This window comes from Spirillospora albida (assembly GCF_000718255.1).
In the GTDB taxonomy this organism is placed as follows: domain Bacteria; phylum Actinomycetota; class Actinomycetes; order Streptosporangiales; family Streptosporangiaceae; genus Spirillospora; species Spirillospora albida.
This window is the reverse complement of sequence record NZ_JOFJ01000011.1, coordinates 1-56,240: the sequence shown is the minus strand read 5'-3', so window position 1 is coordinate 56,240 and position 56,240 is coordinate 1. Positions and strand designations below refer to the sequence as shown.

The window sequence follows — 56,240 nt, the reverse complement described above, 5'->3', positions numbered from 1 at the left end:
CTCGACGTTCCACGAGGAGCTGGAGCTGCACCGCTCCCTCTCGTCGGAGTTCGGCGCCGACCTCGACAACGCGCGGAAGGGCCCGGCCTGCGCCGCCTACACCGAGTTCCTCCTGGACGCCGCCGCGTCCTACGCCGACGGCCTCGCCGCGCTCTACCCCTGCATGTGGGGCTACTCGACGCTCGGCGCCCGCCTGGCGGAGGACCCGCCCGCCGAACCCCGGTACCGCCGCTGGGTGGACACCTACGCCGACCCGGGCTTCGCCGCCCTGTCCGCCCGCTGCGCCGAGATGCTGGACGAGTCGGGCGCCGACCCGGCCCGCGCCGAACGCCTCTTCATGGCGGCCATGCGCCACGAGCTGGCCTTCTGGGACGTCCCGTAGCGGCTACTTGAGAAGGCGGGAGAGTCGGCGGTCGGCCAGCGGCTTGCCGCCGGTCTGGCAGGTCGCGCAGTACTGGAGGGACGAGTCGGCGAAGGACACCTCGCGGACGGTGTCGCCGCAGGCGGGGCACTTCTGGCCGGTACGGCCGTGGACGCGGAGGCCGGTCTTCTTCTCGCCCTTCAGGTCCTGGGCCTCCAGGCCGCGGGAGCGCGCGACGGCGTCGCGGAGGGTCTCGACGATCGCCGTGTGCAGGGCCGTGACCTCGTCATCGGTCAGGGACGAGGCGATCTTGAAGGGCGACATCTTCGCGACGTGCAGGACCTCGTCGGAGTAGGCGTTGCCGATGCCCGCGATGTTCTTCTGGTCGCGGAGCAGGCCCTTGATCTGGGTGCGCTTGGCCGTGACGATCGCCCGGAGGGCGTCGGCGGTGAACGCCTCGTCCAGCGGGTCGGGGCCCAGGGACGCGACGCCCGGGACCTCGGCGGGGTCGCGGACGACATAGACGGCGAGGCCCTTCTTCGTGCCGGCCTCGGTGAGGTCGAATCCGGAGCCGTCGTCCAGGTGGACGCGTACCGCCAGGGGGTTCTTCCCGCCCGGACGGACGGGCTTCGCCGGGATCTCGTCGCGACGGCGCAGCCAGCCGGCGCGGGCCAGGTGGACGACGAGGTGGAGGCCGTCCACGTCGAGGTCGAGGAACTTGCCGTGGCGGGCGACGCCGGTGACGGTGAGGCCGGCGAGGGCCGTGATCGGCGGGTCGTAGGTCTTCAGCGCCGAGATGGCGAGAACATCGATCCGGGCGATGGCGTGGCCGACCGCGCGGTCGCGCAGGAAGTCGGCGAGCGCCTCGACCTCGGGTAGCTCAGGCATGGTCCCAGTATCCGCGACGTGTTCCTCCACAGGGCTGTGGAAGCCTGTGGAAAACCCTGTGCATAACTCCGGGATCGCCTACAGGCCAGGGGCTCTTACCCCCAATACCTCGACAAACGCCGACATTCGGACGGAGTCCGCGCGGTCCACACCGTCACACAGGGTGTGGATAACTTCGCCGTAACAACCCGTGGGTTCCGCTTCACGAACGGCCTTCGGTCATCGCGCGGGCAGACGGGAAATAACCCCTAGGGGGTAGGGGTTGCAGCTCATATCGGCCTTGTGGCAGTATCGAGACCACGAGATACCCCCCAGGGGTACATTCAGGGAGGACGAGCATGGCCACCACCACCTACACCGTCGCGGGGATGACCTGCGGGCACTGCGTCAACTCCGTCTCCGAGGAGGTCGGCCAGGTCGCCGGGGTGACCGGCGTGGACGTGGACCTCAAGACCGGGGCGGTCACCATCACCAGCGAGGGCCCCCTCGACGACGCCGCCGTCAAGGCCGCGGTCGAGGAAGCCGGATACGAAGTCAAGGCGTAACGCGAGACCGGGGCCCGGGAGACCGGGCCCCTCGACAGGGAGCGAACAGCGATGAACACCCCCGGCAAGCTGGGCGTCTACGCACTCGGACTGGCCGTCGTCTTCGGCGGCGCCATCGGCATCGGGAACGCGGCCGGCCCCATCGGCGCGAAGCCGGAGCCCGCGGCGGGCGACCACGGCCACAGCGGCGCGACGGCCGAGCCCGCGAAGGGCGGCGAGGACGCGGTTCCCGGCGGCCTCCAGATCAGCCAGGACGGCTTCACCCTCAACCCGCGCAGCACGGTCCTGAAGCCGGGCGAGAAGACCGATTTCCGGTTCAGCGTGGACGGCCCGGACGGCAGGCCGGTCACCGGGTTCCAGACCCTGCACGGCAAGCGGCTGCACCTGATCATCGCTCGCCGCGACCTGTCGGGGTTCCAGCACGTGCACCCGGAGGAGGTCGGCGGCGGCGTCTGGTCCGTCCAGGTGACGCTGCCGAAGGCGGGTGCGTACCGGTTCTTCACCGATGTCCAGCCGGAGGGCGTGAAGGAGCAGCTGACGCTGGGGGCGGACGTCACGGCCACCGGCGACTACGAGCCGGCCCCGCTGCCCAAGGTGGAACAGGTCGCGAAGGTCGATGGTTATGAGGTCAGGCTGAAGGGCGACCTGGTCCCGGGCCGGACGAGCAGGCTGGTCCTGTCGGTGAGCAGGAACGGCGCCCCCGTCACGGACCTGGAGCCCTACCTGGAGGCGTTCGGGCACCTGGTCGCGCTCCGCAACGGCGACCTGGCGTACCTGCACGTGCATCCGGACGGGGAGCCGGGCGACGGGAAGACCCGTCCGGGGCCCGACATCACGTTCTTCGCCGAGGTGCCCAGCGCGGGCGCGTACCGTCTCTACCTGGACTTCCAGCACGAGGGGAAGGTCCGCACCGCCGAGTTCACCGCGACCGCGGGCCACGGGAAGGTCCCCGCGGGCGCGCCGCGGACCGACGGCCACGGCCACACCCACTGACATCCCGTTCGAGCCACAGAAGGAGGAGGAGCGATGACGACCGGCGCAGTGCCCGACGCGGAACCCGGGCGGATCGAGCTGGCGATCGGCGGGATGACCTGCGCCTCGTGCGCCGCCCGCATCGAGAAGCGGCTCAACAGGATCGAGGGCGTGACCGCCACCGTCAACTACGCCACCGAGAAGGCCAGGGTCGAATACCCCGAGGGGGTCACCCCGGAGGAGCTGATCGCCTCGGTCGAGAAGGCCGGCTACACCGCCGAGCTGCCCGCCCCGCCCGTCCGGCAGGAGGAGGACGTCGCGCGGGACGACGGCCTCACGCCGCTGCGGCAGCGGCTCATCACCTCGATCGTGCTGTCGGTGCCGGTCATCGCGATGGCGATGATCCCGGCCCTCCAGTTCGAGTACTGGCAGTGGCTGTCGCTGACGCTCGCTTCGCCCGTCGTCGTGTACGCGGGCTGGCCGTTCCACAAGGCGGCCTGGACGAACCTGCGGCACGGCGCCGCCACGATGGACACGCTCGTGTCGGTCGGGACGCTCGCCGCGTACGGCTGGTCGCTGTGGGCGCTGTTCTTCGGGGACGCGGGCATGCCGGGCATGAAGCACGGCTTCGAGTTCTCGATGACGCGGTCCGACGGATCGATGAACATCTACTTCGAGGCGGCGGCGGGCGTCATCGCGTTCATCTTGGCCGGCCGGTACTTCGAGGCCCGGTCCAAGCGCCGCGCGGGCGCCGCGCTGAGGGCGCTGATGGAGCTCGGCGCGAAGGAGGTCTCGGTCGTCCGGGACGGGCGCGAGGAGCGCGTCCCGGTCGAGCGGCTGGCCGCCGGGGACGTGTTCGTCGTCCGCCCAGGCGAGAAGATCGCCACGGACGGGGTCGTCGAGGAGGGGTCGTCGGCGGTCGACGCGTCGCTGCTCACCGGCGAGTCGGTGCCGGTCGAGGTCGGTCCGGGCGGCACGGTCGCGGGCGCGACGGTGAACGCGGGCGGGCGGCTGCTCGTCCGCGCTACCCGGGTCGGGTCCGACACGCAGCTCGCGCAGATGGCGCGGCTCGTGGAGGAGGCGCAGAACGGGAAGGCGGAGGTGCAGCGGCTCGCCGACCGCATCTCGGGGATCTTCGTCCCGGTCGTGATCGCGCTCGCGGTGGCCACGCTCGGGTTCTGGCTCGGCACCGGCAACGGCGTGGCCGGCGCGTTCACCGCCGCGGTCGCCGTGCTGATCATCGCCTGCCCGTGCGCGCTGGGCCTGGCGACGCCGACCGCGCTGATGGTCGGGACGGGACGCGGCGCGCAGCTCGGCATCCTGATCAAGGGCCCGGAGGTGCTGGAGTCGACCCGCGCGATCGACACGGTCGTCCTGGACAAGACCGGCACCGTCACCACCGGCTCGATGGAGCTGGCCGACGTGATCACCGCCGAGGGCGTGACCGCGGACGAGGTGCTGCGCCTCGCCGGGGCGCTGGAGAACGCGTCCGAGCACCCGATCGCGCGGGCGATCGCGCGCGGCGCGGCGGCGCGGGGCGAACTCGGCGCGGTCGAGGACTTCGCGAACGTCGAGGGCCTCGGCGTCCAGGGGATGGTCGACGGGCACGGCGTGCTGGTCGGCCGGCCGCAGCTGCTCGCCGAGTGGTCGCAGCGGCTCACGCCGGACCTGGAGAAGGCCATGCGGGAGGCGCAGGAGCGCGGCCGCACCGCGGTCGCGGTCGGCTGGGACGGCGAGGCCCGCGCGGTCCTCACCGTCGCGGACCGGATCAAGCCGACCTCGGCCGAGGCGATCGAGCGGCTGCGCGCGCTCGGGCTGCGTCCGGTGCTGCTGACCGGCGACAACACGGCCGTCGCCGAGGCCGTGGCGGAGGCGGTCGGGATCGACGAGGTCATCGCCGAGGTCCTCCCGCAGGACAAGGTGGACGTCGTCAAGCGCCTCCAGGCGGAGGGCCGGACGGTCGCGATGGTCGGGGACGGCGTCAACGACGCCGCCGCGCTCGCGCAGGCCGACCTCGGCCTCGCCATGGGCACGGGGACGGACGTGGCGATCGAGGCGTCCGATCTGACGCTCGTGCGCGGCGACCTGCGGGCGGCGGCCGACGCGATCCGGCTGTCCCGCCGGACGCTCGGCACGATCAAGGGGAACCTGTTCTGGGCGTTCGCCTACAACGTGGCGGCCCTGCCGCTCGCGGCGACCGGCCTGCTCACCCCGATGATCGCGGGTGCCGCGATGGCCTTCTCGTCGGTCTTCGTCGTCAGCAACAGCCTCCGCCTCCGCCGCTTCCAGCCCCTCGGGGGCGAGAGGGCGGCCTGATCCACCGCGCACCGGAAGGCCCCCGCGGCGCGGGGGTCTTCGGGTGCGCGCGGCCGGGTCAGCGGACCTTGGGGACGTCGCCGAACATCGGGGCGACCGCCGTCCAGCGGGCCAGTTCGCAGCCGTTGTCGCGGGCGAACTTCGCGTCGACCGGGGCGCCCTTGTGGGTGCCCTTGATCGTGGCGACCTCGGGGCCGCCGTAGATCTGGGTGCACATCCTGTCCTTGGGGACCGGCGCGAAGGGGTCCTTGGCCTTGCCGAGGGCCGCGCAGGACTCGGCGGCCTTCGGATGGGTTCCGCCCGGCGGGGAGCAGGTCAGCGTCCAGGTCTTGGCGGGAGCCTGCGCGGATGCCTTCACCTCGACGGTCAGTGAGGTCTCCGCGGCCTGGGTGCCGGACGGACTAACCGACGTCGTGCCGGAGGGCCCGGCCGCCGGGTCGTCGTTGGCGGGTTCGTCGCCGCAGGCCGCCAGTGAGAAGATCGTGGCGAGCGCGGGCGTCGTGATCAAGAGCGTCCGATACCGCATGCGTATTCGACGCGGCGGGTTCCCTGCCGGTTCCCAGGAGGCGTGATGTTTTTCGGAGAGGACGTTCCGGCGGTGATCGCCGCCGACGTCCCGCAGGACGGTTACCTGCTGGACGTGCGGGAGCAGGACGAGTGGGACGCGGGCCACGCGCCGGAGGCCGTGCACATACCGATGGGGCGGCTGAACGACCGGGCGGGCGAGATCCCGCGCGACCGGGAGGTCTACGTGATCTGCCGGTCGGGGGCCCGGTCGGCGCGGGTGACGGTGGCGCTGAACCAGGCGGGCTGGGTGGCGAAGAACGTGGACGGCGGGATGCGGGCGTGGTCGGCGGCGGGCCGCCCGATGGAGGGCCTGGGCGATACCGAGCCGTACGTCGCGTAAGTCCGGCCTGTAGCATCGGGTCCGAAATCCGATCCGCGGGAGCTCGGAGTCACCGGGCTGAGAGGGCGGCTGCAGGCGCCGCCGACCGCATGAACCTGTCCGGGTAATGCCGGCGTAGGGAGCGTGCCCCATGACGTCCGCCATCGACGAGCGCCCTCAGGACCGCCCGCGCGACGAGGCCCCGTACACGCTGGACGAGCCCGCGCCCAAGGTCCTCGGGTTCTGGGACCAGAGCGCCTTCTGGGCCAACCTCGGGGTCAGCCTGTTCGCGTTCTCCGGCGCGTACACCGTCCTCGCGCCGGACGCCTCCGGCGCGCCGACGCTGTCGATCGTCGCGGGCATCACCGCGATGATCGTTGGAACGGTCCTCGGCGGGCTGATGCTGGGCCTGTCCGCGGTGCCCGGCGCGAAGACCGGCCAACCCGCGATGGTACTGCTCAGGGGGCTGTTCGGGGCGCGGCTCTCGTACGTCCCGACCGTGCTGAACGTCGCGCAGCTCATCGGCTGGGGCACGTTCGAGCTGATCGTCATCGCGGACGCCGCGCGCGCCCTGTGGGACGGCGTGCCGCGCTGGACGTACGTGGTCGCGGCGGGCGTCCTCACGACCGTCCTGACGATCTGGCCGCTCGGCTCGGTGCGGATGCTCCGCCGCTACGTCACGGCCGCCGTGCTGATCGCGCTCGCCTACTTCTACGTCCAGCTCCTGCGCGAGCCGCTGCCCGACCTCACCGAGGGCTCCTGGGACGGGTTCCTCCTCGGCGCGGACGCCGCGCTGGCCGTCTCGATCTCCTGGGTGCCGGTCGCGGCCGACTACACGCGGCACGCCCGCAGCGCGCGGGGCGCGTTCGGCGCCGCCGCCGTCGGCTACTCCGTCACGCAGATCATCGCGTACATCCTCGGCCTGCTGGCCCTGGCGCTCGTCGCGGGCGACTCCGCCAAGGTCTTCGACCCCTTCCTCGGCGTCACGCTGGGCGTCGCGTTCTTCGCCGTGTTCGTGCTGCGGGAGGCCGACCAGTCGTTCGCGAACGTGTACTCGACGGCCGTCTCGATCCAGAACCTCGTGCCGCGCGCCGACCGGCGCGTCCTCACGGTCGCGCTCGGCGCGCTGATCACCGTCCTCGCGCTGCTCCTCGACATCGGCGACTACGCGGGCTTCCTCGCGCTGATCGGCTCGGTGTTCGTGCCGATGCTGGGCGTCCTCGCGGCGGACTTCTTCCTCGGCCGGGGCCGCTCCGGCTGGAACACCGAGCGGACCGCGCCGTCCCGGTGGAGCATGATCGGCGCCTGGCTGGCCGGGTTCACGACCTACCAGCTGATCAACCCCGGCACCGTGAGCCGGTGGGCCGGCTTCTGGAAGGACGTCCAGGAACTGGTGCACCTCACCCCGCAGAGCTGGATGAGCGCGTCACTGCTGTCGTTCCTCGTGGCGGGCGCGGCGGCCCTCGCCATCGGCCGTCTGTCCCGCCGATAGGCCCCGAAAGTGGTGATCTTCCGGTTACCGGACGCCGGTCGTCGGAACTTTTCCGCGTGAGATCTCCGGCGCCGCGCCCGGGAGCGGTGGCACGATGACAGGCGTGCGTCACCACGTCCACGATCCCATCGCGCGCGCCGTGCTGCAGAGCGCGGCCGACGCGATCGTGGCCGTCGACCAGAAGCACCGGGTCACCGTGTGGAACCCGGCGGCCGAGCGCATGTTCGGCTGGACGGCGGAGGAGATGGTCGGCCGGGTCCCGCCGATCGTCCCGGACGAGCTGAAGGCCGAGCACAACGCCGTCCAGGAGCGCCTGCTCACCCGCCGCGTCGGCGGCGGCGGGGAGACCGGCACCGAGGACGCGGGCTCCGACGGCGGCGGGGACACCGGCCGGATCACGATCGCGACCCGCCGCTTCCACCGCGACGGCCGGCTCATCGACGTGCGGATCGACACCAGCGTCCTGACCGACCCCGGCGGCGAGCGGATCGGCTGGGTCGGGGTGTACCGGCCGGTCGAGGACGACGAGATCGTCCAGCACCACATGACGGAGCGGGCCCGCCTGGTGCGGCGGCTGAACGACATCGTCGCCGACCTGAACGCCGAGCTCGACCTCGCCGTGGTCCTCGACCGGATCACCGCCGCGCTGATCGAGCTGACCGGCGCGGACGCGGGCGGCTTCGTCCGGATCCAGGGCGACCACCTGCAGCTGGTCAGCATGTCGGGGCTGCCGGAGCGGATGCGGGGCCGGACCGCCGAGCTGCGCCCGAGCCTCGTCGGCGAGCTGCTGCGCACCGGCAAGACGGTCATGCTGGCGACGGGCGAGCGGCGGCTCGGCGACCTGATCTGGTCGGAGCTTCCCGGGCTGCACACGATCGCGCTCGGGCTGTCGTTCCTGCAGAGCCGCCCGTACGGCGCGCTGTACGCGCTGTTCTCCGGCCAGAAAGTCGGGCACACCGAGCTGGAGCTGCTGGAGCTGCTCGCCGGGCACGCGGGCGTCGCCGTCGGCAACGCCGTCGCGTACATGGAGGTCGTCCGGCAGCGGGCGCACGAGCGCGCGGTGATCGACTCCAGCGCGGACGGGATCGCCGTCCTCGACCACGACCTCGTCGTCCGGCAGTGGAACCCCGCCGCGCACGCCCTCACCGGCATCCCGCCGGAGGACGCGCTGGGCCGGCCCCTCCCGTTCGCCATGCCGGCGCTCGGCGAGATGCTGACGTTCCCGCTGGAGTCGGGCACCTGGCTGAACGTGCTGGCCGCCGAGATCGAGGAGACCGGCGAGCTCGTCGTCGACTTCCGCGACGTGTCGGAGGCGAAGGCCCTGGAGGAGGCCAAGGACCTCTTCCTCGCCACGACGAGCCACGAGCTGCGCACCCCGATCACGGTCGTGCAGGGCTTCGCGTCCACGCTGGTCAACCGGTGGGACGCGCTCGCCGACGACGACCGCAGGTCGGCCGTCGCGACGATCGCCGAGCGCGCCCAGTCGCTCGGGCGGCTGGTGGAGCACCTGCTGCTCGGCGCGCGGATGGGCGCGGACGAGCTGGCGGTGACGGTCGAGCCGTTCGATCTGTGCCGGGTTCTGGACGGTGTCGTCGCGGGGTTCCGGTCCCTGTCGGACGTGCACCGGGTCGAGCTGGACATCGAGCCCGGCCTGCCCAGGGCGCGCGGCGACGCGATGGCGACCGACATCGTCCTCGGGCAGCTGCTGGAGAACGCGTTCAAGTACTCGCCGGACGGCGGCACGGTGCGGGTCAGGGCGTGGGCGGAGGCGTCCCGGCTGGTCGTGACCGTCGCCGACGAGGGGATCGGCATCGCCGAGGGCGACCATGAGCGGATCTTCGAGCGGTTCGTGCAGGGCGAGGCGGGCGACCGGCGCCGGTTCGGCGGGATCGGGCTCGGCCTCTACATCGTGAAGCGGCTGACGGAGGCGCAGGGCGGGTCGGTGTCGGCCCATCCGAATCCGCTCCCGGGCGGCGCCGGACACGGAACGTGCATGCGACTCGTCCTGCGGCGTGCCGTTTGACGAGTATTCAGTCACTTACCGTGACGACAGAGTCCGTGCCGACAGGTGGAATCCCTGCTACCAGTGGGAAAGACGGTGTCGCTAGGGTGTGACGGACGAAACGCGCGCCTGAGGAGTAATCCGCCGTTGGCTGGATAGATCCTTTGTTGGTGGTGGACGGTGTCGGCGAGGACATCGGTCCCGGCGCCAACCGGGGGGTGGTTTCCGGTCGAGGTCAACAGGGCATTTCGGTCATACCGGAAGAGCGACGGGGCTCGTCCCAGGGTCCACGGGGAGGTGAGGGCGTCGAGCGTCGTCCTGCTGCCACACGCACCGTCCAGCGTCTCTGTCGCGCGCAAGCGCCTCAGCTCCGAACTGGTCGCCTCCGGCGTCTACGACTCGGTCGTCGACGACGCGACCGTCATCGTCAGCGAACTCATCAGCAACGCCCTCCGGCACGCCCGCCCGCTGCCGTCCGGCCAGGTCCGGGTCTGCTGGGCCCGCCGCGGCGACCTGCTCGAACTCGAGGTCAGCGATGGCGGCGCCAGCACCGAACCCCGCCGCGGCCCCAGCACGCTCTCCTCGCTCGGCGGCCGCGGGCTCGGCATCGTCGAGGCGCTCGCCGAGGGCTGGGGCGTCCGGCACGAGGACGGCGCCACCACCGTCTGGGCGATCCTGCGGGCGCACGGCACCCGCGAGCGCGCCGAGACCGCCGGTCCGGTGGGGCTGCACGCCGTCGCCCCCGACCTCAGCGGCTTTCCGGACGAACCCGTCGACCTCGGAGAATGCCCCCTCCCCACGACGTCTCGCACCAGAGCACACCCCGCGTGACATCCCGGAAGGACCGCCTTGTAGGGTCCCTTCCAACGCTCGGGCGCTGTCGTGCCCCCGTCGACACCGCCCGAGCCTCCAACGTCCGAGAATCCCCGGGAGCCCGCTCCCGGGGATTCTCGTTTTTCAGGCCGGCCGCGCCTCCGCGGACGGGTCGTCCCGCAGGATCGGGCACGACATGCAGCGCGGCCCGCCCCGGCCGGACCCCAGCTCGCTGCCGCTGATCCGGATCACCTCGATGCCCGCCGCCTCCAGCTGCGCGTTCGTCTCGATGTTCCGCTCGTACGCGACGGCGAGGCGCGGGGCCACCGCGAGGGTGTTGTTGCCGTCGTCCCACTGCTCGCGCTCCGCGGTGACGGGGTCGAGACCGGTGTCGATGACCTTCAGCCGGTCCAGGCCCATCGCCGCGGCGGCCGCCTCCAGGAACGGGCGCGGCTCCGCCACCCGCAGGTCGCCGCTGTCGGCCGTCACCGTGAACGCCGTCAGCGAGTGCGCGACCGGCGGGTACATCACGACCGTGTCGACATCGACCATCGTGCACACCGTGTCGAGGTGCATGGTCGCCCGCCGCTGCTCGATCGGGACGGCGAGGACCGTGTGCGCGAGCCCCGCCGCGAACACCTTCCGCGCGAGCCGCTCCACCCCGGCCGGGGTCGTCCGCTCGCCCGTGCCGACGGCGATCACCCCGGGGCACAGCAGCAGGACGTCGCCGCCCTCCACGTGCTCCAACTCCGGCGAGTACACCGGTTCCACCCCCGCGAATCGGGGATGGAACGCGTAGATGAGGCCGGTCAGCGCGGACTCGCGGCGCCGCGCCGGCATCGCCAGGCTCGTCACCGCCACCCGGTCCTTGATCCATGTGCTGTTGTCGCGGGTGAACAGCAGGCCGGGCAGCGGGTCGACGATGAAGTCGTGCCGGTCCATCAGCCGGTAGACCAGGCCGTGCCCCGCCTTCAGCTCCTCGTGCGCCAGGCCCGCGATCAGCGTGTGCGCGAGGTCCTCCGAGTCGAGGTCGTGCAGGTACCCCGCGACGATCCGCCGGAGCTGGTCGCCGAACCGCAGGTCGGCGACGGCGTCGGCGATCGCCCGCTCGCGCGCCGCCTCGTACTCCAGCGCGTCCTGCAGCAGCTCCGTCACGTACAGGACCTCGACGCCCCGCGACCGCAGGGCCTCCGCGAACGCGTCGTGCTCCTCCTGCGCCCGGCCCACCCACGGGATCGCGTCGAACAGCAGCTTGTCGCTGTTGCGCGGGGTGAGCCGCTTCAGCTCCGCCGCCGGCCGATGCAGCAGGACGGTCCGCAGCCGGCCGACCTCGCTGGTGACGGCGTGCTCGTGTGTTGCGCTCGTCTCAGCCACCCTCCCGAGTCTAAGCGTCCGATTTCCGAGTGAACCGGCCCGACACTCCTGTGCCACGATGCGAAAGTGATCAGCAGGACGCCCGCCCTCCCGCTCCATCTCACGGCCGCCACGCTGCTGCGGGTGTCGGCAGAGGGCGTCGCGACCGCGCTGGTCCTGACCGTCCAGGCCCGGACGGGCGACGCCGCGGCCGCGGGGTTCCTGCAGACCGCCATGCTGCTGCCCTATGTGGTGAGCGGCCCGGTGATCGGCCACGCCCTGGACCGCTCCCGCCACCCCCGCCGCATGACGCTGGCGCTGGCCGTCGGCTACGCCGCCGCGACGGCCGTCCTGCTCGGGCTGGCGGGCACCGCGCCGCTGGTCCTCGCCCTGCTGGTCGCCGCCGTGATCGGCTGCACCGAACCGGTCGTGGTCGCCCTGACGAGCCTGCTGCCCCGGTTCGTCCCGCCCGACCGGCTGTCCCGCGCCTACGGGCTCGAGGCGTCCAGCTACAACCTCGCCGCCATCGCCGGCCCCGGCCTCGCCGCCGCCCTGGCCGGCGCGGCGGGCGGCCAGTACGCCGGCGCCGTGATCGTGGCCAGCGCCGCCCTGGGCCTGGCCGCCCTGCCGCTCCTCCCCTTCCCGGGGCCGGGGACCGAGCCCGCCGCGAAGGCGGGGGTCGGCTCGGTCCTCGGGGGCGGGCTGGTCGTGCTCGCGCACGGGCGGGTCCTGCGCGCGCTGACCGTCTCGACGACGTTCGCGTGGCTCGGGTACGGCGGGGTCGCGGTCACCACCGTGCTGTTCGCCGAGCACATCGGCGCTCCGCCGAGCGCGGGCGGGCGGCTGATCGCGGCGCTCGCGGCCGGGTCCCTGGCGGGGTCGCTGGCCGCCGGCCGGTGGCTGAAACCCCGGCACGCCGAGCGGGTGCTCGTCGCCGGACTCGTCGCGTTCGGGACGTCCCTCGCCGCACTCGCCCTGACGCCGTCGGTGCCGTGGGCGATGGCGGTGTGCGCGCTCGCCGGGGCCTGCGAGGGCCCCGTGTTCGCGGCGACCCTGATGCTGCGGCAGCGCGAGTCGCCACCGGACCGGCTCGGCCAGGTCAACACCACCGGCGGCAGCCTCAAGATCGGCGCCTCCGCGGTGGGCGCGGCGCTGACCGCCGCGTTCGCGGGATCGATCGGGCCGGTCGGCCTGATCCTGGCCATCGCGGGGTTCCAGCTCACCGGAGCCGCACTGGGCTGGGCGCTCCTGCGCGTCCCGGAAAACCGATCGACTCGGGACGGCCCCGCGACGTAACCTCCCCCCATGTTCTTCGCAGCCGGCACCCTGACGCTCGCGGACCTCGGTCCGCTGAGCGCGGTGCCGGCTGCCTTCTCGGCAGCCGCCGCCGACGGCGCGCGACGCTGACCCCTCTCCGTCCCACCCTTCGGAGAACCAGCGGAGGGGGGTGGTCCGGGCGAGCACGCCCGCGCGGGTTCTCTACGCATCCAGCGGAGAGGCCACCGGAAATGACGAAGCAGCTGTACACGCGCGACAAGCCCCACCTCAACATCGGGACGATGGGGCACGTCGACCACGGCAAGACGACCCTGACCGCCGCGATCACCAAGGTGCTCGCCGACCGGGGCCTCGCGTCCGCCGTGCCGTTCGAGGGCATCGACCGCGCCCCCGAGGAGCGCGACCGCGGCATCACCATCAACATCGCGCACGTCGAGTACGCCACCGAGACCCGCCACTACGCCCACATCGACATGCCGGGCCACGCCGACTTCATCAAGAACATGATCACCGGCGCGGCGCAGGTCGACGGGGCCGTGCTGGTCGTGTCGGCGGTGGACGGCGCGATGCCGCAGACGCGGGAGCACGTCGTCCTCGCCCGTCAGGTCGGCGTCCGCCACCTGGTGGTGGCGCTGAACAAGGCGGACGCGGTCGACGACCCCGAGCTGCTCGACCTCGTCGAGCTCGAGGTGCGGGACCTGCTGTCGGAGTACGGGTTCCCGGGCGACGAGATCCCTGTCGTGCGGGTGTCCGGCCTCCGGGCGCTCGAGGGCGACCCGTACTGGACGGCCCGGATCGGCGAGCTGCTCGACGCGATCGACGCGTACGTGCCCGTCCCGGACCGGTTCCTCGACCGGCCGTTCCTCATGCCGGTGGAGAACGTCCTCACCATCACCGGCCGCGGGACGGTCGTGACGGGCGTCGTCGCGCAGGGCGCGATCCGCGTCGGCGACGCCGTCGAGGTCGTCGGGCTCGGCGAGACCTTCGGGTCCGTCGCGACCGGGCTGGAGACGTTCGGGCAGACGATGGAGCACGCCGAGGCGGGCGACAACACGGCGATGCTGCTGCGCGGCGTCCGCCGTGACCAGATCCGGCGCGGCCAGGTGGTCAGCGCGCCGGGCGCGGTCCGGCCGCACACCCGGTTCCGTGCCCGAGTCCGCGTCCTGACGGCGGAGGAGGGCGGCCGGAGCAGGCCGTTCCACCACGGCTACCGGCCGCAGTTCCACTTCCGCACCACGGACGTGGTCGGCGACATCGCCCTCGCCGGCGAGGGCGACATGGCGATGCCGGGCGACACGGTCGACATGACCGTCGAGCTGGGCAAGCCGGTCGCCATGACCGAGGGGCTCGGCTTCGCGATCCGCGAGGGCGGCCGCACCATCGGCGCCGGCACGGTCACCGACCTGCTCGCCTAGCACCGAGGACGGCCACCGCCACGACCGGCGGTGGCCGTCCGCGGTGTGCGGTCATTCCCCGGTGGTGAGGGTGTCGGCGGGGCGGGGGGCCATGGCCAGGCGGGCGGGAAGGGCCGTGGCCAGGAGGGCGAGCGCGGCGGCGCCCCCGAGGACGGCCAGATGGGTCAGCGGCGGGATGTGGGGCGCTCCGTCCGTCATGCCCTTGCCGAACGCCGTGAGGGTGACGAACGCGATCGCGGTGCCGAGGACGGCGGCGATGAGGACGATCGCCAGGGTCTCCAGGCCGAGCATCCGCATGATCTGGCGGCGGGTGGTGCCGACCAGGCGGAGCAGGGCGAGTTCCCGGGCGCGGTCGGACGTCGCCATCGCCAGGGTGTTCACCACGGCGATCGCCGTGAACGCGATGATCAGCCCCATGGCCACGTAGTTGACCTCGGCGTTCGGGGCCGCCTGCTGCCGCGCGGCGGTGCCCGCGTCCGTCGCGCGCGGCCCGGTGGCCCTCTCCATCTCGCGTAGCGCGGCCGCCGTGCCGGAGACCAGGACGGTGCCACGCGGGTCGTCGACGTGGGCGGCCAGCAGGTCGCGGGCGACGGTGAGGTCGCCGAAGCCGAGACCCCGGCCGTAGACGGCGATGACCTCCAGGTCGGCGGGGGTGCCGTCACCGAGGGTGAGGGCGAGCCGGTCACCGGGACGGACGCCCAGACGGGCGGCGGCGTTCGCGCTGACCGCGATGGTGGACGGGCCGAGATCCTTCAGTGAGCCGGTGCGGACGTCCAGGTCCATGGTGCGGTGCAGGCCGGCGGGCGTGACCCCCTGAACGCTGTGGTTCGCCAGGCCGACGCGGACGGTGCTCCGCACCACCTCGGTCACGGCCGTGATGCCCGGCGTGCGGCGCAGCCCGTCCGCGACGCCGTGCGGGACCTTCGGGCCGAGGACGCGTGCGGCGAGCGTGCCGTCGGCGGCCTCGCGCGTCGCGGCGTGGCCCATCGTGGTCTGGACGAACAGGATCGTGGCGGTCAGGCCCATCATCAGCGTCAGCGGCGTGATCACGGACGCGATGCGGCGTGCGCCGGTGGTGAGATTCGCGGCGGCGAGGTGCCCGGCCACCGGCAGGAGCCGCAGCGGCCGGGCGAGGACGGCGATCGCGGCGCGGGCGATGGCGGGGCCGAGGAGCGCGATGGCGATCGTCCAGGCGAGGGCGGTCAGCATCGTCACGGGGCTGGACGCGGCCTCGGTGTTCAGCGCGGACAGCACGATCGTCAGGACGGCGCCGACCGCGAGCGCCGCGCCCCCCGCGAACGTCCGGGCGACGCCGAGCCGGGCCGGGCGCAGCGCCGCGTCGCCGAGGGCCTCGACGGGGCGGACGCGGGATGTGCGGCGCGCCGAGATCCGGGCGGCGGCGAACGCGGCGGCGAGGGTCGCGGCGATCGCGGCGGCCAAGGGAAACGGGCTGACGACGAGGTCGAGGTTGGGCGGCAGCGCGCCCAGTCCGCGGAACTCGTCGCGGAGCCGGAAGGCGAGCGGGAGCCCGGCGGCGGCGCCGAGCGGACCGGCGACGAGGCCGATGAGCAGCGCCTCGCGTCCGATCATCCGCCGGACCTGGCGCGGCGTGGCCGCGACGGCGCGCAGCAGCGCGATCTCCCGTTCCCGCTGCTGGACGGAGAGCGCGAACGTCCCGGCGACGACGAGGACCGCGACGAGCAGCGCCGTCCCGCCGAGCGCGCCGCCCATGCTGATCAGCTTGATGCGGGACCGTTCGGCGCCGGGGAACTCCGCCCTGCCCCGGTCCTTCCCGGTGTGGACGGTGGCGCCGGTGCCGCGCACCGCGTCCGCGATCGCCTCCGGGTCGCCGGACGCGCCGATGGCGGCGACCATGCCGGGACGCCCGGCCAGGCGCGCCGCCCGCGCGGTGGAGAAGAAGATCGCCGCCTGCGACGGGAGCGACTGCGCCGTCACCCCGACGACCCGGTACACGCCCGGCAGGGCGGACGCGACGTTCACCCGCGAGCCGACCCGGAGACCCGCGTCCCGAGCCGTGGCGGCGTCGATCACGATCTCGTCGTCGGCAGCGGGCGCGCGCCCCTCCCGCAGGGTGAACGGGGTCAGCGCGGCGGACTCCCACCCGTGCCCCCACGACGCGTCCGGCCCGCCGGGGACCTCGGCCGGGAAGACCACGTCGGTGACCACGCGGTGCGCCCCCCGCGCGGCGCGGACCTGGTCGGCCACCGACGCGGGCAGCCAGGCACGCTCGGCGATCGGCTTCGCCTTGTGCTTCACCTTGCCCTTCTTCTTCACCTTCGTCTGGTGGACGGACTGGTCGCCGGTCACCACGACGGGCGCCCCCGCGAACCGTTCGGGCTCGACGGAGCCGCGAAGGCCGGTGTCGAGCAGCACGCCGCACGCGCACACGAGGGCCGCCGCGCACAGCAGCGCGACGAACGCCCCCGCGAAGCCCGCCTTCCGGTGCCGGAGAGTGGCGAGGATCATCACGTCCACGCCCCCAGACGGGTCATGCGGGCGGCGACCCTGTCGCTGGACGGGGCGTCCAGCGAATCCACGATCCGTCCGTCCGCGAGGAACAGCACCGTGTCGGCGTAGGAGGCGGCGACCGGATCGTGCGTGACCATCACGACGGTCTGGCCCAGGCCGTCCACGGTCTCGCGCAGAAGGGTGAGCACGTCGCGGGCCGTCATCGTGTCGAGCGCGCCTGTCGGCTCGTCGCCGAACACGACATCGGGCCGGGTCACCAGGGCGCGGGCTATCGCGACCCTCTGCTGCTGCCCGCCGGAGAGCTCGGCCGGGCGATGCCGTGTCCGCTCCCTCAGGCCGACCCGGTCGATGACACCGTTCAGCCACTTCTTGTCGACCCTCGTCCGGGACAGCCTCATCGGCAGGGTGATGTTCTGCTCGACCGTCAGGGACGGCACCAGGTTGAACGCCTGGAAGACGAAACCGACCCGCTCCCTTCGCAGCTCCGTGAGCCGGGTCTCGTTCATGCCGTCGAGCCTCGTCCCGCCCAGCCGCACCGTGCCGGACGTGGGAGCGTCCAGCCCCGCCGCGCAGTGCAGGAACGTGCTCTTCCCCGATCCGGACGGGCCCATCACGGCCGTGAACCGTCCACGCGGGAGCCCGATCGTCACCTCCCGCAGCGCCGCCACGGCGCCGCTCCCCTTGCCGTAGACCTTGCTGACCGCGTCCAAGCGCACCGCTTCGTCCATGTCTCAAGTGTTCTGACCTGCGTGTTCACGGACCAGAGACGGGATCACCGAGCACCCGTGATCTGGTCATGGGCGCACCCATGAGATAGACATATGAGGTGATCAAGGTGCTTCTCGCGGACGACCACCATGTCGTCCGCGGCGCCCTCGCGGCCCTGCTGTCGCTGGAGCCCGATCTCACCGTCGTCGCCGAGGTGGACCGCGGCGACGAGGTGCTGCCGGCCGCGCGCGCCGCCCGTCCCGATGTCGCCGTCCTCGACGTCGACATGCCCGGCGCCGACGGCCTCACCGCCGCCTCCGCCCTGCACGAGGCCCTCCCCGGCATCGCGACGCTGATCCTCACCGGCCACGGCAAGCCAGGCCACCTGCGCCGCGCCCTGACGGCGCACGTCCGCGGGTTCCTGCTGAAGACCGTCCCGCCGGACGAGCTCGCCGCCGGCATCCGCAGGGTCGCGGCGGGCGAACGCGTCCTCGACCCGCAACTCGCCCTCACCGCCTGGGACCTCGCCGACAACCCCCTCACCCCGCGCGAGACGGACGTCCTACGCCTCGCCGCCGAAGGGGCCGAGGCGCAGGAGATCGCCGCACGCCTGCACCTGTCCGCGGGCACGGTCCGCAACTACCTGACGGCCGTCGTCACCAAGCTCCACGCCCGCAACCGGACCGACGCCGCCCGGATAGCCGAGAAGGCCGGCTGGCTCTGACCGCCTGCGAGAGCACTGTCAGCGGGCCGCGTCCGCCTCGACCGGTACGGCCGCGATCAGACGGAACCCGCCGTGACCGTCGGCCCGCGCGCTGAGCGTTCCGTCGACCGCGGCGAGCCGGGTGGCCAGGTTGCCGATGCCGGAGCCGGGGGGCGTGGGCGGCGCACCCGGATCGAGCCCGTCGTTCTCGACGGTGAGCCGGACGACCCCGCCGTCCCGTTCCGTGACGATGGTGCAGTGCCGGGCCGCACTGTGGCGGAGGACGTTGGTGACCGCCTCCCGCAGCACCGTGCTCAGCAACGCCGAGACCCGCGGTTCGACGGCGCCGTGCCCGGCGTCCGCCTCGACGCTCACCCCCGCCGCCGTGAACACCGAACACGCCGAGCCGATCTCCGCGTCCAGCGACAGCTCGGCGCCGCCGCCGGTGGCGGTCCGCAGGTCCTGCCGGGCGCGCTCCGCCATGCCGACGACCTCCGCGAGCTCCGCCCTCGCCCGGTCCCGATCGACGGCGGCCAGCCTCCGCGCCAGCTCGCACTTGAGCAGGATCGCGGCGAGGCTGTGCCCCAGCAGGTCGTGCAGGTCACGCGCGGCCCGCAGCCTCTCCTGGACGGTCGCCGCGCGGGCGAGTTCCTCCCCCGCCTCCCGCAGGTCCCGGACGAGCCGCGCCAGCCGAACCAGCCCGTACACCACCAGGGCGGAGACCAGCGTCCCGAACACGAGGTTGACGGTGACCGCCGCCCCCTGCCGGAGCAGCCCGGCGCACACCCCCACCCCCGCCATCGTCCCCAGCACCAGCGGAACCGCGACCCGCTGCGGCATGCCCGCGAGGAACGACCCCACCAGGAACCCGGGCACCCCGAGCCAGGACGTCCCGAACACGATGGCGGGGGCGAAGCTCAGCCCGACCTGAGCCACCGGCACCCATGCCCGGACACGCCCACCCCGCATCCTCATCCCGAGCCGCCCCGCCCACCGGCCACCGCCCGGCCGCACACCGGTCACCTCGTCACCGGCCCGGCCCGGCCAGCGGAGGCGCAGAGCGCCCGTCGCGAGCAGGGCGGCCGTGATCGCGGGCCCTTGCCAGCCCCAGGGGACGCTGAGCAGCGCCTTCACCATGAAGCCCGCCAAGACCGCCGCCAGCAGCGCGACCGTCATACGGTAGGCACCCGGATCCGGCACGGGGACGCGACGGTCCCCTGCCCGCAGGGTCGCGTCGACCGTGAAGCGCCCGTCGTCGCGGAGTTCCGTGGTGAGCGTGCCGCCGGCCGCGCGGAGCCGTTCGGCCGCGTCGAGCATCCCCTCCTCTCCGCGCGCCGCCGTCCGGACACCGTCGTTGACGACGCGCAGCCGTACCGCGCCCTTGCTCTCCGACGTCTCGATGACGCAGTGCCGCGCCGTGCCCTCCCGCACGACGCCGGTGACCGCTTCGCGCAGGACGGTCGCCAGCAGTGCCCCCGCCGGTCCCAGGGGCTCGAGGTGACCGGTGCGAACGTCCGCGTCGACGCCCGCCGCGCCGAGCATGGCCCGCGCCGCCGACATCTCCGGGGCCAGCGACATGCTCCGGAAGTCCGCCGCCGCGGCCCGCGCGTCGTTCAGGGACCGCCGCGCCGCGTCCAGGACCTCGCCGATGTCCTCCGGACGGTCCAGTGCCCGGCGGCTGCCCTCCGAGATCGTGGTCAGTCCGTGCCCGAGGCCCTCGTTCAGCTCGGCGGTGATCCGCAGCCGCTCCCGGGCGACCGCCGCCATCGTGAGCGGAAGCCGCGCCGCCGCCGCGTCGTCCACCCGGGCGGTGAGCTTCACCAGCCCGTAAAGCATCAGGACGAGCAGGACCGTCGTGATCGTCGCGTCCGCGGCCGCGCCGTCCCGCCACGCCTCGATGACGGCGGCGCTCGCGACCACGGCGACCGTGAGGGGCCACGCGCCCGCCAGCAGCAGCGACGCGCCGACGAAGCCGAGCATCGCCACCGACGTCCCGAAAGCGAGGACGCCCGTGTACGCGCAGGCCGCCTGGAGGACCGTCCCGAGCACGCGCTGCCGACCGGCCACTCCGGGCGCCAACCATGCGAGCTGCAGCACGAGGACACCGGTCACCAGCGCGACCGACAATGCGACGCCGGCCAGGCCATGGGCGCGTGAAGGCGCGGCCAGCGCGTACACGCCCGCGAACGCTCCCATCACCAGGCCGACGATCAGCCGCGCCCGCGACGGGGCGGTGGCCTCCTCGACCGCCTCCGGCAAGACGCCCCTCCGTTCCCCCGGCGCCTCCTCGACACTCCGGACGATTGTGCACCACCCCGGATCGAGCCGGACGTACAGCCGCGGCGGGAACGCTCAGAACCGGGTGCGGTGCCGCCCGACGTACCGGGGTCGGCGTCCCACCGTGAACGCCGCCGCGGACGCCGCGGACGCCGCGGTCAGCAGCGCGACCGCGCCGATCGACGTCGTGACGAGCGCGATCACGGCGCCACCTCCGGCCCGGCGCTCAGCAGCGCCTTCACGGTGGTCACGGCGTCCGGGATGTGATCGGCCTCGGCGAGGGGGCGCCGCTGCCCGACCCAGAACCACGTCCGCCCCGCGTCATCCTGGCGCGGCTCCGCCGTCAGGACGACGCCCGGGTGCAGCGAGCAGCACCCGGCCGCCCGCGGGTTCTCGACGTGCAGCCCGTCCGGCGTCATCCAGGCCCGCATCCCGTGCGCACGCAGAACGGTCCCCAGCGCGTCCAAGCGCGCCTTAGAGTCAGGAAGCATGGGTCGTTCGCCCTCCTACGGCGTTCGGCTCAGGTCCGTCCGGCGTTGCACCGCCGGGCGGACCACATGGGCCAAGTCTTGCATATGCGTGCACAGGTGTGCATCTGAACGACTAGGTTGCCATGGGTACCGTCGTTCCGTGAGCATCGATCTTGAAGGGGCCGACCCGCTCAAGGTTCAGGTGGCCGACGCGGTCGCCGCGCAGATCGCGTCCGGCGAAATCCCACCCGGGCGTCGCATCCCGTCCGCCTCACAGCTCGCCGACATTTACGGCGTCAGCCAGCGGACGGCGGCCGAAGCGGTCCGCATCCTCAAGGAGCGCGGACTGGTCCGCGGTGTCCCCGGCCGCGGCGTGTTCGTCCTCCCCGCCTGAACACGCGGGGCCGCCCGGACAGCGGTCGTCCTGGCCGACGCGCTCCGCGAGCTTTCCCAACGTGGACTTGTCGTCACCACTCAGGGGCGAGGGACGTTCGTGGTCACACCCCCGAACGCCGACACGGACGACCATGGGCGAGCCTGACGGCGGAAGCGGCGCCGCACACTTCTGACCGAGCCCTTCGCGTGGGTGTACGCGCTGCGGGAGCCGGACGCCGCCGACGCGTGATCAGATCACTGGGTGGCGTCCGGCCACGGTCACGTTCGGCTCCATGAGCGCCCCGCAGGAGTCGGCTGCGCTCAGCCTGCCGTCGCGGACGACGACTTAGGCCGGTGTGGTTTGGTGATGGGCTGATCTGGAGGCGGTGCGGGGCCGAAATTCGCGTAACGTGGATGACCGCGTGGTCGCGAACCGGTGGCGAACGCGATCTTGATGTGGTGGGATTCCACGTAACCCCGCTGATCCACCCCCTTTCCTGGAGTCCGTGTGCGAGCCCCCCGCGCCCTGATCCCCCTGCTCTCCGTCTGCGCCGCCGCCGCCGTGGTCACCGCCGCCGGCGCCGGCGCCGCCATCGAGGGCCTGTCCGGTGGCGGACCCGCCCTCGCCGACTCCGCGAGCGAGGCGTCCACCGTCACGGTCAACGCGATGACCTGGAACGTCTGCGGTGACGCCGAGCCGGGCTGCCCTCTCGGCGCGCGGCCCGCCGAGCTCACCCGGCAGATCGCGCAGCAGATGCGGGCCACCGAGGTCGGCGGCCGCAGGGTCCGGACGGACGCCGTGTTCCTCCAGCGGGTGTGCTCCGGTCACGTGGACGGCCTCAAGAAGATCGACCCGTTCGGCACCTGGAGCTGGGCCTTCGCGCCCGCGCCGAAGGGCCGCGCCTGTGCGAACGGGCAGGGCAGGCTGGGCGTCGCGGTCGGCACCAGGGCGGCGCTCACGGACGTCCGGCAGGTCGCGCTCCCCTCACCCGCCGGCGCCGGACGCGTCGCGGTGTGCGGTGAGGTCGCGTCCTGGAGCGCCCGGGTGTGCGCGACGCAGTTCAGCGCCGAGGACGGCGAGTGGCGCGGCAGGCAGGCGCGCGCGCTCGCGAATCTCGCCGGGTCCGCGGTCCGCGTCGTCGTGGGCGGAGACCTCGCCGAACGCCCGGAGAGCCCGGTCCTCGACCCGCTCTACGCCGCCTATGACGAGTGCGACCAGGGGCCCGGCGGCGCCCGCACCGGCGAGAAGACCCGGCAGGACTGGCGCGGCCAGGACGTCGAGAAGAACGACTACCTGTTCATCTCGAAGTCGGCCGGCGTGTCGTGCGCGGTGCCGGACGCGCCCGTCCGCGCGTCCGACCACCGCCCGCTCTCAGCCGTCATCCGTTTCCACTGACGCCGCCCGTCGCGATCGCGGAGCGACGCCCGGTCGAGCTTCCATGAATCCCTCGCGCAGTCGGCGGCCGACAATGGTCATCGACCATGTCGGGCGATCACTACGGATTCACTGGTCTGACATATCTCGCCATGACCGATTTCGGCCAGGGCGTCATTCTTGATCCTTTCTTGCTGAACCTAGGCGGGCGGTAGCGCTGCACTGTACCATTCGCAAGATGATTCCTCGGCATCAGGACTTCCTTTACTCAACGGGCCAAGTGATGATCCGCAGGCTGACAGCGGATGACGAGGAAGAGTTCATCAAGTCGGCCGTCGAGAGCATTGCATTCCATCGTCCATGGGTGGTGGTTCCACGTTCATCAGACAGCTTCTACCGCTATATGGACAGATTTAAGAACTCGGACGATGAGGCCATAGCGGTGTGCGCGGGAGACGGCGACCCCATCGTCGGGTTCATCAATTTGACAGCGGTCGTCCGCGGTCCCTACCAGCGAGCCGTCGTAGGTTATTGGGTTTTTTCCAAGTTCTCCCGGATGGGATACATGACCCGAGCCTTCCCCTTGGTCTATAAGTTCGCTTTTCAGGACCTGGGCCTGCATCGGCTGGAAGCAGACATCCAGCCCGGGAACACGAGGTCACTACGACTGGCGAAGCGGGTCGGGTTCCGGAGGGAAGGTTACTCGCCGAACTTCATCAAAATTGGCGGAGACTGGCGGGATCACGTACGCCTTGCCATCACGAGCGAGATGGCGGACAAGTTCCTGCAGTGAAGCGCACGGACCGTCGAGTGAGCGCAGCATGGGTGGTTACATGCCCTCGATCCCTAAAGAGGACCCTGATTTCGGAACCACCAGAGTCATACGCAGATCAAGGCTTTTTTTCGGCGCGCCGATCGTTGTGATCGTAATGATCTCGATCAACCTGCTGTGGGAGGTGATCCGCGCTAATACCGACTCCCCGAGCCCCAGCGACTGGCCGTACCGCTTCAGCATCCTCAATGCGTCAACGACCGCCACGATACTGACGATCTTCGTCGGCCTCTTCATGGGGCGCCTGCAGTGGGCGCGGTCCTTACGGCCCGTCACGGGCAGCGCCGTTGACGACGAAGGATCCTCTTTCGACCCGCGGAGCGAAATCTGGCGCTTCTGGCTGTACAACGCCGGACCGGGGATCGCCGTCATCGATGACCTCAGCTTTTATGTGCGGTTCGCCGATCAGCCCATTGGCGAGAACGTCCAGCACTGGGTCCCCCTACCGGTGGTGAACGATCAATTTGGATCTCGCGGCCTCAGGGACGGCGTGGACTACTTCATTCGGTGGTACAGCAAGGGAGCCCCGTTTCCGGTGGTGAAATCGCCGGCCGAAGGCATCAAGGCGGCCTGGTTCACCGTGGACGCGCTGCTGCAGATCAAGACCTTCGACGTCCGGCTGAGGTACACGGACAGTCTTGGGGATTCGTACGAGAAACTCATACCGGTGATGCACAGGCTGCCTAGCGTGGCATTGACGGCGATCGCCCGAAAGAAGGGGAACTGACACGCCTTCCGCCCCTGCGATCTGCGCGGTGCTCGGCTCTCCGGCACGATCGAGCCCCGGCTCACGGTGATCCGGCACCGTCGACGGGATCGACGGATGCCGGATCACCACGGGCTTTCCATGCGTGGCGCCTAGTGAACGGCTCGGTCCTGGCCCTCCCAGTAGGGGGCGCGGAGTTCGCGCTTGAGGATCTTGCCGGTGGGGTTGCGGGGGATCGCGTCGACGATGTCGACCGACGTCGGGCACTTGAAGTGCGCGAGGTGGTCGCGGCAGTAGGCGATGATGTCCGCCTCCGACGCCTCCTCGGAGAGGACGACGACGGCCTTCGGGGTCTCGCCCCACTTCTCGTGGGGGACGCCGATGACCGCGCAGTCCGTCACGGCCGGGTGCGCCATGACGACGTTCTCGACCTCCGCCGGGTAGATGTTCTCCCCGCCGGAGATGATCATGTCCTTGACGCGGTCGTGGATGAAGAGGTAGCCGTCCTCGTCGAGGTAGCCGGCGTCGCCCGTCCGGAACCAGCCGCCGTCGAGGAGCGCGGACGCGGTGGCGTCCGGCATCTCCCAGTAGCCCTTCATGTTCTGCGGGGTGCGGCACAGGATCTCGCCGACCTTCCCCGGCGGCTGCTCCTCGCCGGTCCCCGGGTCGACGATCTTGAGGGTGGTGGCCGGGTTGGGGATGCCCGCGCTGCGCAGCCGGTGCGCGTTGGGGCCGTCCGGGTCGTGGTCCTCGACCGGCAGCATCGTGATCGCGCCGGTCGTCTCGGTCAGGCCGTAGACCTGCATGAACCCGGTGTTCGGCAGCATCCGCATCGCGCCGCGCAGGACGTCCTCGCTGATCGGGGACGCGCCGTACAGCAGCACCTTCAGGCTCGACAGGTCGCACTCGGCGACCTCCGGGATGAGCTGCATGAACTGCAGCAGCACCGGGACGAGGAAGATGTGCGTGACCTTGTGCTCCTCGATCGCCTTCGCGATCAGGGTGGGGTCGGGCTCGCGGCTGATGACGCCCGTGATGCCGTCGAAGATCGTGCAGACGGTGAGGGCGTTGCCCGCGACGTGGTACATCGGCATCGCGACCATCAGCACGGTCGAGTCGTCGATGCCCCACAGGTCGTTCGTGAGCGGGAGGACCGCGTTGAAGTTGTCGTGGGTCAGCATCACGCCCTTGGGCAGGCCCGTGGTGCCGGACGAGTACAGCTGGACGAACACGTCCGACGTCTCGGTCTTGACGGCCGGGGGCGTGGGGTCGGCCTCGTCCATCCACGCGGTGTAGTCGCGGTAGGAGTGGCCGGAGCCGCCGATGACGATCGGGTGGGTGGTGTGCTCCAGCCGGTCGGCGATCGCGTCCAGCACGGGCACGAAGTCGGGGCCGACGATGAAGACCTTCGCGCGCGCGTTGTTGACGATGTAGGCGACCTCGTCGGGGGCGAGGCGGTAGTTCACCGGGACCTGGACGGCGCCGATGCGGGCGGCGCCGAACAGCTGCTCGGCGTATTCGAGGGAGTTCTTGTCGAGGATCGCGACCCGGTCGCCCTGGCCGATGCCCGCGGCCGCCAGGGCCGCGGCGGCCCGGTCGACTCGCCGGTCGAAGTCCGCGTACGTGGTGCGAGTGTCGCCCGCGATGAACGCGAGGCGGTCGGGGTGCAGCTCGGCGCGTTCGCGCAGTACTTCGGTCAAGCCCGGCACATCAGGTCCTTTCGCCATTGAGCACCTGGTCCAGGCATAATGCGGGCCCCGCACGGCTTGCGGCAAGAGGTTCCTATCGAGATTTGGTCATCTTGGAGACCGCGGTCACGGCGAGGACGACGACGACGGCGACGAACCCGATGAAGAGGAAGGTCTTCATCATCGACAGGATCGCGCCGACGACGGTCATGGCCAGCCACACGGCGAGGACGACGCCGACGATGGTGAGGATCGTTCTGCTCATGCCCCAACCGTATGCGGCGCCCCGGAGCACGTCATCACCCTCCGGGACGACCCCGACCCTGAACTCCAGGGGGACCCGACCCTGAGGCCCCCCGGACTTCTTACGGTGCGGTGACGCGGGGCGCGATCCGCCTGGCACCGCCGTAGCGTGGAGGGGTGATCCCTGAACAGGCGGGGCGGGTCCTCGTGGTGGACGACGATCCGACGGTCGCGGAGGTCGTCGCCCGGTACCTGGCCCGTGACGGCCACGAGGTCGAATGCGTCGCGGACGGCCCGGCGGCACTGCGCAGCGCCGCCGAACGGCCGCCCGACCTCGTCGTCCTCGACCTCATGCTGCCCGGCGTCGACGGGCTGGAGGTGTGCCGGCGGCTGCGCGCGACGTCGCCCGTCCCGATCGTCATGCTGACCGCGCTCGGCGCGGAGACCGACCGGCTCGCCGGGCTGGAGACCGGCGCCGACGACTACGTGACCAAGCCGTTCAGCCCGCGCGAGCTGGCACTGCGCGTCCGGTCGGTGCTGCGGCGGTCGCGCGGCGCGCTCGTCCCGGTGGTCGCGGCGGCGCCGCTCCGCGACGGCGACCTGGTCGTGGACGTCGCGGCGCACGAGGCGTCCCTGCGGGGGGAACTGCTCTCGCTGACCGTCCGGGAGTTCGACCTGCTGGCGTTCCTGCTGCGCCATCCGCGCCGCGCCTTCACCCGGGACGAACTGCTCGCACAGGTCTGGGACTGGACGTTCGGCGACTCGTCCACCGTCACGGTGCACGTGCGCCGGCTGCGGGAGAAGATCGAGGACGACCCGGCCGCGCCGCGCCGCCTGGTGACGGTGTGGGGGGTCGGATACCGCTACGAGCCCCGGGACGGCGCATGATCCCGTTCGAGGACCTGCTGTGGGTCGGGTACTACGCGGCGCTGGCTGCGCTGGTCGTGGCGGGCCTCGGGCTCGGCGTCCTGCACGTCCTGCGGGGGCGGTCGGTGGCGACGCAGCTGGTCGTGGTGGGCGCGGCGACGGTCCTCGCGACGATCTCCGGCATCGTGGTGATCTCCCTGATGATGATCCTCAACGACCATGACCGGACGGTCGTGCTCGCGGTCGTGACGGCCGCCGGGCTGGTCGCGATGGCGGTGTCGGTGCTGCTCGGGCGCCGGCTCGTCGCCGCGAACCGGGTGCTGGTGGAGGCCGTGCGGGCGGACCGGTTCCGGCCGCCCGCGGTGCGGCTGCCCGCCGAGCTGGCGGAGCTGTCCCGGGAGCTGGACGCCGCGTACGGGCGGCTCGCCGCGGCCCACGAGCGCGAGCAGGCGCTGGAGGCGAGCCGCCGGGAGCTCGTCGCGTGGGTCAGCCACGATCTGCGCACGCCGCTCGCCGGGCTCCGCGCGATGGCGGAGGCCCTGGAGGACGAGGTGGTCGCGGACGCGGGGACCGTCCACCGCTACCACGCGCGGATCCGCGTCGAGACGGAGCGGCTGACCGAGATGGTGGACGACCTGTTCGAGCTGTCGCGGATCCACGCGGGCGCGCTTCGGCTGTCGCGGCGCCGGGTCGCGCTGGCGGAGCTCGTCGAGGAGGCCGTGGCGGGGACGGAGGCGCTGGCCCGCGCGAAGGGCGTCCGGCTGCGCGGGGACGTGGCGGAGGGGCCGCCCGTCCGGGTCGACACGGGGGAGCTGGGGCGGGCGCTCCGCAACCTGGTGGTGAACGCGATCCGGCACACGCCGGGTGACGGCACGGTCCAGATCGTCGGCGAGGTGGGGCCGGACGAGGCGCGGGTGACGGTCTCCGACGCGTGCGGCGGCATCCCGGCGGACGATCTGCCGCGCGTGTTCGAGGTCGCGTTCCGGGGGGAGGCGGCCCGGACGCCGGGCGGCGGCGCGGGGCTGGGGCTCGCGATCGCGCGCGGCATCGTGGAGGCCCACGCCGGGCGCATCAGCGTCGCGAACGAGGGGCCGGGCTGCCGCTTCGAGGTGCGCCTGCCGCTCACCGGCGTCTAGCACACTGACCTGCGGATTCGCGCTGTGATCAGGGACTCATCGGTGATCTGGATCATCACCGCGGCGGTGGCCGCCGTCACGTCCGGGCCGGTCTCACCGCGCTGATCAGGAACGATGGCCGCGCACCGGCCCTGATGTGGGACGCGTCACGCCCCATAAGCGAATACTTACGCGGCGTAGCGTGCCGACATCTATTGGACGCCATGTGAACAGGATGGTGGACGGTGCGTTCCAGGATCGCCGGCGCGACGGCGCTGAGCACGGCGATGATCTGCGGCCTCACCCTCATGACGGCGGCCCCCGCCGCCGCGAAGGCCCCCGCCCGGCCCTACGACTTCAACGGGGACGGCCGGCGCGACATCGCGATCGGCAGCCCGGACGGCACGGCCGGCGGCAGGCGCGCCGCCGGCTTCGTCAGCGTCGCGCTCGGCACGGCGAAAGGCTTCGCCCGCCCGAAGGTGATCGGTCAGGCCGGATCGGCCGTGCCCGGCTCCGCCGAGACCGGGGACCGGTTCGGCGCCGCGCTGGCGTCCGCCGACTTCAACCGCGACGGGTACGCCGACCTGGCCGTCGGCGCGCCCGGCGAGAACCAGGGTGCGGGCATCGTCACGATCCTGTGGGGCTCCCCGTCGGGGCTCGGCAGGGCGAGCACGCGCGGCGAGGGCTCCGCGGCGGGCGTCCGGCACCGGTTCGGCCAGTCGCTCGCGGCGGGCGACGTCCAGGGCGACGGCGCGCCCGAGCTGTTCGTGTCCGTGCCCGGCACCGACCGCTTCACCTGGATCTCCTTCACCGGGAAGGGCGGCTCCCAGAAGGTCACCGGACGGTACGTCGACGGCACGTGGCTGGCGACCGGCGACGTGAACGGCGACGGGCGCGGCGACGTCGTCTCGGCCTGGTACGACACGAACGGGCCCGAGGTGAACCGCCGCCGCGGGTTCACGGTCTTCCTCGGCGGCGCGGACGGCCGCCTCACGAAGTCGACGACCGTGTACGCGCCCGTGCACGCGCTCGCCGTCGCCGACTACGACGGCGACCGCAGGGCGGACGTCGCGGTCGGCGACACGTTCGACCGGCCGTCGACCGGGGGCCGGGTCACCGTCCACCGCGGCTCCTGGCTCGGCGTCGGCAGCCCGTACGCCATCGACCAGCGGACGTCCGGCGTCCCCGGCCTCGGTGTCAACGAGGACGACTTCGGCGCCTCGCTCGCGGTCGGCGACGCCAACGGCGACGGACGCGCCGACCTCGCCGTGGGCGCCCCGAAGGCCGACGTCGGCTCGGCGCCCGACGCGGGCCGCGCCTACGTGCTGTTCGGCTCGGCGTCCGGGCTGACCGGACGCGGCGCCCGCGCCGTGTCGCAGAACTCCGGGGGCGTCCCCGGCGGGGCGGAGGACTACGACCTGTTCGGCCACGCCGTGTCCCTCCTCGACCACAACGGCGACGGACGCGCCGACCTCGGCATCGGCGCGCCGGGAGAGAACGGCGACAGCGGGTCCGTGACCGTCGTGCGGGGCTCCTCGGCGGGGCTGTCGTCGCAGGCGTCCGGATACACGCCCGGCTCGTTCGGGGCCAGGACGGGCGGCGCCCGTCTCGGTGCGGTCATCGGCGGCTGACGAGACAACCGAAAACGAGATCAAATCGGGGTAAACCGGAAGCGGGGCACGGGAGTCACCTCTGTAACGCGCGCCAGTCCAAGCGCGCGCTTCCCGGAGGTCTCACCCCTTGCGCACTCGTCTTCTCGCGCGCGCCGTGGCCACCGCCACGGCCGCCGCACTCGGCGGACTCGGCCTCGCGGCCGTCACCGCCGCCCCCGCGTCCGCCGCCACCCCGGCCAAGCCCTACGACTTCAACGGCGACGGCTACGTCGACCTCGCCGTCGGCAGCCCGCACGGCAAGGTCGGCGGCCGGGGCGGCGCCGGTTTCGTCACCGTCACCTACGGCCGCTCGGCCGGGCTCAACACCGCCAAGCGGCAGGTCATCCACCAGAACACCACGGGCGTCGGCGGCACCGCCGAGTCCGGCGACCACTTCGGCTACGCCGTCGCGTCCGCCGACTTCGACTCCGACGGCTTCGCCGACCTCGCCGTCAGCGCCCCCGACGAGGATTCCGGCTCCGCCACCAACGTCGGCGCGCTGACCATCTTCTGGGGCATGTCCTCGGGCCTGTCCACCTACGCGACCACCGACGCGTTCGAGAGCGGCCTGCCGAACGGCGCCCGCGCCGGGACGAGCCTCGCCGCCGGTAACTTCAACGGCCTGGAGAACGCCGACCTCGCCTACACCGGCGCCGCCGGCTGGGGCTGGTTCGCGTTCGACCCCAGCATCTCCTCGCAGTCCGCCAAGGCCGCCCGGATCGGCGGCACGCGCGCCTTCGTCCACCAGCGGCTGCCCCTGCCGGGCGGGCGCGCGGACGTGCGCGCCGCCGCGGCCCCCTCCGTGCAGGCCAAGGTCCGCCCGGGGTACTCGGTCACCAAGGCGCACCCCGACCTGGTCCTCACCTGGTACGACCCGGAAGCAGCCGCCGGTGAGCAGAACTGGGTCGTGCTGACCCAGCCGACCAACGAGGGCCGGTCGCTCAACTCGCGTACCTCCATCAAGACGCCGGCCGTGGGCGGCGCCGCCGTCGGCGACTTCAACGGCGACGGCTACGGCGACCTCGCGGTCGGCCGTCCGGGCGACGCCGGGCACACCGGCGGCGAGATCGGCCTCTACAAGGGCACCGCCGAAGGCTTCGAGACGACCGGCACCGTCCTGAACACCGCGACGGCCGGCGTGCCGGGCACCCCGGCGACCGGCGACCGGTTCGGCGCCGACCTGTCCGCCGCGGACGTCGACAAGGACGGCCGTGCCGACCTCGCGATCGGCGCGCCCGGCACCAAGGTCGGCTCCGCCACCACCGCGGGCGGCCTGTTCCTGCTGCTCGGCTCCGCGTCCGGCATCACAGGCAGCGGCGCGCAGTGGCTGTCGCAGGACACCGAGGGCGTCCCCGGCGGCGCCGAGAAGAACGACAAGTTCGGCTACCAGGTGGCGCTGCTCGACCTGACCCGGGACGGCTACAGCGACCTGGTCGTCGGCGGCCCCGGCGAGAACGCGGACGAGGGCTCGCTGACCGTCCTGCGCGGCCGCTCGACGGGCGTCCGGCCGGTGACCGGCGCCGTCACGTACGGCCCCGGCACCTGGAAGGTGTACGGGATCGGCGCGACCCTCGGCCTCGTCGTGGGCGACTGACCCGCTCCACGACCGGCCAGGGCGATCTGCTTCGGCGGGCGCGGCACCTCGATCGGGGGATGCCGCGCCCGTCGGCGTTCGCGGCGTCTCCGGCTCCCGGCGTCTTCGGAAGCGTTCAGGCTTCCAGGGCCTCGAAGACGAGACGGAACGTCGGGCACGGCCAGCGGGACATGCAGGCGCGGCAGCGGAGGATCGGGCTGCCTGGATCGCTCGTGATGCCGCCCGCCTCCTGCGGCCGGTGCAGATCGACCAGCCGGACGCCGAGCTCGGCGAACACGATGACCTCGTCGCGCGCCTCCGACAGGAACGCGAGGTCCTCCCGGGTGAGGTTCGCCTTGACCGGGACGAGCCCGTCGCGGTTCACGAGACGGGACAGGTAGCGCGTGGACGACCCCCAGGACGTGGACTTCGCGGAGCGCGAGCGGATGCTCTCCAGGCGCTCGCGCAGCCGCGCCTCCCTCGGGTCGGGCGTTCGGTCGTTCACCTCTTGCGCACCCCCATGCACAGACGTTCGACCGGCGGCCGTGCGTCCGCCCGTCGCACCCGCCCAGCTTTCCGCACTTCGCCCCCGCGCGCGGGGGAACGAGGGGAATGGACGCCCCCATGGGGTGCTCACGGCGTGTGGCGTTCCCGACACGTACATGTGTCGCACGATCGCGCCACACGGGTCTCGGTGAACTTCTGGCCCATCGGCCGTTCCCGGGATAGTGTTCCGTCGTGGAGCTAAACGTCTCGACCGCGTCTCAAGATGGTAACGCCGTCGTCACGGCGACGGGCGAGCTCGACCTGTACACCGCGCCGCGGCTGCAGGCGGCCCTCGCCGGCCTGCTGCGCGAGCAGATCGACCGCATCGTGGTCGACCTCAGCGGCGTCGAGTTCTGCGACTCGACCGGCATGAACGTCCTGCTGGCCGCCCTCAAGCGGCTCAAGGAGCGGGGCGGATCGCTCGAACTCGCCGCGCCGCGGCCGGCCGTGAAGCGGATCCTGCAGGTCACCGGGCTCGACACCGTGTTCACCGTGTGCGAGGCCGCGCCCGCCCTGGACGCCATCTAGTCCGAACAGTCGACAGGCGGGCCCGCGGGACATCCCGCGGGCCCGCGCTCATGTTCGCCCCCGCGCGGACCGCGCCCCACTACGATCACGGCTATGCAGGATGTAGCGGTGATCATCCCGGCCAAGGACGAGGCCGACCGCATCGCGGCGACCGTCACGGCCGCGCGGAAGCTGCCGGGCGCCGACCTTGTCGTGGTCGTCGACGACGGGTCGTCCGACCGCACCGGGCAGGTCGCGCGGGAGGCGGGCGCGCGCGTCGTGCGGCACAGCCGCAACCGCGGCAAGGGCGCCGCCATGGAGACCGGCGCGGAGGCCGTCCGGCTGCTGGACCCCGGCCGCCACCTGCTGTTCCTCGACGCCGACCTCGCCGACACCGCCGCCGCCGCGGCCCCGCTGGTCGAGCCGGTGCGGGCCGGCGAGGCCGACATGACCATCGCGGTGTTCTCGGCGACGGTGAAGCTCGGCGGGCACGGATTCGTCGTCCGGCTGTCCAGGGAGGGCATCCGCCGCGCGACCGGCTGGGACGCGACGCAGCCCCTCAACGGGCAGCGCTGCCTCACGCGCGCCGCGTTCGACGCGGCGCTCCCCCTCGCCCCCGGGTTCGGGGTCGAGACCGCGCTGACCATCGACCTGCTGCGGCAGGGGTTCCGGGTCCGGGAGGTCGAGGTGCCGCTCGCGCACCGCGCCACCGGCACCGACTGGCACGCGCAGGTCCACCGCGCCCGGCAGTTCCGGGACGTGGCGCGCGCGCTCGCCGCCCGCGAGCCCGTCATCGCCGACCGGCTGCGCGGCCGCCGCGCATGAGCCGTCCCGGCCCCGGCTCCCCCGGTCAGGGCCACGAACCTCCCCCCGGAGCGGAAGGCGCGCGCGCGGCGCGCCGGTGGGGGACGGCCGGGCTCTGCGGCATCGGGACCGGCCTCGCGTGCTTCCTCGGCACGGCGCTGCTCGGCCCGTCCGTGTTCCAGCCGGTCCTCGCGGGGTCGCCGGGCGAGCCCCCGTACGCGCTGGCGGCCGACCCGTCCCCGTTCCTGGTCGTCGGGCTCGTCGCGGCCGGCGTCGCGACCGGCGCGGCCGGGCTCGGGGCCTGCCTGCACGCGCTCCGGCGGGGCTGGCGCGTCCGGGCGTTTCCGCTGGTCGCGGCGGGGCTGCTGGCCGCCGCCGCGTTCATGTTCATGCCGCCGGTCGGGTCGAGCGACCATCTGAACTACGCCTCGTACGGGCGGATGGCCGCGACGGGCCACGACCCGTACGCGACACGGGCCGACGACCTGCCCGGCGACCCGGTGGCCGGCGCGCCGGAGGAGTGGCGGACGACCCCGTCGGTGTACGGGCCGATCACCACGGCGCAGCAGGCGTTCGCCGCGTGGATCGGCGGCGGGTCCGTCCGGCTGACGGTGTTCGCCCTGTCGGCCGTCAACGCGCTGGCGTTCGCGGCGACCGCGCTGCTGCTGCACCGGGCGGCGCCCTCCGCGGAGCGGCGGCTGCGTGCCGCGCTGCTGTGGACGTGCAACCCGCTGATGCTGTTCCACCTGATGTCCGGTGGGCACAACGACGTCCTCGCGATCGCACCGATGGTCGCGGCCCTGACGGTGTTCCGATGGCGCGGCGCGTCCCGGTGGCGCGGGGCATTCCGATCCTCGGGCGTGCTCCTCGCGGGAGTGCTGATCGGGGCCGCGGCGGCGATCAAGATGCCGGCGGCGCTCGCGGGCGGCGGACCCGCCTGGTCCCTGCTGCGCGAACGGCGATGGCGGCGGCTGGTCGCGCTGACCGGCGGTGCGGGGATCGTCGCCGCGGTGGCGCACCTGCTCGCCGGCCCGCACGTCCTCGACCAGGTCGGGCAGGCCAGCAGCATGGTGTCGCTCGCCACCCCCTGGCACCTGGTCGACATCGCCCTCGGCCGCGGCGACCACCGCGACGCCATCAAGGCGGGCTCCCTGCTGCTGATGCTCGGGCTGGTCGTGCTGCTGGTCCGCGTCCTGCCGGCGGACGAGGACGGCGACCGGCGGACGGCCGCCGCGCTCGTCCTCGCCTGGCTGCTCGCCGCGCCCTACGAACTGCCCTGGTACGACGCGTTCGGCTGGGCGCTGCTCGCGCTCCTCGCCGCGACCCGCGTCGACTGGGTGCTGCTCGTCCACACGACCGCGCTCAGCCTCGCCTACCTGCCGGCCCGCGCGCCCCGCCGCATCGGCATGCCGGACGAGCTGTCCTGGCTGTTCACGGTCGTCAGGCCGACGGTGATCCCGTGGACGCTGACCGCGCTGCTGGCGGCGCTGACGGTTCAGTGCCTGCGGCCAGGTCGAGCTCCAGCGACCGCACCCCGGCCGCGAGCATCAGCGGGATCGCGAGGCTGAACGCCACCGACATGATGACGAGCCCGGAGTCGTTCACCAGCGTGCCGATGACGCCCACGGCCAGCGCCCCGATGAGCGCCGGACGCATCGTCCGGCTGTGCGCGTAGGCGCGGTCCAGCAGCGACGCCCGGTACCGCGTCGGGCGCGCCAGCATGAAGAACAGGAACCCGATCGCGGCGGCGAGCGGCAGCGTGAACGGCCAGTAGCCGAGGCTGTTCAGCATCGCGTCGAACTTGCGGGCGACGACGTCCCAGGCGTCCCCGGCGACGAGGTCCTGCCAGAAGCGGCCGAGGTGCGTCGGGTTCGCCGACCGCGCGTTCAGATACGAGATCAGCAGCACGATCGCCGCTCCGGCCAGGCAGAACAGGCCCAGCTTGAGCGGCGAGACGCGGCGTCCGGTGAGCAGCAGGCCGAGGACCGCGAACGCCGGCACCATCGCGAGGACGCCGCCGAAGTCGCTGCCCCACGCGGGCAGGCCGTCCACCGCGACGGCGGCCACGCCGATCACCGCGACGATCCCCACCGCCGTGAGGGCCGCCCGCCGGGACGGGGCGCCGCGCGGGCCGTCCGCCCGCAGCGGGAACTCCGCCAGCCACGCCGCCGTCAGCACCGCCGCGACCGCGAACAGCGCGAACGCCTGGTTGCCGAACCCGTAGAACCGGCCCGCGACGAGCGCCGTGTAGCCCATCAGCGAGTTCAGCTGGAGCGTCGAGCCCGTCATCACGTCCACGGCGAGGACGAGCGCCGTCGCACCGGTGATCACGAGGCCGGGAGCGAACGCCGACCGGCGCCACGGCCCCGACAGCGCCACCCCCGTCAGCAGCCCCGCCCAGCCGAGCACCAGACAGACCAGCATGATCGTCGGGGTGGGCGCCCGCCACCACGGCACCAGCCCCGCGAGGAACGAACCGCACGGCACCGCCCCGCCGATCAGCGCGATCACCCGCGTGCCGCCGAGGATCCGAGCGCGCGCCCCCGGGTCGCGGCCGAGGCGCCGCAGCGCGAGCATCGCGACCCCGTACAGGACGAGCTGCGTCGCGAACAGCACCCAGTAGAACGACGTCTGCACCCGCCGCATCGCCTGCGCGGCGACGTCGCCGTCGGCGAGCCGCTCGACGCGGTCGGCGGCGCCCGCGTCCGACGGAACCCGCGTCCACGCCGACCCGACCGCCTCCTTCGGCTGCGGCAGGCCGAGGACCTCCAGCACCGTCGCCGTCGCGTCGGTCAGCGTGACCAGGCCGTCGTGGCGGGTCGCGCTCGACCGCAGCAGGCCCGTCCCGTAGCCGCCGCCCAGCGCGACGGCGAGCCGCAGATGCGGGTTGACGCCCGTGTCGGACAGCCCCGCGACGAGGACCGTCGTCCCGGCCGGGACACCCGCGACGACCTGCGCGATCCGGCGGTCGGCCGCCGCGACCGCCGCGGCGCGCTCCCTCGCGCCGACCGGGACCTGGTCACCGCGCGCGTCGACGCCGGCGGTCATGTAGGCGCGGAACACGTCGTCGACGTCGACGGCGGTGAGCGCGCACCGCCTCCAGTCGTCCGCGGACGCCTTGTCGGGGGAGGCGATGTAGCGGTCGACCCGTCCGGAGCCGTCGGCGGCGCCGAACACCGCGCCCGGCCCGACCGCCGTCGTGCAGCCGCCCGCCGCGCGCACCGCGTCGCCGAGCAGCCCGACCCGGGCGTGGTACGACGTCGCCGCGTTGTCGGTCTTGATCGCGGGCCAGCCCGCGGCGGCCGCCCCACCGGCCGGGACGGCACCCGCGGGGGAGGGCCCGCCGGGCAGGACCGGCGCGGACGGCAGCGCGCACTCGCCGTGCGCGAGCCGGGCCCGCTGCCCCGCCGACAGCGTCAGCCAGCCGTCCGTGGGGCACGTGCCGGCGCGGGTCGTCCGGACGCTGAGGTTCGCGCCCGCGCCCTTCGCCGTCAGCGCCCACAGCGCGGGAGTGGCGGCCTGATCGACATCGCTCCACGTCAGGCCCGGGACGCCGATGACGACGACCCGGCCCTTCGGCTCCGCCGCGGCGGGCGCGGCGACGACCGCGGTCAGGAGGGCGGCGACGGCGGCGAGGAACATGGCGATCTTCGTCCCCCGGAGCGTCATGGCGTTCAGGCTACAAGAGCGGGCCGACCCACCCGGCGGGATACGGACGGGACGGCCGGTGATCCGGTTAGGCCAAGATGAGGTCATGCGTGGAGTTCGTGGGCCCGACGTCGACACGGCACCGGCCGCTCCGGCGCCCCGGCCCGGACGCCGGCGGTCGCCGGTGGATCTGCTGATCCTCGCCGCCGGGATCGCGATCGCGGTCGCGGCGGCGAGCCCGATCGTCGCCCGCTGGCTCGGCAACCCGCCCGACCAGCGGCTCGTCGACCTCGAGGTGTACCGCGACGGCGGCGCCGCCATCCTGCGCGGCGCCCCGCTCTACGAGGTGCTCACGCAGCCGCCCCAGTTCCTGCCGTTCACCTATCCCCCGTTCGCGGCCGCCCTCGCCGTCCCGTTCACGCTGCTGCCGTGGCGCGCCGCCCAGTGGATCTGGACCGGGCTCATCTACGCGGCGCTGCTCATCTGCGTCCGGTACGCGTTCCGCGACCTGATCCGCCGCACCGGACGCTGGGCGCCCCTCACCACCGGCGCCCTCGTCGCCGCGTGCGCGTGGATGGTGCCCGTCCGCGACCAGGTCCGCTTCGGGCAGGTCGGCCTGTTCCTGCTCGCGCTGTGCCTCGCCGACTGCTGCGCCCGAACCCCCCGCTGGCCGCGCGGCGCCCTCGTCGGCCTCGCTGTCGCGATCAAGCTGGTGCCGGGCGTCTTCCTCATCTACTTCCTCGTCACCGGGCGGTGGGAGGCGCTGCGCAACGCGGTGCTCACCGCCGCCGCCGCGACCCTCGGCGCGTTCGCGCTGCTGCCGTCCGACTCCGCCGACTTCTGGTTCGGCGCGCTGCTGGAGGGCGGCGACCGCACGGGCGCCGTCAACGGCACCACCAACCAGGCCGTCAACGGGATCGTCGCGCGGATCCTGCCCGAGGGCCCGGTGCGGTCGCTGGTGTGGCTCGTCCTCGTCCTGGCCATGGCCTACTACGGATTCAAACTGGCCCGCCGCGCCACGCTCGCCGCCGACGACCTGCGAGGCCCCGACTCCAACGCCCTGCTGCTCGCGGGGGTCGCGATCACCGGGCTGCTGTCCGTCCTGCTGTCACCGGTGGGCTGGATCCACCATCTCGTCTGGATGATCCCGGTCATCGGCGCTCTGGCCGGAGACGGCCGGGACACCCGAAGATGTCTGCTGGCCGCCGGCGCCTGGTTCTACTTCCTCTTCCCCCTCCCCTGGTGGGGCACCAAACTGATCGGTCCCGACGACCCCCTGATCTCGGCTTTCTTCGGCCGGATCGTCCAGGATCTGTTCGGCTTCGCCGCCATCGCGATGATCGTCCTGCTCGGCACCTGGCTCGTCGACCGGACATCTCGGACGGGGGTTCCTTCGCAACCGGACGCCGAGGTGGGTACGCTCGCCCCGTGATTCTCGTCGCGGTGGCCGTTGCCGGCCTGGTCGCCGGGGTGGCGGGGCTGTCGATCGCGGTCGTGGCCCACAACCGGGCGAACCAGGTCCTCGAGCAGTGCGCCGAAATGCTGAGGCGCCAGCCGAAGGTCACCGACGGCTCGGTGGACGAGCGCGCCATGCGCGACGTCGCGATCGTCCACTACGACGCCCTCAAGGAGATGTCCGGGCACCGGTCCTTCTCCCTCGCCCTCCTCAACTCGGTCGGCGACGGCGTCGTCATCAGCTCCATCAACGGGCGCACCGAGACCCGCACCTACGCGAAGGTCATCGTCGACGGCCATCCCGTCGACGGCCTGTCCCCCGAGGAGAACCAGGCTCTGCGCGCCGCCCGCCTCGGCAAGGGCCCCGCCGTCAGCATGGCCGACCCCCTCGCCGACTTCGGCGGCGCCACCCGGAAGTGACGGCGCCGCACCCCACGATCAGTAGACTCGTCGGTCTCACCGCAGGACGAGCCCGGGGGACCGCGTGACCGCACACGACCGATACGCCTATCTGGGTCCGCGGGGCACGTTCACCGAGGCGGCGCTCCTCACGATCCCCGGCGCCGCCGGCGCCGAGCACATCCCGTACGCGACCGTCCCGTCCGTCCTGGACGCCCTGCGCCGCGGCGACGCCGACTCCGCCGTCGTCGCCCTGGAGAACTCCGTCGAGGGCTCCGTCCCCACCACGCTCGACGAGCTCGCCACCGGTGAACCCCTCCACATCGTCGGCGAGATCCACCTGCCCGTCTCGTTCGCGCTGCTCGTCCGCCCCGGCACCACGCTCCACGACATCAAGACGGTCGCGTCCCACCCGATCGCGCAGCCGCAGTGCCGGCGCTGGCTCGCCGACCACGTCCCGCACGCCGAATGGCGCGCCGCCACGTCCAACGCCGAGGCCGCCCAGCACGTCGCCGACGGCCACTACGACGCCGCCCTCGCCGGCGCGTTCGCCGCCGCCCGCTACGGCCTGTCCGTCCTCGCCGAGGACATCCACGACGTCGCCGACGCCGTCACCCGCTTCATCGTCCTGCGCCGCCCCGAGACCCCGCCCGCCCCCACCGGCATGGACCGGACGACCGTCGTCGCGTTCATCGGCGAGGACCACCCCGGCGCCCTCCTGGAGATCCTCACCGAGTTCTCCGTCCGCGGCATCAACCTGACGCTGATCCAGTCCCGCCCCACCGGCACCGGCCTGGGCTCGTACCTCTTCTGGATGGATTTCGAGGGCCACGTCACCGACGCCCGCGTGGGAGAGGCCCTGATGGGCCTCCGCCGCGTCTGCGCCGACGTCCGCTTCGTCGGCTCCTACCCCCGCGCCGACCAGGTCCGCCCCGAGATCCGCCGGGGCACCCACGACGACGACTTCACCGAAGCCGCCGCCTGGCTGCACGCCGTCCGAAACGGCGCCCCCAAGTGACCGAAACGTGATCACCGCTTCGGTCAACCACTGACCGATCTTGGGCGTCTCCTCCACACCTGAACCGTTCCGTGGAGGCCCCCCTTTGCGCCGCAAGACGTCCTTCCTCGCCACCCTCGCCCTCGCCGCGACCACCGCGGCGATGCCCGCGACCGCCCACGCGGACGCCACGGTCGTCTCGCTGACGACCCAGTTCGACAGCCTCTCGGCCGATCGCGTCGCGACGGTGACCTTGAAGGCGAAGTCGCCCAGCGGTATCACGAACATCGCGGCGGACGTCTCCGACATCGCCAACCCAGGCGGCTGGGTGCCCTTCACGACGCTCCGGTTCACTCGCGTCGACGGCACCGACAACGACGGCACCTGGCAGGCCGAGTTCCGCTCCGACATCGAGAACCACGCCGGGTACAACAGGATCGGCGTACAGATCACCACGGCGGACGGCGCGACCATCACGCGCGCGACCGGCCTCACCAACTGCTACGTGACGTCCATCGCCGACTTCGAGAGCAGCCCCTCGGTCATCGACATCGATAATTCGGCGATGACCCTCGGGGGGCGCGTGTTGCGGCAGAAACACCGCGACGCCCCACTGGAACCGTTGTCCGGCGTCACGGTCAACGGATCGGGGGGTGTCCGGACGCAGACCGGCACGGACGGCTCGTTCAGGCTCACATCGAGTGGCTTCACCTCCGCCCAGGCATACGTGCCGATGCAGGAGCCCTTGTGCCCCACGAGCCGGTGGGCGCCCGCACCGACCGTCATCAAGAAGCCGATGACCGCCACCGCCGAGCTCGTCGCACCGAAACCCGTGGTGACCGGAACGCAGGTGCGGATCAAGGGCCACGTCAGCAGGCAGGGCCTCGCCGGCCCCGTCCGCGTCGGGGACGTCTACTTCCAGGTCGTCCGCAACCACGGAACCGCGACCGCGCACCAGGTCGCCGCAGACCGGACCACCGCGGACGGCGCGATCGACATCGCATTCGCCGCCGACGCGTCGGGGCCCCTGACCGTCGTAGTGGCCGACACCGAGTGGCTCCAGGGAACGACGGCCGCCGCCGGTTCCCTCGAGGTCCGGCACACCGCCAAGATCACCGGATTCCAGGCGGGTCCCGAGCCTCTGCCCTACGGTGACCCGGTCCTGGCCAGCGGCACCCTCAAGGATGGCGACGACGAACCGATCGCCGGCGTGCCGGTCGTCCTCGAGTACAGCGCGGACGGCAAGACCGGCTGGCGGACGATGTTCACCGCCACCACGTCCGGCACGGGCCAGTTCTCCATGTCACCCAGGGGCATTACCCGCGACGGCTACTGGCGGACCCGTTTCGCGGGCAACGCGACCCACTTCCCGGCCATCAGCTGGTCCGACTACGTCGACGTCCGGTATCGGACGGAGATCTTCGCCTTCAACGCCTCGCCCGAGCCGGCGAAGAAGGGCAAGACCATCACGGTCCGAGGCTTGCTGCACCGCTTCATCCCGAAGGAGTCGTGGGCGCCGGGCGCAGCCGTCCACATCTACTTCAAGCCGAGCGGTTCCACGACGTGGAAGCAGATGGCGGTGACGAAGACGGCTTCGGACGGCTACTTCAAGAAGACGTTCACCGCGTCCAAGGACGGCACCTGGATGGCCATCTACAAGGGCGGCGCCACCTACATCAAGTCGAACGCCCCCACCGACTACGTCGACGTCCGCTGACTCTGTTCCCCCGGAGGTTCTCATGGCACGACGCTCAACCACCTTCCTCGCGGCGCTCGCGGCGCCGGTGCTCCTGGTCCCCGCCACGGCGCACGCGGAGCTGGACGCCCCGAAGGCCACCAAGATCGTCACCTTCAGCGCCGACCCGGAGCCGCTCGACTACAAGAGCCCGATCTACCTCACCGGCCGGCTCACCGACCCGGGCGGCGCCAACGTCGTGAACGTGCCCGTGACGGCGGAGTACTCCGCCGACGGCAAGACCGGCTGGCGGAAGGTGGGGTCCGCCACGACGACCGAGTGGGGCGCCTTCACGGTGACCGTCCCCTCCATCACCCGCGACGGGTACTGGCGGGCCCGGTACGCCGGTTCGCCGACCCACCTGCCGGCCACCAGTTGGGCCGACTTCGTCGACGTCAAGTACCGGACGTACTTCGTCGGTTTCAACGCCGCCCCCGAGCCCGTGAAGAAGGGCCGGACCATCACGGTCAGCGGCACCCTCAGGCGCGTCATGGACGCGGACCTGCCCGGCCCGGGCGCGACCGTCTACATCTACTTCAAGGCCAAGGGCTCCACGAAGTGGACCCAGATGGCCGTCACCAAGACGAACGGCAACGGCTACTTCAAGAAGGGCTTCACCGCGTCCAAGGACGGCACGTGGACGGCCGCCTACAAGGGCAGCGCCACCTACATCAAGTCGAGCACCCGGGACGACGACGTCGACGTCCGCTGACGCCTCCCGGCACCCCGAGCCGTCCGAACCGGCGGCTCGGGGTGACCGAACCTGATGGCCCACTGGGTCATACGACCTCTGACCTGTGCCGTGCGGCTACCGTTCACGGACGGCGTAGGTCAGGTGCGTCACTCGGGGGGAGTGCTCCGTGCGGACGGGTTCCAGGGCCACGCGGCTCGCGTCCACGCCCTCGAACAGGCGGATTCCGGAGCCGAACAGCACGGGTGACAGCGCGATCGTGAACTCGTCGATCAGGCCGGCGTTCAGGTACTGAAGGATGGTCGCGCCGCCGCCCGCGATGCGGACGTCGCGGTCGCCGGCAGAATCGCGGGCCCGCTCGAGCGCGGTCTCGATGCCGTCGTCGACGAAGTGGAACGTGGTGCCGCCCGGCCGCTCCCAGGGGTCGCGCTTCTCGTGCGTCACGACGAAGACGGGCGTGTGGAACGGCGCCTCCTCCGGCCACGCCCGCTCACCGGCGTCGAACATGCGCTTGCCCATCACGCTCGCGCCGGTGCGCTCGAACGTCTCCCGCAGGATGTCGTTGTCGCGCCCTTCCTCACCGCCCTCGCCGAGCTTCAAATTCTCCCGGAAGAACCGCTGCGGGAAGACCCACCGCTGCAGTTCCATCCACTGCCGCCCCATCAGCTCGTCGGTGGATTCGGGTGCGATGAACCCGTCCAGCGACATCGACACGCTGAAGAACACCTTCCCGGCCATCAGCCCTCCGCTCCCTTCTGGAGGATCCCGCTGACGTAGGCGGCCAGGTTGCCCAGGGTCTGCCGGCCGCCCTCGACCGCGTGGTATTTCTCGACGGACTCGTCGCGCAGCTCCCTGGTGGGGAACACCGTGCGCATCTCGATCCGGGTCGCCGCGCCGTCCGCCTCGAACGTGAGGACCGACTCGAAGGCGTTCGGGTCGTCGCGGGACTCGCCGTGCAGCAGCGCGATCCGCTCCGGCGGGGCGATCTCCGTCCAGGAGATCCACTCGGAGTAGTCCGTCCCGTCCGGTCCGTGCATCACGAATTCCCACTCGCCGCCGATGCGGAACTCGAACGACCGCGTGGTGGTGGTGAACCCGTCCGGTCCCCACCATCGCGACAGGTGTCTGACCTCGGTGAACGCCTCGAACACCAGCTCCCGTGGGGCGTCGATGACCCGGGAGACGACGATCTCTCGGTCGGCCGTCACCGGTGCTCCCGATCCCATTGCGCTCATGGCCTATTCCTCCTGCCCTTCCTGCTTCAGTTCCCGCACGTACGCGTCCAGCCGGTCGAAGCTCTCGTTCCAGAACCGCTCGAATCCGCCGGTCCACTCGTGGACGGAGCGCAGGCCGCGGGCGTCGAGGCCGTACAGGCGCTGCTTGCCCACCCTGCGGTCCCGCACCAGCCCGACCTCCCGCAGCACACGCAGGTGCTTGGACGCCCCCGGCTGGGTCATCCCCAGCTCCCGGGCCAGCTCGGTCACCGGCCGCTCACCCGTCCGCAGCAGCGCCAGGATCTCCCGGCGCTGTGGTTCGGCGATCGCGTTGAAGACGTCCGACGTCGTCGCTGCTCGTGCCATGAGCATCATCATATACCCATATTGGCATATGGCAAGGTTGGAGGCGGCAGACCCGGTCCTCCGCCGCGATCTCGGGAACTCCGATCGCCTGCGGCGGGCAATGTTGATCCGCCGGTATCGGCTCAGGGGTCCCTTCGGACGATCTGGAAGTCGTCGATCGCGAGCAGTTTCTCGATCGCGGCGTCCTCATACCATCGGATGTAGCCGACGAACTGCCCGAAGCCGCCGCCCTTCGTGCTGCCGTCCGCGGCCCGGTAGTCGTAGTCGCCCTTGGTGCCCAGCCAGGCGAGGAATTTCTCCACCTCGTCGAATTCGTCAGGGTGGAGTTCCTGCCGGGTGGTGAGGGCCCAGCCGTTCTCACGGGCTTCCAGCAGGGAGAACACCGCGCCGCTGATCCTCCGGGCGGCGCCCCGCCGGGCCAGGACGGGAAAGGGCGAGTCGTCCTCGTCCGGCTCGAAGGTGTCGAAGTCGGTGATGATCGTCAGTTCTTCAGGTCTCGGGCCGAGGCCGAGGTGCCAGCGGAGTTCGGCGAGCTCGTGCTCGGAGAGTTCCCGCAGGTCGAAGGCGAGAAAGAAGTCATAGATGTCCGCCATGCCGACGGATGGTAACGCGACCGCTGGTTAGGCTGCGGGCATGGCGAAAGATTTCGATCTGTACGAGCGGGAACTGTGGGCCGGTCGGGGGTCCGCGTACGAGCGGGGGTTCGCCCGGGTGACGCGCTACATGGTCGGTCCGCTGCTCGACGCGGCCGGGGTCGCGAAGGGGACGCGGTTCCTCGATGTGGGGACCGGGCCGGGGATCGTCTCGGCCGAGGCCGACCTGCGGGGCGCGGAGGTGTCCGCCATCGACGCCGACGAGGGCATGACCGAGATCGCGAAGCGGAACGTGCCCGGGGCCGATGTGCGGGTCGCCGTCCTGCCCGAGATCCCCTTTCCGGACGCGGCCTTCGACGCCGTCGCGGGCAACTTCGTCATCAACCACGTGGGGTCGCCGGGCGCCGCGCTCGCCGGGTTGCGGCGCGTCCTCAAGCCGGCCGGACGGATCGCGCTGACCTGCTGGGTCATGCCCGGGAGCGGCGCTCACGCGATCGTGCGGGAGGCGATCGAGGCCGCCGGGGTGCCGGTCCCGGACGACATCCCGGAGCCGCCGTTCCTGCGGTACGGGCAGATGGACGCGTTCCACCGGCTCGTGGCGGACGCCGGGTTCACCGACGTCGCGGTGGAGGAGGTCACGTGGGAGCACACCACCGACCCGGAGGACTGGTGGGAGACGGCCGGGCTCTCCCGGGTCGGCACCAGCGGCGTCATCGTCGGACGCCAGGACGCGGAGACCGTCCGGCGCATCAAGGCGGAGTACGACCGGATCGTCGCCGGCTACGCCACGCCGGACGGCGGGGTCGCGCTCCCCGCGCACGCGCTGCTGGCGAGCGCGGCGCGCTGACCGGGGAACCCGCATACTCGCGCGCGCGGCGGGGGCGCGGGCCGGTAGCCTCGGTTCCGTGATCGACCTGCGAGCTCTTCGAGAGGATCCCGAGCGGCTGCGCGCCTCGCAGCGCGCCCGCGGTGAGGATGACGGCGTCGCCGACCGGCTGCTGGACCTGGACGAGAGGCGCCGCGCGGCGCAGACCTCGTTCGAGCGGCTGCGGGCCGAGCAGAAGGGCTTCGGCAAGTCCGTGTCGCGGGCGCAGGGCGACGAGCGGCAGGCGCTGCTGGCCCGCGCGAAGGACCTCGCGCAGCAGGTCAAGGACGCCGAGGCCGAGGCCGGGCGGCTCGGCGACGAACTCGACGCGGTGCTGAAGACCGTGCCCAACATCATCGAGGACGGCGCCCCGCCCGGAGGCGAGCAGGACTTCGTCGTCCTGGAGCACGTGGGCGAGCCGACGGCGTTCGACTTCGAGCCCAAGGACCACCTGGAGCTCGGCGAGAGCCTCGGCGCGATCGACATGGAGCGCGGCGCGAAGGTGTCCGGCGCGCGGTTCTACTACCTGACGGGTGTCGGGGCGCGGCTGCAGTACGCGCTGCTGAACCTCGCGATGGAGCAGGCCGTCGAGGCCGGGTTCGTCCCGATGTATCCGCCGGTGCTGGTGAAGCCGGAGGCGATGGAGGGCACCGGGTTCCTCGGCGCGCACGCCGCCGAGGTGTACCACCTGCCGTCCGACGAGATGTACCTCGTCGGCACGTCGGAGGTGCCGCTCGCCGCGTACCACATGAACGAGATCATCGACGCGCTGCCGCGACGGTACGCGGCCTGGTCGTCGTGCTTCCGCCGCGAGGCCGGGTCGTACGGCAAGGACACCCGCGGCATCATCCGGGTCCACCAGTTCGACAAGGTCGAGATGTTCTCCTACTGCGACCCCGCCGACGCCCACGCCGAGCACCTGCGCCTCCTGGAGTGGGAGAAGGAGATGCTGGCGAAGGTCGAGATCCCCTACCGCGTCATCGACGTGGCGGCGGGCGACCTCGGGTCGAGCGCGGCGCGCAAGTACGACTGCGAGGCGTGGGTGCCGACGCAGAACACCTACCGGGAGGTGACGTCCACGTCGAACTGCACCGAGTTCCAGGCGCGGCGCCTCGCGGTCCGGTTCAAGGACGCCGACGGCAAGAGCCGGCCGGTCGCGACGCTGAACGGGACCCTCGCCACGACCCGCTGGATGGTGTCGATCCTGGAGAACCACCAGCAGGAGGACGGTTCGGTCCGCGTCCCGGAGGCGCTGCGGAAGTTCATCGGGCTCGAGGTGCTGGAGCCGGTCAAGCGCTGAGTTCCGTCGGTCCGGTCGCCTATGGTGGATTCCAGCGTGCGCGTCCCGTCCTGACCCGCTCTGCCGGGGACGCGCGAAACCGGAAGGTGCCATGCCCGAGCCGCCCCGTCTGATCGCCACCGACCTCGACGGCACCATCGTGCGCTCGGACGGGACGGTCTCCGCCCGCACGGTCGACGCCCTCGCCCGGGTGGAGGCCGCGGGCTCGACGCTGGTCATGGTCACCGGGCGCCCGCCGCGCTGGATGCGGGACATCGCCGCCGCCGTCGCCCACCACGGCGTCGCGATCTGCGCGAACGGCGCCGTCCGGTACGACCTGCACACCGAGACGGTGCTGTCCGCCGACCTGATCGAGCCGGAGGTGCTCGCGGAGGCGGTCGGGCGGCTGCGTGCGATCGACCCGGATCTGCGGTTCGCCGTCGAGTACCCGGGGTCGTTCGTCTACGAGGACAGCCACATCCTGCACCGGTGGAACGCCAAGGTCCTCGGCGGACGCGCCGTCGACGACGCGACCCTCGTGAGCCGCGGCGGGGTGAAGCTGCTCGCTTTCCACCCGGACGCCGACCCCGACGTCCTCGCCGAGAAGGCGGAGCAGGTTCTCGAGGGGATCGTGACCGTGACGCACTCGTCCGGGCGCGGGCTGCTGGAGATGAGCGCGCCGGGCGTCACCAAGGCCAGCGCACTCGCCGCGTTCTGCACCGAGCGCGGGATCGGCGCCGCCGACGTCGTCTCGTTCGGCGACATGCCGAACGACCTGCCGATGCTGACATGGGCCGGCACGTCCTACGGCGTCGCGAACGCGCACCCGCTCGTCCGCGCCGCGGCCACGCACACCACCGGCAGCAACGACGACGACGGCGTCGCCCAGGTGCTCGAACGCCTCTTCCCCTGAGCGAACCGAACGGCCGCGCCCCCCTTCGCCGGGGCGCGGCCGTTCGCGTGCTGCCGTGCTACAGGTACGGGCCGGACGAGTGGCGCCGTCCCTGCTGGGGCTGCTCCTCCTCCATCCCCGGCGGGACCATGCCGGCGGGCAGGGCGCGGCGCATCTGCTCAAGCTGCGCCCGCGCCGCCATCTGCTGCGCGAACAGGGTCGTCTGGATGCCGTGGAAGAGGCCCTCCAGCCAGCCGACGAGCTGCGCCTGGGCGATCCGCAGCTCGGCCTCGCTCGGCACCTCGCCCTCCGCGAACGGGAGGGAGAGCCGCTCCAGCTCCTCGACGAGCTCGGGGGCGAGACCGTCCTCGAGCTCCTTCACCGACGACTTGTGTATCTCGCGGAGCCGGGCGCGGCTGGCCTCGTCCAGGGGGGCGGCCTTGACCTCCTCCAGGAGCTGGCGGATCATCCCGCCGATCCGCATCACCTTGGCGGGCTGCTCCACCATCTCCGTGATGGGCTTGTTCTCGCTGTCGGAATCGCCGCCCTCGATCGCGATGCCGTTCGGGCCGACGACGAGAACCTGTGGTTCCTGCTCTGCCTCGTTCTCGCTCATAGTCCCCTCATCCTCACACGCTGATTTCGCATCTCACACGGTCAGCAGGATTTTGCCGACATGTCCGCTCGCCTCCAGCAGCCTGTGCGCGCGCGCCGCGTCCGCCATCGGCACCCTCTGGTCGATCACGGGGCGGACCTGGCCCGACTCCAGCAGCGGCCACACGTGCCGGCGCACGTCCGCGACGATCCGGGCCTTCTCCTCCAGCGGACGCGACCGGAGGCTCGTCGGGTGCACGAGCGCCCGCTTGCGCAGCAGCGTCCCGATGTCGAGCTCCGCCTTCGTTCCGCCCTGGAGGCCGATCACCATCAGCCGGCCGCCGGTGGCGAGCGCGTCCACGTTGCGGGTCAGGTACTTCGCGCCGATGACGTCCAGGATCACGTCGTAGGGGCCGGACGCGACGAAGTCCTCCTCGCGGTAGTTGATCGCGACGTCGGCGCCGAGCTCGCGGCAGCGGGCCGCCTTCTCCGCACTGCCGACCGTGCACACCACCCGGGCGCCCCACGCCTTCGCGAGCTGGATCGCCATGGTTCCGATGCCGCTGCCGCCGCCGTGGACGAGGATCGTCTCGCCCGGCTCCAGGCCCGCGAGCATGAACACGTTGGAGTACACCGTGCACGCGACCTCGGGCAGGCCCGCCGCGTCCACGATGTCCACGCCTTTCGGGACGGGGAGGACCTGTCCGGCGGGCACCGCGACCCGCTCCGCGTAACCGCCGCCCGCCAGGAGCGCGCACACCTCGGCCCCGGCCTCCAGGCCGGTGACGCCCTCACCGAGTTCGACGACGCGTCCGGACACCTCGAGCCCCGGATAGGGGGACGCGCCGGGCGGCGGCGGATAGAAGCCCATCCGCTGCATGACGTCCGCGCGGTTCACCGCGCTCGCCGCCACCTCGATCAGCACCTCGCCGGGCCCGACCTCCGGCTCCGGGACCTCCGTCCACGTGAGGACGTCGGCGTCCCCCGGCTGACGGATCACGATCGCACGCATACCGAGAACGCTACCCGGCTCTACCCGCAGCCCACTCCCGGACGCCCTGGGTCAAGGACGATCTTCCGGGGTGATGCGCGTCATTGACGCACGGGTATTCTGCGTTGTGGCCTCATGCCGACCTGCTCCGCAAACGATCATCCGAGTGCGCACTAGGGGGAGACGCGGTGGCGAAGAACGAGCACGACGGGCGCTCCCTGGAGGAACGGCTGGCCTCACTGGACGCGATGAGCGGCGACGCCGCCGGGCCGTCCGCCGCCGCCCCCGGGGAACCGGCCGCCGCGTCCGAGCCGCCCGCCGGCGAGCCCGCTCCCGCACGGGATCCGGCGCAGGACGCCAACCCGTGGCTGCAGCCGCCGCCCGCCCAGGGACCTCCGGAGAACGCCGCCCCCGAGGGGTTCGGCGCCCCCGCGGGCCCCGAAGGGTCCGTCCCCCCGCCGCCCGGCTTCCCCGGCGTACCGCCCTACGAGGGCGGCCCGATGCCGCAGCCGTTCGAGGGCGGCATGCTGCCCCCGCCCTACGCGGCGATGGGCGGCGTCCCGCCGCAGCCCTCGTTCCAGCCGCAGCAGCCGTGGGAGATCGCGCCCGCCCCGCCGGCCGACGCCTCTCCGGACGGGCAGGGCCCGCCGCCGCTCGACCAGCTCCCGCCCTATGTGCCGCCGCACGACCCGAACGCGGGCGTCCAGCCGGCGCAGCCGTACGCCTACGACCCGAACATGCCGGGTCAGCCCTTCCCGCCGGACCCGAACGCGGGCGGCCCGTTCCCGCCCGGTCCCCAGTTCCCTCCGGCCCCCGGCCACGACGGCCCGCCCTTCCCGCACGACCCGGGCGCGTTCGGCCCCCCGGCGCCGCCCGCCGAGGGCCGGCCGTATCCGGGCGCCGAGGCGCAGCCCGGTTCCTTCGCGCCGAACGCCGGGGGCCTGCCCTACCCTCCGGACGCCGGCGCCTTCGGGCAGCCGTTCCCGCCTCCGGAAGGGCAGCAGCCCGACCCGAACACCGACGGGCGGCAGGCTCCGCAGAACCCCGGCCCGTCCGGCGCGCCGCTCCCCGGCCCCGAGGGCGGGCCGTTCCCAGGCCCCGAGGGCGGGCAGTTTCCGCCGGGCGCGGGGCCCGACGGCCGGCCCGTCCCCCAGCCGGGTCCGGGCGCCTACGGGCAGCCGTCCCCGTACGCGATCGGCGCGGACGGGCAGCCCGTCCCGAACCCGTTCCCGATGCCCGGGACGCCGGGCGGCGAGGCCGGTCCGCCGCCGCAGGGGTACGCCTACCCGCCGATGCGGCCGGGCGTGCAGCCGCAGGGCCCCTACCCGGGGCAGCCCGGTCCGGGGCAGCCCGGTCCGCCCCCGCAGCCGCAGGAGCCCGACCCGCAGAGTTCCGAGAGCCTCAGCTCCGAGAACCTGCTGGGGGAGCGGCGCATCGCGCCGTCGTCCGGATGGCGGCGTGCCGTCTACAAGGCGACCGCGGGCAGCATCCATCCGGGCGAGTCCCAGACGGAGTTGCGCCGCAAGGACCTCATCGCCCGCGCCCGCACGGCCGTGGTGGGCGGCCACCACCGGGTGGCGGTCATGTCCCTCAAGGGCGGCGTCGGAAAGACCACGACGACGACGGGGCTCGGCTCGATGCTCGGGTCGCTGCGCGGCGACCGGGTGATCGCGGTGGACGCGAACCCCGACCGCGGCACGCTGTCGGACAAGGTGAAGCTGGAGACGGCCGCGACGGTCCGCGACCTGCTGAACAACCGCGACAAGATCCACCGGTACGCGGACGTGCGGGCCTTCACCTCGCAGAACCCCGCGCGGCTGGAGGTCCTCGCGTCCGACCGCGACCCGGCGGTCAGCGAGGCGTTCAGCGCGGAGGACTACGCCGCCGTCGCCGTGGTGCTGGAGCAGTACTACTCCATCTGCATCACCGACTGCGGGACGGGCCTGCTGCACTCGGCGATGGCGGGCGTGCTGAGCCTCGCCGACCAGCTCGTCCTGGTGAGCTCCCCGTCCGTGGACGGCGCCCGGTCCGCGAGCGCCACCCTCGACTGGCTGGAGGCCCACGATCACGGCCATCTCGTCCGGAACGGGGTGGTGGTGCTGTCCATGGTCCGCAACCGCACCCGCAGCCAGGTCGACCTGGACAAGCTGCAGGCCCATTTCGAGAGCCGCTGCCGGGCGGTCGTCCGCGTCCCGTACGACGACCATCTGGAGGAGGGGGCCGAGGTGGAGCTGGAGCAGCTCGCCCCCGCGACGCGCGAGGCGTACCTCGCCCTCGCCGCGGTGGTGGGCGACGGTTTCGCCTTCCCGCGCCCCGACGCCGAGTAGGAGCGCGGGCCGCCGGCCCGTGGGGGTAACCGGTCGTGGGGAGCGGTGCCGGGCCGCTATCGTTGACGTGGTCATCCGTCGCGGTGACCGGGGAGAGTTCGCATAGTGGACTAGTGCAGGCGCCTTGAAAGCGCCCAGGGCTGGGGACAGTCCTCGTGGGTTCGAATCCCACACTCTCCGCCTAATCGGACGAATCGGAGTGATTCGCCGCGAATGTATCCGTTACCCTCTTCGGCATGTCGCAGACACCGAATGATCCGGCCGGCACCACCCACCAGTTCGAGAACTTCGTGCGCCAGGGGCAGCCGGAGAAGTCCGGGGGAGCGAACATCGGGCTGATCGTCGGCATCGCCGCCGTGGCGGCCGTCGCCGCTGTCGTCATCGTCGGCCTCATCATGGTGATGGGCTGACGTTCTCGCAGTTCAGCGGCCGGTCGACGAGAAGTGCTGGTAGTCCTTCGTCCCGGTCCACGAGCCGCCCCAGCCCCATCCGATCGACGCGAACGCCTTCACGACCCGGTCGCCCGCGTGGATGAGGCCCGGGGTGCGCCCGGTCCTCTTGCGGTACTTCACGCAGTCCTTGTGGGCGACGTGCCCGGACGCGGTCACATAGGGGTTCTCGCAGGGGTTGATGTCGATCGCGAGCCCATAGGCGTGCTGTGACCAGTGGCTCCCGCCGGTCGCGTTCCGGCAGTTGAACGCGGACGTGTTGTTCGCCTCGATCGAGTCGAAGTCGCTGCCCTCGTACTTGTCGACGGGCTCCATCCGCTTGATGGGGTAGCGCATTCCGTACAGTTTCCGGAACACCTTGACGAGGTCGTCCGCCGCTTTGGCATTGACGACGAGACGCCCGTTCTCGTGGTGCCTGTCGTCCATTCCCCAGTAGGACATCCGGATCATCCGCAGCCCGGACGGGGGGACCGGGCAGCCCTTCCGCCACGAGTGCGGCAGGTCCTTCGCGGTGACCTTCTCAACGGTGGCGGAGAAGCCGCTCTTCCGCGACGGCGTCGCGGTGGGGGTCGGGGACTGCGAAGGTGTCGGCGCCGGCGCGGACGCGGTGGGCGGGGACGCCGTGCCCGGCGGGCCCGAGCCGTCCGATCCGCCGCAGCCTGCCGCCGTAACGAGCGCCGTCGTGATGAGCGCCGCCGCGACGAGCGCGCGGCGCGCGGACCGTTTCCCCGGCTTTCCTGGCATCCCTGCAGGATGGCATGCACGGGCCCCTGCGCGGACCATGGGGATTTCGCTACGGTGCGTTTGAAGATGCGCCCGCCGGAAACGTGCCGGGGCTGACGGGCCGCGTACTTCGGCTACGCGCCGGGCAGGCCACCCGGCGCCCATCCGGCCCAGGGAGCGGGCATGGCGGATTCTCAGGACAGGGACGTCGCCAGCCTCGAAGACGACATCTTCGCGGTGGCGCACAACGTCGAGGTCGAGCCGGCGGCACGGGCCGCCCCCCGCATCCGGTTGGGGCCCGAGCGCGCGCAGGCGCTCGCCGACCGCCTCTGGACGTTCGCCGGACGCGATCGCGGCGCCGTCCTCGCGGGACTCGCCGTCTTCGTCCTCGTCGACGCCGTCATGATGTACGGACCGCTGATGATGAGCCGCCGGCCGAGCCTGCTGCCGCAGTTCATCACGCTGCTGGTCCTGGCGTTCGGGCTGGGCGGGCTGCTGGTGTGGCGCGTCGGCGGCCGCTGGCGGTCGTTCGGCGTCGGGATGATGCTCGGCTGGCTCCTGCTCACCCTGATGTCGGTCGGTTTCCTGACCGGTCTGACCGCCCCGCTCTAGCAGGCCCCTGGTTCAGGCCGAGTCGAGGCTTTTGATGACGGCGCTGAACGCGCGTCCGATCGCGTCGAGGTCCTGCGGGTCGATGACGTCGACGAAATAGCTGCGGACGGTCTCGACGTGGTCGCGGGCCGCACGTTCCAGGACGGCGAAGCCCTCGTCGGTGAGGTGGGCGTAGACGCCGCGCTTGTCGTTCGGGCAGCTGCCCCGCTCGACCAGGGCCTTCGACTCGAGGCGGGAGCAGGTGTGCGAGAGCCGGCTGCGCGACTGGCTGGCGTTGGCGGCGAGCTCCGCCATCCGCAGCCGGCGCTCGGGCGCCTCGGACAGCCGGACGAGGATCTCGTACTCGGAGATCGAGAGCCCGTGCTTGCTCTTGAGATCGCGGTCCATGAGCTCGGTGAGCCGCAGGCTGCCGTCGACGTAGGCGCGCCAGGACCGCTGCTGCACGGCGTCGAGCCAGCGCGGTTCGGTCATGCCGCGAGTCTACCCAGATTCATTGAAGATTCAACTAGCTTGCGGGTAACAACGATCTACAGGCTACCTGAGCGGCCCATTCGGGAAATAGTTGAAGTATCAACTAGGTTGTACGGGGCGACCGACGTAGATGGGAGCATCCGATGCCCGCCGTGATGGCCGACCCGCTGACCCTTCCCCGACTCCCCGTCCTGCCCCAGGACTCCACCGACTGGCGCCGCGTCGCCAAGGTCGTCACCGCCCAGCGCCACGTGGAGGGCGAGGGCTTCCAGGTCCGCCGCCCGTTCCCGGGCATGGACCTCTCCCTGGCCGACCCGTTCCTGCTGCTCGACCACATGGGCGCCGTCGAGTACGCGCCCGGCGAGGCCAAGGGCACGCCCTGGCATCCGCACCGCGGGTTCGAGACGGTCACCTACATCATCGACGGCGCGTTCCAGCACCGGGACACGACCGGCGGCGGCGGCCTGATCGCCGACGGCGGCACCCAGTGGATGACGGCCGCGTCCGGCATCCAGCACATCGAGCAGCCGCCGCCCGAACTGGTGGCCAAGGGCGGTCTCTTCCACGGCGTGCAGCTGTGGGTGAACCTGCCGCGCGCCCAGAAGTGGGTCGCGCCCCGCTACCAGGACATCGGCGCCAGGGACGTCACGCTCCTCGCCGCGGACGACGGCTCGTCCCTGGTCCGGGTGATCGCGGGCTCGCTCGCCGGACACGACGGCCCCGGCGTCACCTACACGCCGATCAACTACCTGCACGCGACCGTCGCGCCCGGCGCCCGCCTGGCCCTGCCGTGGCCGCGCGACTTCAACGCGATGGTCTATGTCCTGTCCGGGCGCGGCACGGTGGGGGTGGAGGAGGTCGGGCTGGACGAGGGGCGGCTCGCGGTGTTCGCGGGCTCGCACCACAGGGGTTCGCAGGACGGCCTCGTCCTGCGCGCCGCCGACGCGCAGCCGCAGGCCGGTACGAACGGATGGGAGGTGCTCGTCCTCGGCGGGCTGCCGATCCGCGAGCCGATCGCCCGCTACGGCCCCTTCGTGATGAACACCCGCGAGGAGATCGTGCAGGCCTTCGAGGACTTCCAGGCAGGACGGATGGGGACGATCCCGGCGGAGCCGGTGCCGCATCTGTCGAGCGCCGACGAGAACCTCGGAGTCGGATGACGCGAGCCGCGGCGTGCGCTACTGTGTTCGAGCGAGTCGAACAGAGGTTCGACAGACCTGAAGCGCACGCCCGGGAGGCGGCATGGCGGCGACGGCCATCGACGGCGCGGCCCGCTGCCGGGACCGCAGGGCGACACGCCGTACGAGTTTCTACGCAAATCTACGGCCGCAGCTATACCGGCTCATAGAGTCCGACAGCGTGGACCCCGTGCGCAATCCCTATGCCCCCGGCGCCGGGCAGCGCCCTCCGGAGCTGGCCGGCCGCGACCGCGAACTGCGCCAGTTCGAGGTCGTCCTCGAGCGCGTCGCCCGCGGCCGCCCCGAGCGCAGCATGATCATCACCGGGCTGCGCGGGGTCGGCAAGACCGTCCTGCTCAACGCGTTCCGGTCGATGGCAATCCAGCGGCTGTGGGGGACGGGCAAGATCGAGGCCCGTCCCGACCAGTCGATCCGCCGGCCGGTGGCGTCCGCGCTGCACATGGCCGTCCGGGAACTCGCCCCCCGGCACCGGGCGCCCGACCGCATCGAGACGTTCCTCGGCGTGCTCAAGGCGTTCGCCCAGGCCGGCGAGGAACCCGCGGGCAAGGGCGCGGCCGGCAAGGGCAGGGCGCGGGCGCACCGCTGGCAGCCGGGCATCGACGTCCCCGCCGGCCGGGGCCGCGCCGACTCCGGCGACCTGGAGATCGACCTCACCGAACTGTTCGTGGACGCCGCGTCCGTCGCCACCGACGTCGGCGCCGGCATCTCCCTGTTCGTGGACGAGATGCAGGACATCCCCGCCGACGACGTCTCCGCGCTGTGCGCCGCCTGCCACGAGCTGTCGCAGAGCGGCGGCCCGCTGATCGTGGTCGGCGCCGGGCTGCCGCACCTGCCCGCCGTCCTGTCGGCGAGCAAGTCGTACTCCGAGCGCCTGTTCCGCTACGCCCGCATCGACCGCCTCGACCGGGAGTCCGCCGACATCGCGCTCCTCGCCCCCGCCGAGCGCGAGGACGTCACCTTCACCGAGGACGCCCTCGACGCCCTGTACGGCGCCGCCGACGGCTATCCCTACTTCGTCCAGGCGTACGCGAAGGTCGTCTGGGACGTCGCACCGGACACCCCGATCACCGCCGACGACATCAGGGTCGCCGCCCCCGAGGCCGAGAGCGAGCTCGCGGTCGGCTTCTTCGGCAGCCGCTACGAGCGCGCCACGCCCGCCGAGCGCGACTACATGCGCGCGATGGCGGTCCTGGGCGACGGCCCCGTCCCCACCTCCGCCGTGGCCGACCAGCTCGGCCGCAAGCCGTCCAGCCTGTCCCCCGCCCGCGACGGCCTGATCAAGAAGGGCCTCATCTACAGCGCCGAACGCGGCCTGGTCGCGTTCACCGTCCCCCACTTCGGCAAGTTCCTCCGGGAGCAGCCCGCCTGATCCGGCGACCCGCACGATCTCGGCCTAGATCGTTGATGGGGGTTTGCTGAACCGGCCGCGGGCATGGCGAAGGGCGCCCATGATCAGTGTGTGAAGACAAACCTGGACGCCCTTCTGAC

Annotated in this window: 54 protein-coding genes, 1 tRNA gene, 1 pseudogene and 1 riboswitch (1 of these 57 running past the window's edge); of the genes and pseudogenes, 36 read left to right on the top strand and 20 right to left on the bottom strand. The window is 72.4% G+C overall.

The genetic code is table 11. From position 1 onward, the window contains the following. On the top strand, nt 1-382 hold the 3' portion of the coding sequence (locus IE99_RS0115750) for a TenA family protein (protein WP_030170469.1). Its footprint begins 224 nt before the window's first position; 382 of the gene's 606 nt are visible here — the last part of the coding sequence; the start codon falls outside the window, past its left edge; the stop codon is at nt 380-382. 3 nt (nt 383-385) lie between these two features. Here IE99_RS0115750 and IE99_RS0115745 read toward each other — a convergent pair whose 3' ends face one another. After that, nucleotides 386-1,249: an Fpg/Nei family DNA glycosylase gene (locus IE99_RS0115745; RefSeq protein WP_030170466.1), complete on the bottom strand. Its 864-nt coding sequence runs from the start codon at nt 1,247-1,249 to the stop codon at nt 386-388. Between the two features lie 338 nt (nt 1,250-1,587). On the opposite strand from IE99_RS0115745, the gene IE99_RS0115740 reads away from it, so the two are divergent. Genes IE99_RS0115740 through IE99_RS0115730 form a run of 3 tightly spaced genes read left to right on the top strand, consistent with a single transcriptional unit; the run spans nt 1,588 to nt 5,082 of the window. After that, the gene (locus IE99_RS0115740; RefSeq protein ID WP_030170465.1) at nt 1,588-1,794 is read left to right on the top strand and encodes a heavy-metal-associated domain-containing protein; all 207 of its coding nucleotides are present in this window, start codon (nt 1,588-1,590) and stop codon (nt 1,792-1,794) included. Nucleotides 1,795-1,845: 51 nt separating this feature from the next. Then, entirely contained in the window at nt 1,846-2,787 is a 942-nt protein-coding gene (locus IE99_RS0115735; RefSeq protein WP_030170462.1) for a hypothetical protein, read from the top strand. Between the two features lie 33 nt (nt 2,788-2,820). Beyond that, nucleotides 2,821-5,082, top strand: coding sequence for a heavy metal translocating P-type ATPase (locus tag IE99_RS0115730; protein ID WP_030170452.1), 2,262 nt, complete (start codon nt 2,821-2,823; stop codon nt 5,080-5,082). Nucleotides 5,083-5,140: 58 nt separating this feature from the next. On the opposite strand, the gene IE99_RS0115725 is transcribed toward IE99_RS0115730, so the two are convergent. Beyond that, complete coding sequence (locus tag IE99_RS0115725) at nt 5,141-5,590, bottom strand: SSI family serine proteinase inhibitor (protein ID WP_245623220.1); 450 nt, start codon at nt 5,588-5,590, stop codon at nt 5,141-5,143. Between the two features lie 63 nt (nt 5,591-5,653). Between IE99_RS0115725 and IE99_RS0115720 the strand changes: the two genes are divergently transcribed. The 4 genes from IE99_RS0115720 to IE99_RS0115705 all read left to right on the top strand — a co-directional run bounded on the left by IE99_RS0115720 (nt 5,654) and on the right by IE99_RS0115705 (nt 10,293). Further along, nucleotides 5,654-5,989, top strand: coding sequence for a rhodanese-like domain-containing protein (locus IE99_RS0115720; protein ID WP_030170441.1), 336 nt, complete (start codon nt 5,654-5,656; stop codon nt 5,987-5,989). A gap of 25 nt (nt 5,990-6,014) precedes the next feature. Beyond that, nucleotides 6,015-6,127: riboswitch (TPP riboswitch) on the top strand. Beyond that, nucleotides 6,120-7,460: a purine-cytosine permease family protein gene (locus tag IE99_RS0115715; protein WP_030170438.1), complete on the top strand. Its 1,341-nt coding sequence runs from the start codon at nt 6,120-6,122 to the stop codon at nt 7,458-7,460. (Overlaps the previous riboswitch by 8 nt.) A gap of 94 nt (nt 7,461-7,554) precedes the next feature. Then, complete coding sequence (locus tag IE99_RS0115710) at nt 7,555-9,483, top strand: sensor histidine kinase (protein ID WP_030170435.1); 1,929 nt, start codon at nt 7,555-7,557, stop codon at nt 9,481-9,483. Nucleotides 9,484-9,759: 276 nt separating this feature from the next. Then, complete coding sequence (locus IE99_RS0115705; RefSeq protein WP_084219525.1) at nt 9,760-10,293, top strand: ATP-binding protein; 534 nt, start codon at nt 9,760-9,762, stop codon at nt 10,291-10,293. A 126-nt stretch (nt 10,294-10,419) separates the two neighbouring features. Here the strand turns inward: IE99_RS0115705 and IE99_RS0115700 are convergent, their stop codons facing one another. Continuing rightward, nucleotides 10,420-11,649 (bottom strand): arginine deiminase, encoded by a 1,230-nt coding sequence (locus IE99_RS0115700; protein WP_030170429.1) that lies wholly within the window; start codon nt 11,647-11,649, stop codon nt 10,420-10,422. 66 nt (nt 11,650-11,715) lie between these two features. Between IE99_RS0115700 and IE99_RS0115695 the strand changes: the two genes are divergently transcribed. Continuing rightward, the gene (locus tag IE99_RS0115695) at nt 11,716-12,924 is read left to right on the top strand and encodes an MFS transporter (protein WP_169744437.1); all 1,209 of its coding nucleotides are present in this window, start codon (nt 11,716-11,718) and stop codon (nt 12,922-12,924) included. 212 nt (nt 12,925-13,136) lie between these two features. Next, nucleotides 13,137-14,321 (top strand): elongation factor Tu, encoded by a 1,185-nt coding sequence (gene tuf / locus IE99_RS0115690; protein WP_030170423.1) that lies wholly within the window; start codon nt 13,137-13,139, stop codon nt 14,319-14,321. Between the two features lie 51 nt (nt 14,322-14,372). Here the strand turns inward: tuf and IE99_RS0115685 are convergent, their stop codons facing one another. Next, nucleotides 14,373-16,808 carry an ABC transporter permease gene (locus tag IE99_RS0115685; protein ID WP_030170419.1) on the bottom strand — a complete coding sequence of 812 codons (2,436 nt, stop codon included), beginning with the start codon at nt 16,806-16,808 and terminating at the stop codon, nt 14,373-14,375. Next, a complete protein-coding gene (locus tag IE99_RS0115680) occupies nt 16,808-17,539 on the bottom strand; it encodes an ABC transporter ATP-binding protein (RefSeq protein ID WP_030170417.1) in 732 nt (243 codons plus the stop codon). The genes IE99_RS0115685 and IE99_RS0115680 overlap by 1 nt, the downstream gene beginning before the upstream one ends. A 98-nt stretch (nt 17,540-17,637) precedes the next feature. On the opposite strand from IE99_RS0115680, the gene IE99_RS0115675 reads away from it, so the two are divergent. Next, the gene (locus IE99_RS0115675; RefSeq protein ID WP_030170414.1) at nt 17,638-18,243 is read left to right on the top strand and encodes a response regulator transcription factor; all 606 of its coding nucleotides are present in this window, start codon (nt 17,638-17,640) and stop codon (nt 18,241-18,243) included. An 18-nt stretch (nt 18,244-18,261) separates the two neighbouring features. On the opposite strand, the gene IE99_RS0115670 is transcribed toward IE99_RS0115675, so the two are convergent. The 3 genes from IE99_RS0115670 to IE99_RS0115660 all read right to left on the bottom strand — a co-directional run bounded on the left by IE99_RS0115670 (nt 18,262) and on the right by IE99_RS0115660 (nt 20,990). Next, nucleotides 18,262-20,481, bottom strand: coding sequence for a histidine kinase (locus tag IE99_RS0115670; protein ID WP_051712555.1), 2,220 nt, complete (start codon nt 20,479-20,481; stop codon nt 18,262-18,264). 93 nt (nt 20,482-20,574) lie between these two features. Further along, nucleotides 20,575-20,703 (bottom strand): hypothetical protein, encoded by a 129-nt coding sequence (locus IE99_RS33420; RefSeq protein ID WP_281176545.1) that lies wholly within the window; start codon nt 20,701-20,703, stop codon nt 20,575-20,577. Beyond that, nucleotides 20,700-20,990 carry a hypothetical protein gene (locus IE99_RS0115660; protein ID WP_157610334.1) on the bottom strand — a complete coding sequence of 97 codons (291 nt, stop codon included), beginning with the start codon at nt 20,988-20,990 and terminating at the stop codon, nt 20,700-20,702. The genes IE99_RS33420 and IE99_RS0115660 overlap by 4 nt, the downstream gene beginning before the upstream one ends. A 139-nt stretch (nt 20,991-21,129) precedes the next feature. Between IE99_RS0115660 and IE99_RS33085 the strand changes: the two genes are divergently transcribed. The 4 genes from IE99_RS33085 (at nt 21,130) to IE99_RS0115640 (ending at nt 24,278) form a co-directional block, all read left to right on the top strand. Then, a complete protein-coding gene (locus IE99_RS33085) occupies nt 21,130-21,363 on the top strand; it encodes a winged helix-turn-helix domain-containing protein (protein WP_245623219.1) in 234 nt (77 codons plus the stop codon). Nucleotides 21,364-21,852: 489 nt separating this feature from the next. Continuing rightward, the gene (locus IE99_RS0115650; protein ID WP_030170403.1) at nt 21,853-22,740 is read left to right on the top strand and encodes an endonuclease/exonuclease/phosphatase family protein; all 888 of its coding nucleotides are present in this window, start codon (nt 21,853-21,855) and stop codon (nt 22,738-22,740) included. Nucleotides 22,741-22,957: 217 nt separating this feature from the next. Beyond that, nucleotides 22,958-23,512 (top strand): GNAT family N-acetyltransferase, encoded by a 555-nt coding sequence (locus IE99_RS0115645; RefSeq protein ID WP_084219522.1) that lies wholly within the window; start codon nt 22,958-22,960, stop codon nt 23,510-23,512. A gap of 28 nt (nt 23,513-23,540) precedes the next feature. Further along, entirely contained in the window at nt 23,541-24,278 is a 738-nt protein-coding gene (locus tag IE99_RS0115640) for a hypothetical protein (protein WP_157610332.1), read from the top strand. A gap of 131 nt (nt 24,279-24,409) precedes the next feature. Here IE99_RS0115640 and IE99_RS0115635 read toward each other — a convergent pair whose 3' ends face one another. Beyond that, nucleotides 24,410-25,966 (bottom strand): long-chain-fatty-acid--CoA ligase, encoded by a 1,557-nt coding sequence (locus tag IE99_RS0115635; RefSeq protein WP_051712554.1) that lies wholly within the window; start codon nt 25,964-25,966, stop codon nt 24,410-24,412. Between the two features lie 73 nt (nt 25,967-26,039). Next, nucleotides 26,040-26,210, bottom strand: a complete 171-nt coding sequence (locus IE99_RS32415; protein WP_169744436.1) for a hypothetical protein — start codon at nt 26,208-26,210, stop codon at nt 26,040-26,042. 155 nt (nt 26,211-26,365) lie between these two features. On the opposite strand from IE99_RS32415, the gene IE99_RS0115625 reads away from it, so the two are divergent. The 4 genes from IE99_RS0115625 to IE99_RS0115605 all read left to right on the top strand — a co-directional run bounded on the left by IE99_RS0115625 (nt 26,366) and on the right by IE99_RS0115605 (nt 31,416). After that, nucleotides 26,366-27,076 carry a response regulator gene (locus tag IE99_RS0115625; protein ID WP_084219521.1) on the top strand — a complete coding sequence of 237 codons (711 nt, stop codon included), beginning with the start codon at nt 26,366-26,368 and terminating at the stop codon, nt 27,074-27,076. Continuing rightward, nucleotides 27,073-28,191 (top strand): sensor histidine kinase, encoded by a 1,119-nt coding sequence (locus IE99_RS0115620; RefSeq protein ID WP_030170388.1) that lies wholly within the window; start codon nt 27,073-27,075, stop codon nt 28,189-28,191. Before IE99_RS0115625 ends, IE99_RS0115620 begins: the two co-directional genes overlap by 4 nt. Before the next feature lie 224 nt (nt 28,192-28,415). Then, nucleotides 28,416-29,801: an FG-GAP-like repeat-containing protein gene (locus IE99_RS0115610; protein WP_030170385.1), complete on the top strand. Its 1,386-nt coding sequence runs from the start codon at nt 28,416-28,418 to the stop codon at nt 29,799-29,801. Nucleotides 29,802-29,910: 109 nt separating this feature from the next. Beyond that, a complete protein-coding gene (locus IE99_RS0115605) occupies nt 29,911-31,416 on the top strand; it encodes an FG-GAP and VCBS repeat-containing protein (RefSeq protein ID WP_157610330.1) in 1,506 nt (501 codons plus the stop codon). Between the two features lie 115 nt (nt 31,417-31,531). Here IE99_RS0115605 and IE99_RS0115600 read toward each other — a convergent pair whose 3' ends face one another. Further along, on the bottom strand, nt 31,532-31,900 hold the full coding sequence (locus IE99_RS0115600; protein WP_030170378.1) for a hypothetical protein: 369 nt from the start codon (nt 31,898-31,900) through the stop codon (nt 31,532-31,534). A gap of 233 nt (nt 31,901-32,133) precedes the next feature. On the opposite strand from IE99_RS0115600, the gene IE99_RS29240 reads away from it, so the two are divergent. From IE99_RS29240 to mptB, 3 genes and pseudogenes are all read left to right on the top strand, one after another. Beyond that, on the top strand, nt 32,134-32,469 hold the full coding sequence (locus IE99_RS29240) for an STAS domain-containing protein (protein ID WP_030170376.1): 336 nt from the start codon (nt 32,134-32,136) through the stop codon (nt 32,467-32,469). Nucleotides 32,470-32,562: 93 nt separating this feature from the next. Beyond that, nucleotides 32,563-33,273, top strand: coding sequence for a glycosyltransferase family 2 protein (locus IE99_RS0115590; RefSeq protein ID WP_030170373.1), 711 nt, complete (start codon nt 32,563-32,565; stop codon nt 33,271-33,273). After that, nucleotides 33,270-34,499 (top strand): annotated as a pseudogene (gene mptB, locus IE99_RS33080) (polyprenol phosphomannose-dependent alpha 1,6 mannosyltransferase MptB); the annotation flags it as partial. The gene IE99_RS0115590 and the pseudogene mptB, both read left to right, overlap by 4 nt. Before the next feature lie 193 nt (nt 34,500-34,692). Here the strand turns inward: mptB and IE99_RS33075 are convergent. Continuing rightward, entirely contained in the window at nt 34,693-36,921 is a 2,229-nt protein-coding gene (locus IE99_RS33075) for a hypothetical protein (RefSeq protein ID WP_037559481.1), read from the bottom strand. An 85-nt stretch (nt 36,922-37,006) separates the two neighbouring features. Here IE99_RS33075 and IE99_RS0115575 point away from each other — a divergent pair, with 85 nt between their 5' ends. The 5 genes from IE99_RS0115575 (at nt 37,007) to IE99_RS0115555 (ending at nt 42,198) form a co-directional block, all read left to right on the top strand. Next, a complete protein-coding gene (locus IE99_RS0115575; protein WP_084219520.1) occupies nt 37,007-38,332 on the top strand; it encodes a glycosyltransferase 87 family protein in 1,326 nt (441 codons plus the stop codon). Beyond that, the gene (locus IE99_RS0115570; protein ID WP_030170360.1) at nt 38,329-38,775 is read left to right on the top strand and encodes a DUF4446 family protein; all 447 of its coding nucleotides are present in this window, start codon (nt 38,329-38,331) and stop codon (nt 38,773-38,775) included. Before IE99_RS0115575 ends, IE99_RS0115570 begins: the two co-directional genes overlap by 4 nt. 64 nt (nt 38,776-38,839) lie before the next feature. Further along, entirely contained in the window at nt 38,840-39,772 is a 933-nt protein-coding gene (gene pheA / locus IE99_RS0115565; RefSeq protein WP_030170357.1) for a prephenate dehydratase, read from the top strand. An 85-nt stretch (nt 39,773-39,857) separates the two neighbouring features. Beyond that, complete coding sequence (locus tag IE99_RS30355; RefSeq protein ID WP_030170356.1) at nt 39,858-41,468, top strand: hypothetical protein; 1,611 nt, start codon at nt 39,858-39,860, stop codon at nt 41,466-41,468. A 22-nt stretch (nt 41,469-41,490) separates the two neighbouring features. Then, nucleotides 41,491-42,198, top strand: coding sequence for a hypothetical protein (locus IE99_RS0115555; protein WP_030170353.1), 708 nt, complete (start codon nt 41,491-41,493; stop codon nt 42,196-42,198). 96 nt (nt 42,199-42,294) lie between these two features. Here IE99_RS0115555 and IE99_RS0115550 read toward each other — a convergent pair whose 3' ends face one another. The 4 genes from IE99_RS0115550 to IE99_RS0115535 all read right to left on the bottom strand — a co-directional run bounded on the left by IE99_RS0115550 (nt 42,295) and on the right by IE99_RS0115535 (nt 44,350). After that, nucleotides 42,295-42,915, bottom strand: a complete 621-nt coding sequence (locus IE99_RS0115550; RefSeq protein WP_030170351.1) for a dihydrofolate reductase family protein — start codon at nt 42,913-42,915, stop codon at nt 42,295-42,297. Then, complete coding sequence (locus IE99_RS0115545) at nt 42,915-43,385, bottom strand: SRPBCC family protein (RefSeq protein ID WP_211258823.1); 471 nt, start codon at nt 43,383-43,385, stop codon at nt 42,915-42,917. The genes IE99_RS0115550 and IE99_RS0115545 overlap by 1 nt, the downstream gene beginning before the upstream one ends. A 30-nt stretch (nt 43,386-43,415) precedes the next feature. Next, nucleotides 43,416-43,757 carry an ArsR/SmtB family transcription factor gene (locus IE99_RS0115540; RefSeq protein WP_030170345.1) on the bottom strand — a complete coding sequence of 114 codons (342 nt, stop codon included), beginning with the start codon at nt 43,755-43,757 and terminating at the stop codon, nt 43,416-43,418. A gap of 122 nt (nt 43,758-43,879) precedes the next feature. Beyond that, nucleotides 43,880-44,350: a hypothetical protein gene (locus tag IE99_RS0115535; protein WP_051712550.1), complete on the bottom strand. Its 471-nt coding sequence runs from the start codon at nt 44,348-44,350 to the stop codon at nt 43,880-43,882. A gap of 40 nt (nt 44,351-44,390) precedes the next feature. Here IE99_RS0115535 and IE99_RS0115530 point away from each other — a divergent pair, with 40 nt between their 5' ends. The 3 genes from IE99_RS0115530 (at nt 44,391) to IE99_RS0115520 (ending at nt 47,407) form a co-directional block, all read left to right on the top strand. Beyond that, nucleotides 44,391-45,197, top strand: coding sequence for a class I SAM-dependent methyltransferase (locus IE99_RS0115530; RefSeq protein WP_030170340.1), 807 nt, complete (start codon nt 44,391-44,393; stop codon nt 45,195-45,197). Between the two features lie 58 nt (nt 45,198-45,255). Beyond that, nucleotides 45,256-46,515 carry a serine--tRNA ligase gene (gene serS / locus IE99_RS0115525; protein WP_030170326.1) on the top strand — a complete coding sequence of 420 codons (1,260 nt, stop codon included), beginning with the start codon at nt 45,256-45,258 and terminating at the stop codon, nt 46,513-46,515. A 91-nt stretch (nt 46,516-46,606) separates the two neighbouring features. Beyond that, nucleotides 46,607-47,407 (top strand): Cof-type HAD-IIB family hydrolase, encoded by an 801-nt coding sequence (locus IE99_RS0115520; protein ID WP_030170323.1) that lies wholly within the window; start codon nt 46,607-46,609, stop codon nt 47,405-47,407. Between the two features lie 58 nt (nt 47,408-47,465). Here IE99_RS0115520 and IE99_RS0115515 read toward each other — a convergent pair whose 3' ends face one another. Beyond that, on the bottom strand, nt 47,466-48,002 hold the full coding sequence (locus IE99_RS0115515) for a bacterial proteasome activator family protein (RefSeq protein ID WP_030170320.1): 537 nt from the start codon (nt 48,000-48,002) through the stop codon (nt 47,466-47,468). A gap of 33 nt (nt 48,003-48,035) precedes the next feature. Further along, nucleotides 48,036-48,992: an NAD(P)H-quinone oxidoreductase gene (locus tag IE99_RS0115510; protein WP_030170317.1), complete on the bottom strand. Its 957-nt coding sequence runs from the start codon at nt 48,990-48,992 to the stop codon at nt 48,036-48,038. Between the two features lie 167 nt (nt 48,993-49,159). On the opposite strand from IE99_RS0115510, the gene IE99_RS33070 reads away from it, so the two are divergent. The 3 genes from IE99_RS33070 (at nt 49,160) to IE99_RS32410 (ending at nt 51,708) form a co-directional block, all read left to right on the top strand. Next, entirely contained in the window at nt 49,160-51,298 is a 2,139-nt protein-coding gene (locus tag IE99_RS33070) for a MinD/ParA family ATP-binding protein (RefSeq protein ID WP_245623218.1), read from the top strand. A gap of 91 nt (nt 51,299-51,389) precedes the next feature. Then, nucleotides 51,390-51,478 (top strand) — tRNA-Ser (locus tag IE99_RS0115500). 56 nt (nt 51,479-51,534) lie between these two features. After that, nucleotides 51,535-51,708 carry a hypothetical protein gene (locus IE99_RS32410; RefSeq protein ID WP_169744435.1) on the top strand — a complete coding sequence of 58 codons (174 nt, stop codon included), beginning with the start codon at nt 51,535-51,537 and terminating at the stop codon, nt 51,706-51,708. A gap of 12 nt (nt 51,709-51,720) precedes the next feature. On the opposite strand, the gene IE99_RS0115490 is transcribed toward IE99_RS32410, so the two are convergent. After that, nucleotides 51,721-52,491, bottom strand: a complete 771-nt coding sequence (locus tag IE99_RS0115490) for a M15 family metallopeptidase (protein ID WP_030170310.1) — start codon at nt 52,489-52,491, stop codon at nt 51,721-51,723. 162 nt (nt 52,492-52,653) lie between these two features. Between IE99_RS0115490 and IE99_RS0115485 the strand changes: the two genes are divergently transcribed. Then, on the top strand, nt 52,654-53,082 hold the full coding sequence (locus IE99_RS0115485) for an MFS transporter (protein ID WP_030170307.1): 429 nt from the start codon (nt 52,654-52,656) through the stop codon (nt 53,080-53,082). Nucleotides 53,083-53,094: 12 nt separating this feature from the next. Here the strand turns inward: IE99_RS0115485 and IE99_RS0115480 are convergent, their stop codons facing one another. Next, entirely contained in the window at nt 53,095-53,553 is a 459-nt protein-coding gene (locus IE99_RS0115480) for a MarR family winged helix-turn-helix transcriptional regulator (protein WP_030170304.1), read from the bottom strand. Nucleotides 53,554-53,696: 143 nt separating this feature from the next. Between IE99_RS0115480 and IE99_RS0115475 the strand changes: the two genes are divergently transcribed. Both IE99_RS0115475 and IE99_RS0115470 read left to right on the top strand, forming a co-directional pair. Further along, nucleotides 53,697-54,713 (top strand): pirin family protein, encoded by a 1,017-nt coding sequence (locus tag IE99_RS0115475; RefSeq protein WP_030170302.1) that lies wholly within the window; start codon nt 53,697-53,699, stop codon nt 54,711-54,713. Nucleotides 54,714-54,921: 208 nt separating this feature from the next. Continuing rightward, complete coding sequence (locus tag IE99_RS0115470) at nt 54,922-56,121, top strand: AAA family ATPase (RefSeq protein ID WP_245623217.1); 1,200 nt, start codon at nt 54,922-54,924, stop codon at nt 56,119-56,121. Nucleotides 56,122-56,240: the final 119 nt, after the last annotated feature.

Excerpts from the sequence above, each read along its gene's own strand:
- IE99_RS0115745 (WP_030170466.1), bottom strand. The coding sequence starts at position 1,249 with ATGCCTGAGCTACCCGAGGTCGAGGCGCTCGCCGACTTCCTGCGCGAC.
- IE99_RS0115740 (WP_030170465.1), top strand. The coding sequence starts at position 1,588 with ATGGCCACCACCACCTACACCGTCGCGGGGATGACCTGCGGGCACTGC.
- IE99_RS0115735 (WP_030170462.1), top strand. The coding sequence starts at position 1,846 with ATGAACACCCCCGGCAAGCTGGGCGTCTACGCACTCGGACTGGCCGTC.
- IE99_RS0115730 (WP_030170452.1), top strand. The coding sequence starts at position 2,821 with ATGACGACCGGCGCAGTGCCCGACGCGGAACCCGGGCGGATCGAGCTG.
- IE99_RS0115720 (WP_030170441.1), top strand. The coding sequence starts at position 5,654 with ATGTTTTTCGGAGAGGACGTTCCGGCGGTGATCGCCGCCGACGTCCCG.
- IE99_RS0115715 (WP_030170438.1), top strand. The coding sequence starts at position 6,120 with ATGACGTCCGCCATCGACGAGCGCCCTCAGGACCGCCCGCGCGACGAG.
- IE99_RS0115710 (WP_030170435.1), top strand. The coding sequence starts at position 7,555 with ATGACAGGCGTGCGTCACCACGTCCACGATCCCATCGCGCGCGCCGTG.
- tuf (WP_030170423.1), top strand. The coding sequence starts at position 13,137 with ATGACGAAGCAGCTGTACACGCGCGACAAGCCCCACCTCAACATCGGG.
- IE99_RS0115685 (WP_030170419.1), bottom strand. The coding sequence starts at position 16,808 with ATGATCCTCGCCACTCTCCGGCACCGGAAGGCGGGCTTCGCGGGGGCG.
- IE99_RS0115680 (WP_030170417.1), bottom strand. The coding sequence starts at position 17,539 with ATGGACGAAGCGGTGCGCTTGGACGCGGTCAGCAAGGTCTACGGCAAG.
- IE99_RS0115660 (WP_157610334.1), bottom strand. The coding sequence starts at position 20,990 with ATGCTTCCTGACTCTAAGGCGCGCTTGGACGCGCTGGGGACCGTTCTG.
- IE99_RS0115645 (WP_084219522.1), top strand. The coding sequence starts at position 22,958 with ATGATTCCTCGGCATCAGGACTTCCTTTACTCAACGGGCCAAGTGATG.
- IE99_RS0115640 (WP_157610332.1), top strand. The coding sequence starts at position 23,541 with ATGGGTGGTTACATGCCCTCGATCCCTAAAGAGGACCCTGATTTCGGA.
- IE99_RS32415 (WP_169744436.1), bottom strand. The coding sequence starts at position 26,210 with ATGAGCAGAACGATCCTCACCATCGTCGGCGTCGTCCTCGCCGTGTGG.
- IE99_RS0115620 (WP_030170388.1), top strand. The coding sequence starts at position 27,073 with ATGATCCCGTTCGAGGACCTGCTGTGGGTCGGGTACTACGCGGCGCTG.
- IE99_RS0115590 (WP_030170373.1), top strand. The coding sequence starts at position 32,563 with ATGCAGGATGTAGCGGTGATCATCCCGGCCAAGGACGAGGCCGACCGC.
- IE99_RS33075 (WP_037559481.1), bottom strand. The coding sequence starts at position 36,921 with ATGACGCTCCGGGGGACGAAGATCGCCATGTTCCTCGCCGCCGTCGCC.
- IE99_RS0115575 (WP_084219520.1), top strand. The coding sequence starts at position 37,007 with ATGCGTGGAGTTCGTGGGCCCGACGTCGACACGGCACCGGCCGCTCCG.
- IE99_RS0115555 (WP_030170353.1), top strand. The coding sequence starts at position 41,491 with ATGGCACGACGCTCAACCACCTTCCTCGCGGCGCTCGCGGCGCCGGTG.
- IE99_RS0115550 (WP_030170351.1), bottom strand. The coding sequence starts at position 42,915 with ATGGCCGGGAAGGTGTTCTTCAGCGTGTCGATGTCGCTGGACGGGTTC.
- IE99_RS0115540 (WP_030170345.1), bottom strand. The coding sequence starts at position 43,757 with ATGGCACGAGCAGCGACGACGTCGGACGTCTTCAACGCGATCGCCGAA.
- IE99_RS0115535 (WP_051712550.1), bottom strand. The coding sequence starts at position 44,350 with ATGGCGGACATCTATGACTTCTTTCTCGCCTTCGACCTGCGGGAACTC.
- IE99_RS0115530 (WP_030170340.1), top strand. The coding sequence starts at position 44,391 with ATGGCGAAAGATTTCGATCTGTACGAGCGGGAACTGTGGGCCGGTCGG.
- IE99_RS0115520 (WP_030170323.1), top strand. The coding sequence starts at position 46,607 with ATGCCCGAGCCGCCCCGTCTGATCGCCACCGACCTCGACGGCACCATC.
- IE99_RS0115515 (WP_030170320.1), bottom strand. The coding sequence starts at position 48,002 with ATGAGCGAGAACGAGGCAGAGCAGGAACCACAGGTTCTCGTCGTCGGC.
- IE99_RS0115510 (WP_030170317.1), bottom strand. The coding sequence starts at position 48,992 with ATGCGTGCGATCGTGATCCGTCAGCCGGGGGACGCCGACGTCCTCACG.
- IE99_RS32410 (WP_169744435.1), top strand. The coding sequence starts at position 51,535 with ATGTCGCAGACACCGAATGATCCGGCCGGCACCACCCACCAGTTCGAG.
- IE99_RS0115490 (WP_030170310.1), bottom strand. The coding sequence starts at position 52,491 with ATGCCAGGAAAGCCGGGGAAACGGTCCGCGCGCCGCGCGCTCGTCGCG.
- IE99_RS0115485 (WP_030170307.1), top strand. The coding sequence starts at position 52,654 with ATGGCGGATTCTCAGGACAGGGACGTCGCCAGCCTCGAAGACGACATC.
- IE99_RS0115480 (WP_030170304.1), bottom strand. The coding sequence starts at position 53,553 with ATGACCGAACCGCGCTGGCTCGACGCCGTGCAGCAGCGGTCCTGGCGC.
- IE99_RS0115475 (WP_030170302.1), top strand. The coding sequence starts at position 53,697 with ATGCCCGCCGTGATGGCCGACCCGCTGACCCTTCCCCGACTCCCCGTC.